At 71.0% G+C, this 54951-nt stretch carries 55 protein-coding genes and 2 pseudogenes (2 of these 57 only partly in view); 25 read left to right on the top strand and 32 right to left on the bottom strand.

All coding sequences use genetic code 11. The features are described from left to right. On the bottom strand, window positions 1-788 hold the 5' portion of the coding sequence (locus AB5L52_RS33290; protein ID WP_351032549.1) for a transporter substrate-binding domain-containing protein. The gene continues 79 nt to the left of window position 1, outside the view; 788 of the gene's 867 nt are visible here — the first part of the coding sequence; the start codon lies at window positions 786-788; its stop codon lies beyond the left edge, outside the window. Between the two features lie 140 nt (window positions 789-928). On the opposite strand from AB5L52_RS33290, the gene AB5L52_RS33285 reads away from it, so the two are divergent. From AB5L52_RS33285 to thpD, 6 genes are all read left to right on the top strand, one after another. Continuing rightward, window positions 929-1978: an aminotransferase class V-fold PLP-dependent enzyme gene (locus AB5L52_RS33285; RefSeq protein ID WP_351032546.1), complete on the top strand. Its 1050-nt coding sequence runs from the start codon at window positions 929-931 to the stop codon at window positions 1976-1978. Between the two features lie 126 nt (window positions 1979-2104). After that, a complete protein-coding gene (locus tag AB5L52_RS33280; RefSeq protein WP_351032545.1) occupies window positions 2105-2641 on the top strand; it encodes a DinB family protein in 537 nt (178 codons plus the stop codon). Window positions 2642-2907: 266 nt separating this feature from the next. After that, a complete protein-coding gene (ectA, locus tag AB5L52_RS33275) occupies window positions 2908-3429 on the top strand; it encodes a diaminobutyrate acetyltransferase (RefSeq protein ID WP_351032542.1) in 522 nt (173 codons plus the stop codon). Between the two features lie 33 nt (window positions 3430-3462). Next, window positions 3463-4734, top strand: coding sequence for a diaminobutyrate--2-oxoglutarate transaminase (ectB, locus tag AB5L52_RS33270; RefSeq protein ID WP_351032540.1), 1272 nt, complete (start codon window positions 3463-3465; stop codon window positions 4732-4734). 41 nt (window positions 4735-4775) lie between these two features. Continuing rightward, entirely contained in the window at window positions 4776-5180 is a 405-nt protein-coding gene (locus AB5L52_RS33265; protein ID WP_351032538.1) for an ectoine synthase, read from the top strand. 6 nt (window positions 5181-5186) lie between these two features. Continuing rightward, the gene (gene thpD / locus AB5L52_RS33260; protein ID WP_351032535.1) at window positions 5187-6080 is read left to right on the top strand and encodes an ectoine hydroxylase; all 894 of its coding nucleotides are present in this window, start codon (window positions 5187-5189) and stop codon (window positions 6078-6080) included. A 116-nt stretch (window positions 6081-6196) separates the two neighbouring features. Here the strand turns inward: thpD and AB5L52_RS33255 are convergent, their stop codons facing one another. The 5 genes from AB5L52_RS33255 to AB5L52_RS33235 form a co-directional block, all read right to left on the bottom strand. Continuing rightward, on the bottom strand, window positions 6197-7258 hold the full coding sequence (locus AB5L52_RS33255) for an aminotransferase class V-fold PLP-dependent enzyme (RefSeq protein ID WP_369369013.1): 1062 nt from the start codon (window positions 7256-7258) through the stop codon (window positions 6197-6199). A gap of 110 nt (window positions 7259-7368) precedes the next feature. Further along, complete coding sequence (locus tag AB5L52_RS33250) at window positions 7369-8097, bottom strand: DsbA family oxidoreductase (protein WP_351570363.1); 729 nt, start codon at window positions 8095-8097, stop codon at window positions 7369-7371. A gap of 98 nt (window positions 8098-8195) precedes the next feature. Beyond that, a complete protein-coding gene (locus AB5L52_RS33245) occupies window positions 8196-8699 on the bottom strand; it encodes an N-acetyltransferase family protein (RefSeq protein WP_369367462.1) in 504 nt (167 codons plus the stop codon). 124 nt (window positions 8700-8823) lie between these two features. Beyond that, window positions 8824-9432, bottom strand: a complete 609-nt coding sequence (locus AB5L52_RS33240; protein WP_369367461.1) for a DUF1349 domain-containing protein — start codon at window positions 9430-9432, stop codon at window positions 8824-8826. A gap of 35 nt (window positions 9433-9467) precedes the next feature. Next, entirely contained in the window at window positions 9468-10997 is a 1530-nt protein-coding gene (locus AB5L52_RS33235; RefSeq protein ID WP_369367460.1) for an aldehyde dehydrogenase (NADP(+)), read from the bottom strand. A 158-nt stretch (window positions 10998-11155) separates the two neighbouring features. On the opposite strand from AB5L52_RS33235, the gene AB5L52_RS33230 reads away from it, so the two are divergent. The 5 genes from AB5L52_RS33230 to AB5L52_RS33210 all read left to right on the top strand — a co-directional run bounded on the left by AB5L52_RS33230 (window position 11156) and on the right by AB5L52_RS33210 (window position 16528). Then, window positions 11156-11929: an IclR family transcriptional regulator gene (locus AB5L52_RS33230; protein ID WP_351032526.1), complete on the top strand. Its 774-nt coding sequence runs from the start codon at window positions 11156-11158 to the stop codon at window positions 11927-11929. 158 nt (window positions 11930-12087) lie between these two features. Continuing rightward, window positions 12088-13071, top strand: a complete 984-nt coding sequence (locus tag AB5L52_RS33225) for a hypothetical protein (RefSeq protein WP_351032523.1) — start codon at window positions 12088-12090, stop codon at window positions 13069-13071. Next, the gene (locus tag AB5L52_RS33220) at window positions 13056-14327 is read left to right on the top strand and encodes a sensor histidine kinase (RefSeq protein ID WP_369367458.1); all 1272 of its coding nucleotides are present in this window, start codon (window positions 13056-13058) and stop codon (window positions 14325-14327) included. The genes AB5L52_RS33225 and AB5L52_RS33220 overlap by 16 nt, the downstream gene beginning before the upstream one ends. Before the next feature lie 32 nt (window positions 14328-14359). Next, window positions 14360-15019 (top strand): response regulator transcription factor, encoded by a 660-nt coding sequence (locus AB5L52_RS33215; RefSeq protein ID WP_351032517.1) that lies wholly within the window; start codon window positions 14360-14362, stop codon window positions 15017-15019. A gap of 54 nt (window positions 15020-15073) precedes the next feature. Continuing rightward, complete coding sequence (locus AB5L52_RS33210; RefSeq protein ID WP_351570380.1) at window positions 15074-16528, top strand: penicillin-binding transpeptidase domain-containing protein; 1455 nt, start codon at window positions 15074-15076, stop codon at window positions 16526-16528. A gap of 6 nt (window positions 16529-16534) precedes the next feature. Here AB5L52_RS33210 and AB5L52_RS33205 read toward each other — a convergent pair whose 3' ends face one another. After that, the gene (locus AB5L52_RS33205) at window positions 16535-17932 is read right to left on the bottom strand and encodes an NCS2 family permease (protein WP_369367457.1); all 1398 of its coding nucleotides are present in this window, start codon (window positions 17930-17932) and stop codon (window positions 16535-16537) included. A 247-nt stretch (window positions 17933-18179) separates the two neighbouring features. Between AB5L52_RS33205 and AB5L52_RS33200 the strand changes: the two genes are divergently transcribed. From AB5L52_RS33200 to AB5L52_RS33190, 3 genes and pseudogenes are all read left to right on the top strand, one after another. Beyond that, complete coding sequence (locus AB5L52_RS33200; RefSeq protein ID WP_369367456.1) at window positions 18180-18749, top strand: SigE family RNA polymerase sigma factor; 570 nt, start codon at window positions 18180-18182, stop codon at window positions 18747-18749. Continuing rightward, the gene (locus tag AB5L52_RS33195) at window positions 18746-19591 is read left to right on the top strand and encodes a hypothetical protein (RefSeq protein WP_369367455.1); all 846 of its coding nucleotides are present in this window, start codon (window positions 18746-18748) and stop codon (window positions 19589-19591) included. Before AB5L52_RS33200 ends, AB5L52_RS33195 begins: the two co-directional genes overlap by 4 nt. Before the next feature lie 251 nt (window positions 19592-19842). Continuing rightward, a pseudogene (locus AB5L52_RS33190) lies at window positions 19843-20868 on the top strand (glycoside hydrolase family 43 protein); the annotation flags it as partial. Window positions 20869-20886: 18 nt separating this feature from the next. Here AB5L52_RS33190 and AB5L52_RS33185 read toward each other — a convergent pair. The 7 genes and pseudogenes from AB5L52_RS33185 to AB5L52_RS33155 all read right to left on the bottom strand — a co-directional run bounded on the left by AB5L52_RS33185 (window position 20887) and on the right by AB5L52_RS33155 (window position 26552). Beyond that, window positions 20887-21684 carry an HAD family acid phosphatase gene (locus AB5L52_RS33185; RefSeq protein ID WP_351032504.1) on the bottom strand — a complete coding sequence of 266 codons (798 nt, stop codon included), beginning with the start codon at window positions 21682-21684 and terminating at the stop codon, window positions 20887-20889. A gap of 39 nt (window positions 21685-21723) precedes the next feature. Beyond that, window positions 21724-21963 carry a hypothetical protein gene (locus AB5L52_RS33180; RefSeq protein WP_351032503.1) on the bottom strand — a complete coding sequence of 80 codons (240 nt, stop codon included), beginning with the start codon at window positions 21961-21963 and terminating at the stop codon, window positions 21724-21726. 104 nt (window positions 21964-22067) lie between these two features. After that, entirely contained in the window at window positions 22068-23810 is a 1743-nt protein-coding gene (araD, locus tag AB5L52_RS33175; protein ID WP_369367454.1) for an L-arabinonate dehydratase, read from the bottom strand. Next, window positions 23798-24709, bottom strand: coding sequence for a dihydrodipicolinate synthase family protein (locus tag AB5L52_RS33170; protein WP_369367453.1), 912 nt, complete (start codon window positions 24707-24709; stop codon window positions 23798-23800). The genes araD and AB5L52_RS33170 overlap by 13 nt, the downstream gene beginning before the upstream one ends. After that, complete coding sequence (locus AB5L52_RS33165) at window positions 24706-25407, bottom strand: GntR family transcriptional regulator (protein WP_369367452.1); 702 nt, start codon at window positions 25405-25407, stop codon at window positions 24706-24708. The genes AB5L52_RS33170 and AB5L52_RS33165 overlap by 4 nt, the downstream gene beginning before the upstream one ends. 128 nt (window positions 25408-25535) lie before the next feature. Then, window positions 25536-26126 (bottom strand): TIGR03086 family metal-binding protein, encoded by a 591-nt coding sequence (locus AB5L52_RS33160; protein WP_351032492.1) that lies wholly within the window; start codon window positions 26124-26126, stop codon window positions 25536-25538. Window positions 26127-26129: 3 nt separating this feature from the next. After that, a pseudogene (locus AB5L52_RS33155) lies at window positions 26130-26552 on the bottom strand (DUF6010 family protein). A 36-nt stretch (window positions 26553-26588) separates the two neighbouring features. Here AB5L52_RS33155 and AB5L52_RS33150 point away from each other — a divergent pair. Continuing rightward, window positions 26589-27821: an MFS transporter gene (locus AB5L52_RS33150; RefSeq protein ID WP_351032489.1), complete on the top strand. Its 1233-nt coding sequence runs from the start codon at window positions 26589-26591 to the stop codon at window positions 27819-27821. Here AB5L52_RS33150 and AB5L52_RS33145 read toward each other — a convergent pair. Together AB5L52_RS33145 and AB5L52_RS33140 are read right to left on the bottom strand one after the other, a co-directional pair. Further along, complete coding sequence (locus AB5L52_RS33145; RefSeq protein WP_351032487.1) at window positions 27758-28921, bottom strand: hypothetical protein; 1164 nt, start codon at window positions 28919-28921, stop codon at window positions 27758-27760. The two genes, AB5L52_RS33150 and AB5L52_RS33145, sit on opposite strands and share 64 nt — an antisense overlap. A 31-nt stretch (window positions 28922-28952) precedes the next feature. Further along, window positions 28953-29894 carry a 5-dehydro-4-deoxyglucarate dehydratase gene (locus AB5L52_RS33140; protein ID WP_369367451.1) on the bottom strand — a complete coding sequence of 314 codons (942 nt, stop codon included), beginning with the start codon at window positions 29892-29894 and terminating at the stop codon, window positions 28953-28955. A 212-nt stretch (window positions 29895-30106) separates the two neighbouring features. On the opposite strand from AB5L52_RS33140, the gene AB5L52_RS33135 reads away from it, so the two are divergent. From AB5L52_RS33135 to AB5L52_RS33105, 7 genes are all read left to right on the top strand, one after another. Beyond that, window positions 30107-30916, top strand: coding sequence for an NAD(P)-dependent oxidoreductase (locus tag AB5L52_RS33135; RefSeq protein WP_351032482.1), 810 nt, complete (start codon window positions 30107-30109; stop codon window positions 30914-30916). A gap of 307 nt (window positions 30917-31223) precedes the next feature. Continuing rightward, complete coding sequence (locus tag AB5L52_RS33130) at window positions 31224-31994, top strand: DeoR/GlpR family DNA-binding transcription regulator (protein WP_351032480.1); 771 nt, start codon at window positions 31224-31226, stop codon at window positions 31992-31994. Window positions 31995-32071: 77 nt separating this feature from the next. Then, entirely contained in the window at window positions 32072-33442 is a 1371-nt protein-coding gene (locus tag AB5L52_RS33125; RefSeq protein ID WP_351032479.1) for a sugar ABC transporter substrate-binding protein, read from the top strand. Continuing rightward, window positions 33439-34374 (top strand): sugar ABC transporter permease, encoded by a 936-nt coding sequence (locus tag AB5L52_RS33120; RefSeq protein ID WP_351032476.1) that lies wholly within the window; start codon window positions 33439-33441, stop codon window positions 34372-34374. The genes AB5L52_RS33125 and AB5L52_RS33120 overlap by 4 nt, the downstream gene beginning before the upstream one ends. Beyond that, complete coding sequence (locus tag AB5L52_RS33115) at window positions 34371-35198, top strand: carbohydrate ABC transporter permease (RefSeq protein WP_351032474.1); 828 nt, start codon at window positions 34371-34373, stop codon at window positions 35196-35198. The genes AB5L52_RS33120 and AB5L52_RS33115 overlap by 4 nt, the downstream gene beginning before the upstream one ends. Continuing rightward, window positions 35195-36184, top strand: coding sequence for a zinc-dependent alcohol dehydrogenase family protein (locus AB5L52_RS33110; RefSeq protein WP_369367450.1), 990 nt, complete (start codon window positions 35195-35197; stop codon window positions 36182-36184). Before AB5L52_RS33115 ends, AB5L52_RS33110 begins: the two co-directional genes overlap by 4 nt. A 110-nt stretch (window positions 36185-36294) precedes the next feature. Beyond that, entirely contained in the window at window positions 36295-37497 is a 1203-nt protein-coding gene (locus AB5L52_RS33105; protein WP_369367449.1) for a TerD family protein, read from the top strand. A gap of 129 nt (window positions 37498-37626) precedes the next feature. On the opposite strand, the gene AB5L52_RS33100 is transcribed toward AB5L52_RS33105, so the two are convergent. The 6 genes from AB5L52_RS33100 to AB5L52_RS33075 all read right to left on the bottom strand — a co-directional run bounded on the left by AB5L52_RS33100 (window position 37627) and on the right by AB5L52_RS33075 (window position 45054). Beyond that, window positions 37627-38193 (bottom strand): helix-turn-helix domain-containing protein, encoded by a 567-nt coding sequence (locus AB5L52_RS33100; protein WP_351017449.1) that lies wholly within the window; start codon window positions 38191-38193, stop codon window positions 37627-37629. Between the two features lie 38 nt (window positions 38194-38231). After that, window positions 38232-38849 carry a 2'-5' RNA ligase family protein gene (locus AB5L52_RS33095; protein WP_351017452.1) on the bottom strand — a complete coding sequence of 206 codons (618 nt, stop codon included), beginning with the start codon at window positions 38847-38849 and terminating at the stop codon, window positions 38232-38234. Between the two features lie 89 nt (window positions 38850-38938). Continuing rightward, a complete protein-coding gene (locus AB5L52_RS33090; protein ID WP_369367448.1) occupies window positions 38939-39622 on the bottom strand; it encodes a hypothetical protein in 684 nt (227 codons plus the stop codon). A 282-nt stretch (window positions 39623-39904) separates the two neighbouring features. Beyond that, on the bottom strand, window positions 39905-41485 hold the full coding sequence (locus AB5L52_RS33085) for a TROVE domain-containing protein (RefSeq protein ID WP_351570433.1): 1581 nt from the start codon (window positions 41483-41485) through the stop codon (window positions 39905-39907). A gap of 503 nt (window positions 41486-41988) precedes the next feature. Next, window positions 41989-43458, bottom strand: coding sequence for an alkaline phosphatase PhoX (locus tag AB5L52_RS33080; protein WP_369367447.1), 1470 nt, complete (start codon window positions 43456-43458; stop codon window positions 41989-41991). Between the two features lie 168 nt (window positions 43459-43626). After that, a complete protein-coding gene (locus tag AB5L52_RS33075) occupies window positions 43627-45054 on the bottom strand; it encodes a hypothetical protein (protein ID WP_351017462.1) in 1428 nt (475 codons plus the stop codon). A gap of 264 nt (window positions 45055-45318) precedes the next feature. Between AB5L52_RS33075 and AB5L52_RS33070 the strand changes: the two genes are divergently transcribed. Further along, window positions 45319-47145: an endonuclease/exonuclease/phosphatase family protein gene (locus tag AB5L52_RS33070; protein ID WP_369367446.1), complete on the top strand. Its 1827-nt coding sequence runs from the start codon at window positions 45319-45321 to the stop codon at window positions 47143-47145. A gap of 11 nt (window positions 47146-47156) precedes the next feature. Here the strand turns inward: AB5L52_RS33070 and AB5L52_RS33065 are convergent, their stop codons facing one another. From AB5L52_RS33065 to AB5L52_RS33050, 4 genes are all read right to left on the bottom strand, one after another. After that, the gene (locus AB5L52_RS33065; RefSeq protein ID WP_369367444.1) at window positions 47157-47894 is read right to left on the bottom strand and encodes an SRPBCC domain-containing protein; all 738 of its coding nucleotides are present in this window, start codon (window positions 47892-47894) and stop codon (window positions 47157-47159) included. A 14-nt stretch (window positions 47895-47908) separates the two neighbouring features. Then, window positions 47909-48520 (bottom strand): helix-turn-helix domain-containing protein, encoded by a 612-nt coding sequence (locus AB5L52_RS33060; protein WP_369367443.1) that lies wholly within the window; start codon window positions 48518-48520, stop codon window positions 47909-47911. 73 nt (window positions 48521-48593) lie between these two features. Then, the gene (locus AB5L52_RS33055; RefSeq protein WP_369367442.1) at window positions 48594-49253 is read right to left on the bottom strand and encodes a hypothetical protein; all 660 of its coding nucleotides are present in this window, start codon (window positions 49251-49253) and stop codon (window positions 48594-48596) included. After that, window positions 49250-49423: a hypothetical protein gene (locus AB5L52_RS33050; protein ID WP_369367441.1), complete on the bottom strand. Its 174-nt coding sequence runs from the start codon at window positions 49421-49423 to the stop codon at window positions 49250-49252. The genes AB5L52_RS33055 and AB5L52_RS33050 overlap by 4 nt, the downstream gene beginning before the upstream one ends. A gap of 167 nt (window positions 49424-49590) precedes the next feature. Here AB5L52_RS33050 and dapA point away from each other — a divergent pair, with 167 nt between their 5' ends. Both dapA and AB5L52_RS33040 read left to right on the top strand, forming a co-directional pair. Continuing rightward, a complete protein-coding gene (gene dapA, locus AB5L52_RS33045; protein ID WP_369367440.1) occupies window positions 49591-50493 on the top strand; it encodes a 4-hydroxy-tetrahydrodipicolinate synthase in 903 nt (300 codons plus the stop codon). A gap of 36 nt (window positions 50494-50529) precedes the next feature. After that, window positions 50530-51036 carry an HAD domain-containing protein gene (locus AB5L52_RS33040; protein WP_369367439.1) on the top strand — a complete coding sequence of 169 codons (507 nt, stop codon included), beginning with the start codon at window positions 50530-50532 and terminating at the stop codon, window positions 51034-51036. A 50-nt stretch (window positions 51037-51086) separates the two neighbouring features. Here the strand turns inward: AB5L52_RS33040 and dapD are convergent, their stop codons facing one another. The 6 genes from dapD to AB5L52_RS33010 all read right to left on the bottom strand — a co-directional run. Then, window positions 51087-52073: a 2,3,4,5-tetrahydropyridine-2,6-dicarboxylate N-succinyltransferase gene (dapD, locus tag AB5L52_RS33035; protein ID WP_351017485.1), complete on the bottom strand. Its 987-nt coding sequence runs from the start codon at window positions 52071-52073 to the stop codon at window positions 51087-51089. A 73-nt stretch (window positions 52074-52146) separates the two neighbouring features. After that, window positions 52147-52680 (bottom strand): TetR family transcriptional regulator, encoded by a 534-nt coding sequence (locus AB5L52_RS33030; RefSeq protein WP_351017488.1) that lies wholly within the window; start codon window positions 52678-52680, stop codon window positions 52147-52149. Then, window positions 52680-53003, bottom strand: coding sequence for a multidrug efflux SMR transporter (locus AB5L52_RS33025; RefSeq protein ID WP_351017491.1), 324 nt, complete (start codon window positions 53001-53003; stop codon window positions 52680-52682). The genes AB5L52_RS33030 and AB5L52_RS33025 overlap by 1 nt, the downstream gene beginning before the upstream one ends. Before the next feature lie 154 nt (window positions 53004-53157). Next, window positions 53158-53490, bottom strand: coding sequence for a metal-sulfur cluster assembly factor (locus AB5L52_RS33020; protein ID WP_031166063.1), 333 nt, complete (start codon window positions 53488-53490; stop codon window positions 53158-53160). After that, entirely contained in the window at window positions 53487-53954 is a 468-nt protein-coding gene (gene sufU, locus AB5L52_RS33015; RefSeq protein ID WP_351017494.1) for a Fe-S cluster assembly sulfur transfer protein SufU, read from the bottom strand. Before sufU ends, AB5L52_RS33020 begins: the two co-directional genes overlap by 4 nt. 16 nt (window positions 53955-53970) lie before the next feature. Then, window positions 53971-54951: the 3' portion of a cysteine desulfurase gene (locus AB5L52_RS33010; protein WP_369367438.1), read on the bottom strand. The gene runs 276 nt beyond the window's last position; only the last 981 of its 1257 coding nucleotides appear in the window; its start codon lies off the right edge, out of view; its stop codon occupies window positions 53971-53973.

The raw sequence follows: 54951 nt of genomic DNA, 5'->3' as shown, positions 1-54951 counted from the left end.
TTCTTGTACGTGCCGTCGGCCTTGGCGTCCTTGAGGGCCTTGTTGACGGCGTCGAGCAGGGCCTTGTTGCCCTTCTTCACCGTGAAGCCGTACTGCTCGCCGGTCTTGAGGTTGTCGACGACCTTGAACTTGTCAGCGTTGGCCTTGTCCTTCAGCCAGCCCTGGACGACCGGGTAGTCGATGATGACGGCCTGGACCTGTCCGGTGCGCAGGCCGTTGAGGACCGCGTCGGAGGAGGCGAAGGAGACCGGGTCGAAGCCCTTGCTCTTGGCGTAGTCCTCGCCGGTGGTCTGCGCCTGGGCGCCGAGCTTCTTGCCCTTGGCCTTGACGTCCGCGAGCGAGTTGACGCCGCTGTTCTTGTCGACCAGCACGGCCTGGGTGGCCTCGAAGTACGGGTCGGAGAAGTCGACGTTCTTCTTGCGCTCGGCGGTGATCGTCATGCCGGCGGCGGCCAGGTCGCACTGGCCGGAGTTCAGGAAGGCGCCGGTCTTGAAGTTCTCGAACGGCGTGTCGAGGATCTGCTGCTTGACGCCGAGGTCCTTGGCGACGAGGTCGATGAGGGAGACGTCGAAGCCCTGCACCTTGCCGTTGATCTCCGACTGGAACGGCGGGTACGGCAGGTGGGTGCAGGTGGTCAGCTGACCGCCCTTGGCGAGGTGGACCCCCTTGACGGTCGTCGGGCCGCTCCCCGAGCCGCTGGAGGAGCAACCGGCCACGACGAGCACGAGTGCGGCGGTCGCGGTGGTGGCGGCCAGAAGGCGGGTCCGGCGCCCGAGGAGCGTTGTCATGGAGGGATCTTCTCTGTGGGGGACTGTGGCTTCCGATTATAAGGAAGGGTTTGAGTCTCTCAAATCAAACCCATGGTTAGGGAGCCCCTGGACCTAAGATCGAGGGAGTCGACCCCCGCGTATGAGGAGAGAGCACCGCCGTGACCCACCCCTTTCTCGATCTGCCCCCGCTGAGTGCCGAGCGCTTCGCCGCCATCGAGGACGGGGTGGCCCGGCTGCTGGACACCCGGCAGGACGTGCTGATCACCCAGGGCGAGGCGCTGCTGCCGCTGGAGGGCGCGATCCGCGCGGCGGCCGGTCCGGGCACGGTGGCCCTGAACGTGATCACGGGCCCCTACGGCCAGACCTTCGGCGACTGGCTGCGCGCCTGTGGCGCGACCGTGCACGACATCTCCGTCCCCTTCCACACGGCGGTGACCGCGGCGCAGATCCGGGAGGCGTTCGCCGCGCACCCGGAGATCGACTTCGTGTCGCTGGTGCACGCGGAGGCGGCGACCGGCAACACCAACCCGGTCGCGGAGATCGGCGAGGCGGTACGGGAGCACGGTGCGCTGTTCTACCTGGACGCGGTCGCCTCCGTGGGCGCGGAGCCGGTACTGCCGGACGCGTGGGGCGTGGACCTGTGCGTGATCGGGGCGCAGAAGGCGATGGGCGGCCCGGCGGGTGTGTCGGCGATCTCGGTGAGCGAGCGGGCGTGGGCCCGGATGGCGGCGAACCCGCACGCGCCGCGCCGCTCCTACCTGTCCCTGCTGGACTGGAAGGAGCGCTGGATCGACGCCGGCCGCGCGGTGCTGCCGCACGCTCCGGCCCAGCTGGAGATGCTGGCGCTTCAGGCGTGTCTGGAGCGGATCGAGTCGGTGGGGCTGGACGCGGTGATGGACCGGCACCGGCGCGCCGCGCTGGCCACGCGGGCCGGTGCGGTCGCCCTGGGCGTGGGCCTGGAGCCGTACGTGTACGAGGCCTCCGATGCCGCGCCGGTGGCCACGACGCTGCGGGTGCCGTCGGGGGTGGTGGCGTCGGAGCTGGTGGCTCGGGTGCTGGCCGGTGATCCTTCGTTGCCGCTGGCCGCGGGTGGGGGTGCGCTGGCCAGGGAGATGATCCGGGTCAACCATTACGGGGCGGACGCCTCGCCGGAGACCGTGGCGAGGTGTCTGGGCGCGATCGGGGCGGCGCTCGGCGTTCTGCCGTAGGCCACGGGGGCTCTGCCCCCGCACCCCCGTCCGTCCGCTCGCCCGCCCGTCCCGGCTGACCGGAAGAGTGCCCCTTCGCCCGGCGCGAACCCTGTCGATGTCAGTGCCCCGTGTCATCCTCCCCCCATGACCGACACCACACCCCAGGCCCCGCAGACCCTCCCCGACGGCCGCCCCATCCCCCCGATGACCGGCCCCGAGCGCGCCATGCTGGAGGGCTGGCTGGACTTCCACCGCGCCACGCTGGAGCTGAAGTGTCAGGGGCTGGACGACGCGCAGGTCCGGCTCGCCTCGGCGGAGCCGTCGGCGCTGACCCTGCTCGGGCTCGTCCAGCATCTCGCCGAGGTCGAACGGAACTGGTTCCAGCGGGTGCTGGCGGGCACGGACGCACCACGGCTGTTCGGGGAGACGGCGGGGTACGGCCTCGATGCGGAGCGCGGGCTGGCGGACGCCCTCGCCATATGGCGGGCGGAGATCGCGGACGGGCGGGAGGTGCTGGCCGCGCGGGGTCTGGAGGACACCGGGCGGATGGTCGACGAGCCGGTGACCGGTATGGAGGTCAGCGTGCGCTGGGTGCTGATCCATCTCATCGAGGAGTACGCCCGGCACAACGGCCACGCCGACATTCTGCGTGAACGAATCGACGGAACCACCGGCGCCTGAATTCAATTTAACTTCACAATTCCCGCCAATTTCCCGGACGATAGCTTCCCGTATTCTTCTGCCCGCTTTTCGCAAGACTAAACGGGGGAATTTTTGAGCGAGTTTCTGGCGCCCCCTTGACGACTTGCTTGCTGTGACGCACTCCACATCAGTGGAGATTTGCCCGGGTTTGTCGTGGGTTAATTCGGACATTTCGGTAGGTCTTCTGCGCAGCCCTGAGGCGGCGGCCGTGCATTTCTCAATTCACCTCGCTAAATTCGTTCCGCATGACTGCCGCACCCGCAGACCTACTGATCGACCAGCCGGCGGTGACCGACGGAGCCGCGCTCTGGCGTCTCGCCAAGGACTCGAAAACCCTGGACTTGAACTCTTCGTACAGCTATCTGCTGTGGTGCCGGGACTTCGCCGGCACCTCGGCGGTGGCGCGGGGTGCGGACGGGGAGCCGGTCGGTTTCGTCACCGGCTACGTGCGGCCCGAGCGCCCCCGCACCCTGCTCGTCTGGCAGGTGGCCGTCGACTCCGGGCACCGGGGTCTCGGCATCGCCGCGACGCTGCTGGACGGGCTGGTCGCACGGCTCACCGCCGAGCGCGGCATCACCGACGTGGAGACGACGATCACCCCCGGCAACACCGCCTCCGAGCGGCTTTTCACCTCGTTCGCCGACCGGCACGGGGCGCGCCTGGAGCGTGAGGTGCTGTTCGCCGCCGAGCTGTTCCCCGACGGTCCGCACGATCCCGAAGTCCTGTACCGCATCGGTCCGTTGACCCCCGTTTCAGCGGCCCGTTGACCCCCCTTCACCTCGCATGAGGAGCGATTCACCGTGACCATCACCCAGCCCGACCTCAGCGTCTTCGAGACCCTCGAGTCCGAGGTGCGCAGCTACTGCCGCGGCTGGCCCACGGTCTTCGACCGCGCGCAGGGCAGCCGGATGTACGACGAGGACGGTCATGTGTACCTCGACTTCTTCGCCGGTGCCGGCTCACTCAACTACGGCCACAACAATCCCGTACTCAAACGGGCGTTGATCGACTATCTGGCACGGGACGGGGTGACCCACGGCCTGGACATGTCGACCACGGCCAAGCGGAACTTCCTGCAGACCTTCCAGGATCTGGTGCTGCGCCCGCGCGATCTGCCGTACAAGGTCATGTTCCCGGGCCCGACCGGCACCAACGCCGTGGAGTCGGCGCTGAAGCTGGCCCGCAAGGTGAAGGGGCGCGAGGCCATCGTGTCGTTCACCAACGCCTTCCACGGGATGTCGCTGGGGTCGCTCGCCGTGACCGGCAACGCCTTCAAGCGGGCCGGCGCCGGGATCCCGCTGGTGCACGGCACGCCGATGCCGTTCGACAACTACTTCGAGGGCACGGTCCCGGACTTCCTGTGGTTCGAGCGGCTGCTGGAGGACCAGGGTTCCGGCCTCAACAAGCCCGCCGCCGTGATCGTGGAGACCGTGCAGGGCGAGGGCGGCATCAATGTCGCCCGGCCCGAGTGGCTGCGTGCGCTCAAGGAGCTGTGCGAGCGGCAGGACATGCTGCTGATCGTCGACGACATCCAGATGGGCTGCGGCCGTACCGGCGCCTTCTTCTCCTTCGAGGAGTCGGGGATCGTGCCCGACATCGTCACGGTGTCCAAGTCGATCAGCGGGTACGGGCTGCCGATGTCGCTGTGCCTGTTCAAGCCCGAGCTGGACGTGTGGGAGCCGGGCGAGCACAACGGCACCTTCCGGGGCAACAACCCCGCGTTCGTCACGGCCACCGCGGCCCTCGAGACGTACTGGGCCGACGGCTCGGCCATGGAGAAGCAGACCTGCGCCCGGGGCGAGCAGGTCGAGCAGGCGCTGATCTCCATCACCGAGGAGAACCTCGCCGATGTGAAGGAGTACCGCGGCCGCGGTCTGGTGTGGGGCGTGGAGTTCCACGACAAGGACCGGGCCTCGCGGATCGCCCGGCGGGCCTTCGAACTCGGGCTGCTCATCGAGACGTCCGGGCCGGAGGGCGAGGTCGTCAAGCTGCTGCCCGCCCTCACCATCACCCCCGACGAGCTGGACGAGGGCCTGCGCGTCCTCGCCCGCGCCGTCCGGGAAACCGCCTGACCGCACTGACCGCACGACCGACCAGGAGGAAGAGCAACACCGTGATCGTCCGATCGTTCAAGGACATCGAAGGCACCGACCGGCACGTCAAGTCGAAGTCCGGCACCTGGGAGAGCAAGCGGATCGTCCTGGCCAAGGAGCGGGTCGGCTTCTCCCTGCACGAGACCATCCTGTATGCGGGGACGGAGACGTCGATGTGGTACGCCAACCACATCGAGGCCGTCGTCTGCACCCGGGGCGAGGCCGAGCTGACCGACCGTGAGACCGGGGAGACGTACACCATCACGCCCGGCACCATGTACCTCCTCGACGGGCACGAGCGGCACACGCTGCGCATCAAGGAGGACTTCCACTGCCTCTGCGTGTTCAACCCGCCCGTGACCGGACGGGAGGACCACGACGAGAACGGTGTCTACCCGCTGCTCACCGAGCCCGAGGAGGTGTGAGAACCCATGACCACTGCCGGCGTCACCGATCTCTACCCGACCCGCGGCACCACCGAGGTGGCCGTCCCGCGTCAGGACCCGGTCCTCTGGGGTTCCCCGGACACCCCGGGTCCGATCCCCACGGCCGACCTGCAGGCGTACGACCGTGACGGCTTCCTCGCCATCGACCAGCTGATCACCCCGGACGAGGTCGAGGTCTACCGGCGTGAGCTGGAGCGGCTGGTCACCGACCCGGCGATCCGTGCCGACGACCGCTCCATCGTGGAGCCGAAGTCGAAGGAGATCCGCTCGGTCTTCGAGGTGCACCGGATCAGCGAGTTGTTCGCGAACCTGGTGCGCGACGAGCGCGTGGTGGGCCGGGCCCGGCAGATCCTCGGCTCGGACGTGTACGTCCACCAGTCCCGGATCAACGTCAAGCCGGGCTTCGGCGCGAGCGGCTTCTACTGGCACTCGGACTTCGAGACCTGGCATGCCGAGGACGGCCTGCCGAACATGCGCACGGTGTCCGTCTCGATCGCCCTGACGGAGAACTTCGACACCAACGGCGGCCTCATGATCATGCCGGGCTCGCACCGGACGTTCCTGGGCTGCGCCGGTGAGACGCCGAAGGACAACTACAAGAAGTCGCTGCAGATGCAGGACGCGGGCACGCCGTCCGACGAGGCGCTGACCGCGCTGGCGGGCGCGCACGGCATCCGGCTGTTCACCGGCCGGGCCGGCTCGGCGACCTGGTTCGACTGCAACTGCATGCACGGCTCCGGCGACAACATCACGCCGTTCCCGCGCAGCAACGTCTTCATCGTGTTCAACAGCGTGGAGAACACGGCCGTGGAGCCCTTCGCGGCTCCGGTGCGCCGGCCCGAGTTCATCGGCGCGCGGGACTTCACTCCCGTCCGCTGAACCCCATGGGCCACTGAGCCCACCCGCCGCAGGGGCCTCCACCGCCTTGGTGGAGGCCCCTGGCGTGTGTCACACGGCCGGTGTCACAGGGCGGGACAGCCGGTGTGTCCCCCGGCTCAGCCGGCCAGGGCGTTCAGCAGGCGGTCCACGTCCGCCTCGGTGTTGTAGAGGTGGAAGGCGGCGCGGAGATTGCCCGCGCGGTTCGAGACCTCGATGCCGGCGCGGCTCAGCTCCGGCTGGCGGACGCCGAGTCCGGGGACGGAGACGATCGCCGAGCCGGGTGCGGGCACCGGCTCGTGGCCGAGGGTGGTGAGTCCGGCGCGGAAGCGGTCGGCGAGGCGCACGGCGTGCGCGTGCAGGGCGGACGCGCCGATCTCTTCCAGCAGTTCGAGGGAGCGGCGCAGTCCGGCGTAGGTGAACAGCGCGTGGGTGAGGTCGAACCGCCGTGCGGAGTGGGCGAGTTCGGCCACCGGGCCGTAGCAGCTGTCCCACGGCTCCTCGGCCGCGACCCAGCCCGCGAGCAGCGGGGTGAGCCCGCCGAAGTCCTCGGGGACGGTGAGGAAGGCCGCGCCGTGCGGGCCGAGCAGCCATTTGAAGGAGACGGTGGCCGTGAAGTCGTACTGGGCGGCGTCCACCGGGAGCCAGCCGGCCGCCTGGGAGACGTCGACGTAGGTGCGGGCACCGTGCTCGCGGGCGGCCTCGCGCACCGCGGCCAGGTCGGCGATCCGCCCGTCGGCGGACTGGGCGGCGCTGACCGCGACGAGCGCGATGCCCGGGCGGACGGACTCGGCGATCCGCTCCAGCGGGACCGTGCGCACCTTGAGGTCGCCGCGGACGTGGAACGGGTTCAGTACGGAGGTGAAGTCGTCCTCCGCGGTGAGGACTTCGGCGCCCGCGGGCAGGGACAGGGCGAGCACGCCGGTGTGCGCGGCCACCGAGGCGCCCGCCGCGACCCGGGTGGCCGGGACGCCGGCCAGCCGGGCGTACGCCGCCCGGCAGATCTCCACGTCCTCGTAGAGCGGGAGCAGTGGACGACCCTCGGCCCGCATCAGCGCCGCCTCGTGCAGGGCGGCGACGGTGCGGGCGGGCAGCAGGCCGTTGCTCGCGGTGTTGAGGTAGCTGGTCTTCGGGCTGAACTCGGCGCGGACAAGGCTGTCGAGCGTCTCCGGGGTGTCCATCTCCGTGGTGTCCATGGGACCACTCTGCGTCCCCGGGAACTACCCGTCCATTGCCGTTTTTTACGTGGTTCCCCTTAGGAACGCTTATGCAACCGCCCTGACCTGCGGTTTCAGCCCCGCTGTGGCACCGCGCACCCGTCGGGTCCGCAGGCGTCCGCCTCGCCCTGGTCCCCCTGCTCGACCAGCGTCAGCGGGGAGTGCTCGCCCCAGGCCTGGGTCAGCGCCCGGGTGAAGACCTCGGCGGGCTGGGCGCCGGAGACGCCGTACTTCCGGTCGAGGACGAAGAACGGCACACCGGTCGCGCCGAGCTGGGCGGCCTCGGCCTCGTCGGCGCGGACCTCGTCGGCGTGGCGGGACGGGTCGGCGAGCACCGCGCGGGCGGCCTCGGCGTCCAGTCCAGCCTCGGCGGCCAGCTCCACCAGGCGCTCGTCGCCCTCGGTGAAGACGGACCGCTCCTCGGCGAAGTTGGCCCGGTACAGGAGCTGGATCAGCTCGTCCTGCCGGCCCTGCTCCTTGGCGAAGTGCAGCAGGCGGTGCATGTCGAAGGTGTTGCCGTGGTCGCGGCCCCGGGTGCGGTAGTCCAGGCCCTCGGCGGCGGCCTGGGCGCCCAGGTTGTCCTCGCCGGCCTCGGCCTGCGCCTCGCTCATGCCGTACTTCCGGGTGAGCATGGTGATCACCGGCTGGACGTCGCCCTTGGCCCGGCCCGGGTCCAGCTCGAAGGAGCGGTGCACCACCTCGACGTCGTCGCGGTGCGGGAAGGCGGCCAGCGCCTTCTCGAAGCGGGCCTTGCCCACGTAGCACCAGGGGCAGGCGATGTCGCTCCAGATCTCGACGCGCATGTCTTCGGCTCTCTCCGGGTCGTACGGGCACGGAGGCTCTCTCCGCCCGGTACGTGAACGTTCAAGCAGCCCCGTCCATTCCCGGATCCGGCGAGGCCTCAGTCCCCGGGCACGGTAAAGCGCAGGAGGAGGTGGTGGTCGCCCTCGGCGGGCGGGTTCTCCGGATCCGGGACCCAGCCCTGGCGGGCGTAGAAGCCCTGGGCACGCGCGTTGTCCATGTGCACGTCGAGCACGGCCGTGCGCTTGCCGTCGGCCCGCCACTCCTCCACGCAGGCCGTGTGCAGGGCCGTACCGATGCCGGCGCGCCAGTGGCCGGGGTCGACGTGGAACTGGAACAGCTTGACCGTGTCGGCGGCCTGGCCGTCCGGGGTGCGGAAGGAGGCGATGCCGACGATCCGGGCCTGCGCGACGGCGCACAGCACATGGCCGTCGGGGCGTTCGAGGGAGCCGCGCCAGGCCTCGACCCAGTCGAAGCCGTCCTGCGGGAGGCCGTCCGGGTAGTACGTCGAGCGGGCCCGGACGTGCAGATCGGCGATGGCCTCGGCTTCGGCGGGCAGCGCGGTGCGGATCACCAGGGCGCCGGTCACACGTTCACTGATCATGCAACGGAGGACGTGCCGGCACCGAGCGCGGTTCCGTGGCGGCTGAACGGTATGTCCGGGCTCCCGTGGGTCGTGGACGCCTGCACGCCGGCCTTCGCGGCCCTGCTCACGGTGACGTCCGCCCTCAGCTTCCGTCTCGGAGGTCGTCCGGCCAGCCGGGCCGGAAGCCGAGGTGGTCGTACGTGACCACGCACCCCTCCCCCAGCGGCGACTGGGTCATGAAGCCGACCAGCGCGGCGCCGGTCTCCTTCTCGTCGCCCAGGGTGAACAGCCGGACGAAGGTCCACCGCTCGCCGTCCCGCGAGGCGTGGAAGGCGAAGGACCGCCCGGTCCGGCTGATCCGCAGCCACACCGAACTCCCTTCCACCGTGAAGGAGTTGCAGTCGTCGGAGTGCCCCCGGGTGACCACCGTGCAGACGGTGGGCACGTCCGGGGAGAACTCCAGACACAACTTGGCCCAGGCCCGCTCGCCGACGTGGACGTACAGCACGCCCGCGTCGAAGGCCGCGCCGAACCCCACGGTGACCCGCGCGATCAACTGGAAGTCGCCCTCCGGCGCGCCCAGCAGCCGCGGCGCGTCGGAGGCGGGATCCAGGGCTTCCCCGGTGGGCGTGACGAACCGGTCCTGCCGGGGCCCCGCCCATCCGGTGAGCACACCGTCCTCGTACGACCAGTGGCCGTCGGGCCCGTACGTGCGGAGAGGGAAGGGAATGTCGGGGAGTTCCACGTCCATGGTCCGATTGTCGCAAGAGAAGAGTTGGGCCCGGGTTAGCGCTCCAGGACCCCGTTGAACCTCCGGGGAAGCCCCAGCGGGTTCTCGTCGCGAAGTTCCTTCGGCAACAGCGCGGCGGGCGCGTTCTGGTACGCCACCGGCCGCAGCCACCGCTCGATGGCCGTGCCGCCCACGGAGGTCGACGTGGAGGTCGTCGCCGGGTACGGCCCCCCGTGATGCTGCGCGGGCGCCACCGCGACCCCCGTGGGCCACGCGTTCACGACCACCCGCCCCGCCAGCGGAGTCAGCTCGGCGAGCAGCTCGGCGCCCCGCCCCTCCCCGGCCGCCTCCTCTGCGGACAGCTGAACCGTCGCGGTGAGGTTGCCCGGCAGCCGCGACAGCACCGCCGCCGCCTCGGCCTCGTCGGCGTAGCGGGCCACGACGGTGACCGGCCCGAAGCACTCCTCCAGCAGCAGGTCGTACGCCCCCTCCTCGGCCAGCCGCTCCGCCGGCACCGTGAGGACCCCCGCGCCGACCGTGTGCGGGCCGCCCGCACCCGGTGTGACGGGCGAGTCGACGTCCGCCAGCCGGGTCCGCTCCTGCACGCCGGCGACGAAGTCGTCCCGCATCCGGTGGTCGAGCAGCACCCCCGCCTCGGTGTCGCTGACCGCGTCGGTGAGGGACTTCACCAGCCGGTCGCCGCCCGCGCCGGACGGCACCAGCACCAGACCGGGCTTCACACAGAACTGGCCGACGCCGAGCGTCATGGACCCGGCGAGACCGGTGCCGATCGCCTCGCCCCGCTCGGCGGCGGCGGCCTCCGTCACCAGCACCGGGTTCAGCGACCCGAGCTCGCCGTGGAACGGAATCGGCACCGGACGCGCCACGGCCGCGTCGAACAGCGCCCGCCCGCCCCGCACCGAACCGGTGAAGCCCGCGGCGGCGACCAGCGGATGCCTGATCAGCTCGGTGCCCGCCGCGAAGCCGTGCACGAGGCCGATGACGCCCCCGGGGATGCCGTGTTCGGCGGCGGCCCGGCGCAGCACCTTGGCGACCAGCTCGGACAGGGCCGGATGGTCGGGGTGGGCCTTGACGACGACCGGGCAGCCCGCGGCCAGCGCGCTCGCGGTGTCGCCGCCGGCGACGGAGAAGGCGAAGGGGAAGTTGGAGGCCGAGTAGACGGCGACGACGCCCAGCGAGACCTTGTAGCGGCGCAGGTCCGGGATGGGCGGGGTCGCGGTGTCGTCGGGGTGGTTGACGACGACGTCGAGGAAGGCACCCTCGTCGACGATGTCGGCGAAGGCCCGCAACTGGTATCCGGTGCGGGCGAGTTCCCCGGCCAGCCGGACCGGGCCGAGGGCGGTCTCGGCGTCGGCGGTCTCGATCAGGCCGTCCCTGGCCGCGTCCAGGCCAGCGGCGGCCGTGCGCAGGAAGGCGGAGCGCACCGCGCGGTCGGCGAGGGCGCCGCGCGCGGCGTGCGCCGCCCGGACCGCTGCGTCCACCTCCTGGGCTGTGGCTTCCACCGCAACCTGCTCACGCTGCTTCCCGGTGCGCGGGTCGACACTCCAGACTGGTGCTGCTGCCACCGCGGGTCCCCTCCAAACGAGACTGCGCTTAACTGGGTCACCCATCAGCCGCGTTCGATATACTGAACACTGTCTCTGATGATGAATTCGCTGCTCGGAGACTACATATCTCGGGTCCTGAATATCCAGGCCCTCGTCGGACGAAGGGGTCAAGGGCGATGACGGCAGGCGACACAGGCGGCGGGGCGCAGGTCAAGTCCGCGGTACGGACCGTTGAGCTGCTGGAGTACTTCGCCGGCCGGCCCGGTATGCACTCCCTGGCGGCCGTGCAGGAGGCCGTGGGGTACCCCAAGTCCAGCCTGTACATGCTGCTGCGCACCCTCGTCGAGCTGGGCTGGGTGGAGACGGACGCGACCGGCACGCGGTACGGCATCGGGGTGCGGGCGCTGCTGGTCGGCACGTCGTACATCGACGGCGACGAGGTGGTGGCCGCCGCGCGGCCGACCCTGGACCGGCTCTCGGACGACACCACGGAGACCATCCACCTGGCCCGGCTCGACGGGATCAACGTGGTCTATCTGGCCACCCGCCAGTCCCAGCACTATCTGCGCCCCTTCACCCGGGTCGGGCGCCGGCTGCCGGCCCACTCCACCTCGCTCGGCAAGGCGATCCTCGCCACGTACGGCGACGAGCAGGTGCGCAAGCTGCTGCCGGAGACCCTGCCCGCGCTCACCGAGAACACCATCACCGACCGGGAGAAGCTCATCGAGGAGCTGCACCAGGTGCGGGAGCAGGGCTTCGCGGTCGACCGCGAGGAGAACACGCTGGGACTGCGCTGCTTCGGCGTGGCGATCCCGTACCGCACCCCGGCCCGGGACGCCATCAGCTGCTCGGTGCCGGTGGCCCGCCTGACGCCCGCCCACGAACAGATGATCAAGGACGCGCTGTTCGACGCCCGCGACCGCCTGACGCTGGCGACGCGCCGGCTGTAGGCACGGCAGCCACGGGTCCCGGCCCCGGATCGGCCTCGGCGCCACCGTCACGCCGGGTGCCGCCTCCACCTCGGCGCCCGGCGTCTCCCCCGTCCGGCGGAGACGGATCGTCGGCGGGCAGGAAGTGAACTCCCGGCTCCGCGCGGGAGCGTTGAGGCATGACGCACCCGACCGCTCTCGCCCCGGCCACCGCCGGCGCCCCCGCATGGCGCCGACTGCTGCGCCTCGTCGCCATCGCCGCCTGTCTGCCGTATCTCTCCCTCAAGGTCGCCTGGATCGCCGGAAGTCATGCCGGGATCCCGGACGGGAGCCCGTTGCTGGAGCACCGGGTGACCATGATCGTCGCCAATGGGCTCACCGTGCTGATGGACGCGGCCGTCGTCGTGCTGGCGCTGCTGCTGACCCGTCCGTGGGGGCGACGGGTGCCCGCCTGGCTGCTGGCCGTGCCGATGTGGATCGCCACCGGCCTGCTCGCGCCGATCATGGCCGGATTCCCGGTCCAGTTGGTGCTCGGTGCCGTCCACGGGGGTGGCGGAGGCGGCGGCGGGGACAAACCGTTCCTGGCCGACTGGGTGTTCGCCATGGTGTACGGCGGGTTCATCGTGCAGGGTCTGGCCCTCGGGGCGCTGTTCGCCGCGTACGCCCGTGACCGGTGGGGGCATCTGTGGCGGGGACGGGTGCGGGACGTGCCGCGCCACGGCACCGCGGCCGGCCGGTGGGGTCCGGCGGTGACGGTGGCGGTGCTCGCGCTGTTCCCGGCCGGCACCCGACTGCTGTGGGCCTGCGGCGGCACGGCGGGGCTGAGCGCGGGCCACCCCGGAGGCCGGCTGATGGACGTGCTGATGGCGCTCTCCCTGGCCGCCGCCGTACTCGGCGCCTGGCAACTCCGGCTCGCCCGCGTCGGTGCGCTGCCGGTCGCCGTGCCGCTCGTGCTGGCCTGGACCGGGTCCGGCGCGGCCGCCTGCTGGGGCGCCTGGATGGCCCTCGGCACCCTCATGGCACCCGACGTCGCCGTTCGTCCGGCACCGACACTGGGTCTCACCTACGCTGGGCAGGTGATCACCGGCTTGCTCGTGGCTTCCCTCGCCGCCCGCTTTCTCGCGGACCGGTCCCGCAAGGTCGTTCGGTGCGCGCAGGGTTGAGGCTGCTCGTCGGCGGGCGGGCGCGGCGCCGGTGGGTGCATCTGATCCTGGGCGGCGCGCTCGCCATGCCGTACGTCCTCGTCGGCTCCGTGATCGTCGGGCCGCTCACCGGCGTGGACGACGTCTTCCGTTCGCTTCCGCTGCAACTCGGCTCGTTCGCCGTCGGGTTGCCGATCGCCGCGGTGACCTCCCTGTTCCCGCTGACCCGGCCGCTGGAGTCGGCCGCCGTGCGCGCCCTGTGCGGGATCGACGGGGACGACGCCCTCGCCCACGGCCCGGCCCGCACCCGGGCCGAACGGGCGCGTACGGCCGCCTGGTTCACGCTGCATCTCGGGTTCGGCGGGATCGTGGCGGGGATGTCGCTGGCGGTGCCCCCGTTCGCGGGCTTCCTGATCGCGCTGCCCCTGTTCGCCGGGCTGCGCGACACCCGGCTGGGCCAGCCCGAAGTCCTGAACCATGCCTGGGGGTTGGCGCTGTCGCCGCTCGCCGGCCTGGTCACGCTGCTCGCGCTCGCCGCGTGCGCCGCGGGCTGCGGGGCCCTGCTGGCCCGCTGGGCGCCGGCGCTGCTCGGGCCCACGCCCGAGGACCGGCTGGCCGCCGCCGAGGCCCGCGCCGCCGACCTCGCCGTACGCAACCGGCTCGCCCGCGAGCTGCACGATTCCGTCGGCCACGCGCTGAGCGCCGTCACCCTGCAGGCGAGCGCGGCCCGCCGGGTCCTCGGCACCGACCCGGAGTTCGTCCGCGAGGCGCTCGCCGCCATCGAGGAGACCACCCGGCGCACGGTCGGCGAACTCGACGCCGTACTGGGCGTGTTGCGGGACGGGGACGCGCCGGGCACCGCACCCGCGCCGACCCTCGCGACCGACCTGGACGGTCTGCTGCGCCGCACCCGGGCCGCCGGGCAGCCCGTGACGGCCAGCGTCGCCGCCGACCCCGCCGCGCTGCCCCCGCTGGTCTCCCGGGAGGCGTACCGGATCGTGCAGGAGGGCCTGAGCAACGCCCTGAAGCACGCCGGCACACCGGTCGCGGTCCGCATCGCCGCCGCCGAGGGCCGGCTGGCGATCACCGTCGAGAACCCTCTCGGCGCCGCCCCGGCCCCGCGCCCCGGCGGCGGGCACGGCCTGCGGGGCGTCGCCGACCGGGTGCGACTGCTCGGCGGCGCGGCGGAGGCGGGCCCGGCCGGGGACACCTGGCGCCTGCACGTACGACTGCCTCTGACCACGCCCACGGCGACCGCCGCCCCCGACCGCGGCTGACGCACACCCCGACCGTTCCCGAAAGGCTCCGTATGACCCAGCCCGCCCTCCGGATCGTCCTCGCCGACGACGAGCGCATGGTCCGCACCGCCCTGCGCGCGATCCTCTCCGCCGAACCGGGCCTGGAGGTGGTCGGTGAGGCGACGACCGGCGCCGAGGCCGTGTCGGTGGTCCGGGAGCTGCGACCCGACGTCGTGCTGATGGACGTGCGCATGCCGGAGATCGACGGGATCCGGGCCACCGAACAGATCGTCGGCACCCTGGAGCACCCGCCGCGCATCGTGGTCGTGACCACCTTCGAGAACGACTCCTACGTGTACGACGCGCTGCGCGCCGGCGCCGCCGGCTTCCTGCTGAAGCGGGCCGACGCCGACACCCTGGTCCAGGCGGTACGGCTGGTCGCCCACACCGACAGCCTGCTGTTCCCGTCGGCCGTGCGGACCCTCGCGGCCGAACACGCGCGCCGGACCACCCCGTCCGCGCCCTGGGTGAGCAAGCTCACCGGACGCGAGCGCGACGTGCTGCGGCACATGGCCGACGGGCTGACCAACGCCGAGATCGCCCGGCGCCTGGACGTGGGCCCCGCGACCGTGAAGTCGCACGTGGCGGCCGTCCTCGCGAAGACCGGCGCCCGGGACCGCACCCAGGCGGTGATCGCCGCCTACGAGGCGGGTTTCCTGAACGCGCGATGAGAAAACGGGGCGTACGGGAACGATCAGGCCCTTCTCGAACGTCTTTCCAGCGGGATGAACAAGACGATCAGGCGGGTGTCCGTCTTCGTGCTGCTGCTCGTGCTCGCTCTGCTGGTCAGGGCGACATGGGTGCAGTTCTACGACGGCAAGGCCCTAGCGGACGACAACGACAACCGGCGGAACGCGATCCAGACGTACTCGCAGCCGCTCGGTAACATCATCGTGGCCGGAAACGCCGTCACCGGCTCCGCGCGGACGGCGAAGAGCGACCTCGCGTACAAGCGGACGTACACCGACGGCAAGCTCTACGCGGCCGTGACGGGCTACGCCTCGCAGGCCTATGCCCCCACCCAGCTGGAGGGCATCTACCAGGACCTGCTGAACGGCACGGACAGCAAGCTGAAGAACGTGATGGACACGCTCACCGGCAAGCGCGCCGACCCGGGCAACGTCCTCACCACGATCGACCCGGGCGTGCAGAAGGCGGCCTACCGCGCGCTCGGCGACAAGAAGGGCGCGGCCGTGGCGGTCGACCCGAAGACCGGCAAGATCCTCGCGGCGGTGTCCACGCCGTCGTACGACCCTTCCTCGCTCACCGACGCCAACACGGCCGGGAGCGCCTGGAAGCAGCTCAACGCGGACAAGGACAAGCCGCTCACCAACCGCGCGCTGCGCCAGCCGCTGCCGCCGGGTTCGACGTTCAAGCTGGTCGTGGCGGCGGCCGCGCTGGAGAACGGGCTGTACAAGAACGTGGGCGACCCCACCGACAGCCCCGACCCGTACATCATGCCGGGCACGACGCGCCCACTGGCGAACGAGAACAAGTCGGCGCCGTGCAAGAACGCCTCGATCCGCACGGCCCTCCGGTACTCCTGCAACAACGTCTTCGGTCACATGGCCGTCCAGCTCGGCCAGGACAAGGTGAAGGCCATGGCCGAGAAGTTCGGCTTCAACAACGACCACCAGGACGTGCCGGTGCGGGCCTACGCCAGCGTGTACCCCTCCGGCATGGACAAGGCGCAGACCGCGCTGTCCGGCATCGGCCAGTTCGACGTCACCGCGACCCCTCTGCAGATGGCCATGGTGTCCGCGGCGATAGCCAACGGCGGCAAGCTGGTCTCGCCGCACATGGTGTCGCAGATCACCGACAGTGGCGGTGATGTGCTGCAGAACTACGACGACAGCGCGGACAGCAAGGAGATCCTCAGCTCCGCCACCGCCGAGCAGCTCCAGTCGGCGATGGAGACGGTGGTCAAGGACGGCACGGGCACCAACGCGCTGATCGACGGGGCCACCGTCGGCGGCAAGACCGGCACCGCCCAGCACGGCGAGAACAACAGCAAGACGCCGTACGCCTGGTTCACGTCCTTCGCCAAGTCCGACAGCAACGGCAAGGAGGTCGCCGTCGCGGTGATGGTGGAGCAGTCGGACGCGGCGCGCTCGGAGGTCAGCGGCAACGGCCTGGCGGCGCCCGTGGCCAAGGCGATGATGCAGGCGGCGTTGAAGTAGGCCCCCTCACTTCACCCCGAGCAGCTGCTCCACAGGGTCGATCGCGAAGTACACCACGAACAGCGCCGAAACCGCCCACAACAGCCAGTTGACCTCCCGCGCCTTCCCCAGCACCGTCTTGATCACGGCGTAGGACAGGAAGCCCGCGCCGATGCCGTCGGTGATGGAGTACGTGAACGGCATCGCGGCGATGGTGAGGAACGCCGGGACGGCGATCTCGTACCGGTCCCAGTCGATGTGCTTGACGTGGGTCATCATCAGGAAGCCGACGGCGATCAGCGCGGGCGCGGCGGCCTGGAGCGGGACGATGGTGAGCAGCGGGGTGAGGAAGAGGGCGAGGCCGAACAGGCCGCCGGTGACGACGTTGGCGAGGCCGGTGCGGGCGCCCTCGCCGACACCGGCCGCGGACTCGATGTAGGCGGTGTTGGAGGAGGCGGAGCCGAGACCGCCGACGGCGGCCGCGGCGCCGTCGATGAACAGCACACGGCCGATGCCGGGCACCTGACCCTTCTCGTCGAGCAGACCGGCCTCCGCGCTGATGCCGACGATCGTGCCCATGGCGTCGAAGAAGTCGGACAGGATCAAGGTGAAGACCAGCAGGACGGCGGTGAGGACGCCGGCCTTGGCGAACCCGCCGAACAGGCTGAAGTGACCGATCAGCCCGAAGTCCGGGCTGGCGACGATCTTGTCGGGCACCTTGGGCGTGGTCAGGCCCCAGCTCTTGATGTCGGCGACGGCGTTGATGACGATCGCGACGACGGTCATCGTCACGATGCTGATGAGGATCGCGCCCTTCACCTTCCGGGCGAGCAGCGCGATGGTCAGCAGCACGCCGAGGCAGAACACGAGCACCGGCCAGCCGGTGAGCCGTCCGACGGCGCCCAGTTGCACGGGCACGGTGGTGTGCGCGGCGTCCGGGATACGGCTGACGAACCCGGCGTCGACAAAGCCGATGAAGGCGATGAACAGGCCGATGCCGACGCCGATGGCCTGTTTCAGCTGCTGCGGGATCGCGTTCATGATGGCTTCCCGGAGTCCGGTGAGGACCAGCAGACAGATGATCAGGCCCTCCAGGACCACCAGGCCCATCGCGTCGGGCCAGCTCATCAGCGGCGCCAGCTGGAAGGCGACGACGGCGTTGAGACCGAGTCCGGCCGCGATCGCGAGCGGGAGGTTGCCGCCGACGCCCATGACGATCGTCATCACACACGCCACCAGTGCGGTCGCGGTGACGAGTTGGCCGGTGTCGAGCGCGTGCCCGTACTTGTCCTTGGCGCTGCCCAGGATGATCGGATTCAGGACGAGGATGTAGGCCATGGTGAAGAACGTGGCGAAGCCGCCGCGTATCTCCCGGCCGACCGTGGATCCCCGTTCGGAGATTCTGAAGTACCGGTCCACTGACATGCTGCTCTCACTCCTCGTCACCTGCTGATCGGCGGGCGGATGCTGGCTGGATTGTTCCCTCGTTCAACCTGTTTCAGGTTTTCGCTGTGTTACGGAATGAGGTTCGGGCAGCCATACGTTGTCCGGCCCCCCGCACAAGGACACGAAACGATCGCTGCTACGCTTCCGGATCTCCGTCCGGCCCCCTCCGGACCATCGCATGTCATTCACATGACACTCACAGAGTCGCAGCGAGAAGAGGTCACCCGTGGGCACAGTCGTCGACGACGCCGCCTCCGTGGAATTCCATACCTTCTTCGAACGGCACTACGCCGAACTCGCCCGGCTGGCCCACTTGTTGACCGGTGAGGCGGACGCCGCCGACGATCTGGCGGCGGACGCGCTGCTGGCCCTGTGGCACCGCTGGGACCGGATGCGCGCGGCCGACCATCCGGTGGCGTACGCGCGGGGCGTGGTCGCCAATCTGGCTCGCACCCGGATCCGCAGCACGGTGCGCGAACGCCGGCGGATCGCGCTGTTCTGGTCGCACCGCGAGGAGAAGACCGAGAACCCGGACGTGGCCGGAGCGGTGGACGTCCAGGCGGCGCTGCGCGGGCTGCCGTTCCGCAAACGGGCGTGTGTGGTGCTCCGGCACGCGTTCGACCTCTCGGAGAAGGACACCGCGCTCGCGCTCGGGATCTCGGTGGGTACGGTTAAGAGCCAGACGTCCAAGGGCATGGCGGAACTGCAGCGACTGCTCGGCCCCCAGGGCGATCCGCGGCGGGTGCACGCGGCGATGGCGGCCCGGGGCGGCGAGAGCGGAGGACGGAACCAATGAGGCAGCAGGACGTGCACGACGAGCTGCGCGCCCGGCTGCACGAGGCGGCCGAGGCCCATGAACCCGACCGCGCGCGCATCCTGGCCCGCGTGGAACGCGGCATGGCCGCGGCGCCGTCCCGGCCCGAGCGCGGGCGTACGCGCCGGCCGGGGTCGGGGTGGGTGCGGGTGGTCGGCGCCACCGCGGCGGTCGCCGGGGTGCTCGCGGTCGGCGGGTACGCGGTGGCCTCCGCGGTCCGCGGCGATGAGCCGGCCCGGCAGACGGTCGTGGTGTCCCCGACGCCCGGTTCCTCCCCGGACGGGCCCGCGCACCCACCGGCCCCCACGGCCGACCCCGCACCGAGCCCGGGCGCCACGCACCCCTCCCGCACCCCGGACTCCCCCACGCCGAGGTCCACCGCCCCGGTGCGCCCGCCGGTGGCGCACGGCGAGCAGGACGGCCCGCTGTGGTCGGACGGCTCGGTCGACCCGCACAGCAACGACTTCTGGGCGCAGAGCGATCTGACCCTGAAGACCTCGAAGCAACTGACGTCCCTCACCGTCGAGTTGAAGGTGGCGCAGACGGGTGGGGTGACCTCGACGGGGGCGTGGCGGTCCCTGCCGGAAGGGGATTTCACGCAGACGGTCGAGAAGAGGAACGGCTTCGTCGTCTACACCTGGCACCTCAAGGACGGCCGTACGGTTCCCGCCGGGCAGTGGGTGTTCGCGGGGCAGTACGACCATGCGCGGGGCGGACGGGACGCGGGGGCCGACAGCTACACGATCACGGGTGCGGCCGGAGGGCGTTCCTACACGGTGACCGGCGACTTCGCCGCGCACGACAGCTCGCCGGGCGACTCATGAGGTCCAGTAGCTGCCGTAGATGCCGGTGAGCCAGGAGCGGCGGGCAGCCGGGAGCCGTCGATGCGCACCTTCTCCGTGCCGCAGGCCTGGAGGGTGATGCGGTTCGAACCGGTGCCGGCGAAGGCGACCGAAACTTTCGGCCGCCCGAGTCGCCGGCACACCGATTGACGCGCGGTCCCCCACTGGCCACACTCCGAGAGCGCAGATCGCACAGCACCCAACAGAACCCCTCACGATCCCCCAGGACTGCCATGCGTCTGAGAACTCTGCTGGCCCCCGTGTTCGCCCTCCTCCTCACCCTGCTGGCCGCCCAGCCGGGCTCCGCGCACTCCTCGCACACCAGGTACGCCGGCTATCTCTTCGTCTACTTCACTGGCGAGGGCACGGCCGACGGCGAGCAGATCCACTTCGCCCTCAGCCAGGGCAACGATCCCTTGCACTGGCGGGAGTTGAACGCGGGCAAGCCAATACTGACGTCGGCAATCGGGGAGAAGGGGCTGCGCGACCCGTTCGTGATCCGCTCCCCGGAGGGCGGCACGTTCCATCTCATCGCCACCGACCTGCGGATGTACCAGAACAGCAGCGGCAGCTGGGACTACGTCCAGCGGCACGGCAGCAAGTCCGTGATGATCTGGGACTCCACCGACCTGGTGCACTGGACCGGCCGGCGGCTGGTGAAGGTGGCGCCGGACAACGCGGGCAACACCTGGGCGCCGGAGGCTTATGGGGACGACCGGCGGCACGAGTACGTGGTCTTCTGGGCGTCCAAGCTGTACGCCTCCGACGACCCCGGCCACACCGGCTCGACGTACAACCGCATGCTGTACGCGACCACCAGGGACTTCCGCACCTTCAGCGCGCCCAGGGTCTGGGACGACCCGGGCTACTCGGTGATCGACTCGACGGTCATCAAGGACAGGGGGACGTACTACCGCTTCACCAAGGACGAGCGCGACCCGAGCTCCAGCTCACCCTGCTCGAAGTTCATCACCGAGGAGAAGGCGCGTGACCTGACGGCCACGGAGTACGGCTTCGTGGCCGACTGCCTCGGCAGCGGAGCCATCCAGCGGGGCGAGGGGCCGACCGTCTTCAAGTCGAACACCGGGAACAAGTGGTACCTGTTCGTCGACGAGTACGGCCTGCGCGGCTACGTCCCCTTCGAGACCACGGACCTCGCCTCGGGCAGATGGACGCAGTCCACGGACTACGCACTGCCGGCCAGCCCCCGCCACGGCACGGTGCTGCCGGTGACGGGGGCCGAGTACGAGCGACTGCTCAGGACCTACGGATGACCGTCAGGAGACGAAGTAGGTCGGGTTCGGGATCTTGTACGTGCGGCCGGTGTGACCGCCGTCGAGATCCGAGTACTGGTCGCCGAAGTCGGCGATGATCTCGTAGCCGAGGTCGTCCTCGATGTGCTTGCGGGTGCCGGACTTGTACTGGACGGTCGTGCAGTTCCAGGTGCCCGGAGTGGCGCAGTCGCTCAGGTAGGCCGGCGGGTTGGCCTTGTCCTTGAGGAACATGTGGTCGGCGTCGAGGTTCACATCGGCGCCGACCTTCTTCAGGTTGGCGACGGCGGCGGCGCGCTGCGCCTCGCTCAGGCCGGAGTTGTAGAAGACCTCCACGCCCTTGGACTCGGCGTACCGCACCAGCTCGGGGCTGCCGAAGACGGCCGGCCGGTCGGCACGGTTCACGTAGTCGTTCCACGTGGTGGGGTTGAACGTGTAGTTGTAGCGCTTCTCGTAGTCGAGGCTGAGCAGCAGCGTGTCGTCGATGTCGAACATGACGGCCGGCTTCTCGCCATGGCGGTGCGCCTTGCGGGCCGCCCTGTCGATGTACCGCTTCGCGTCGGCGTCGAGCTGCGCCAGGTCCTTGGCGTACGGGCTGTCCGGGGACGCCTGGTAGACGCCGTTGCTGTCGGCGGTCGTGCCGTAATAGGTGTCGATGTCCTTCACCAACTGCCCCATGTTGTAGGGCTCGTGGGTGGAGTTCGCCGTGGACTGCCCGGCGGTGGCCACGCCCGCGCTGTAGAGCGCGGCACCGGCGAGAGCACAGGCGGCACCGGCGGCGGCGACTCTGTGGGACTTCCGCATGGATTCTCCGGATCTGGTGGATGTGTGTGATGTACCAGGTCAGAGACTGTCTACGCGCATAACACCGGTGCCTGCGAGTGCTGTTATCCGATCGATATACTTTTTGGCGCCGGCGGTCAGTTCACCGTCGCGCCGATCGTCGTGCTTGTTGCCGGCCGAGGTGACCGAGGACCCCTTGCCGACCCGGTCCGCCTGCGCCTTGTTCAGCTGGTCGGCCGGCCTGTCCCGGCGCCGCCGGGGTGGCGCGGGCGGTTTCGCCACGGCTGCGGCTTGGGCCATGGCTGTTCTCCGTTCGCAGTAAGCGATTTCCGATCGTTGTTCGACATCTCGGCCATGCGGAGCTGCAGGTCGAGGGCGATGACGGGGGTGATGTCGAGGGTGATTCAGCCCGTGTACGGGTCCGGAACCTTCCCGGGCCGGGCGAGGAACTCGAAGTCGCAACCGGTGTCGGCCTGGGTGATCTGCCCGTTGTAGAGGACGCCGTAGCCACGCTCGTGCCGGGCGGGCGGGGGCGGCCACCGGGACCTGCGCCGGGCCAGCTCCTCGTCGTCCACGTGGAGATGGAGGCGGCGGGCGTCGACGTCCAGGGTGATCAGGTCCCCGGTGCGCACGAGCGCCAGGGGGCCGCCGATGTACGACTCCGGGGCCACGTGCAGCACGCAGGCGCCGTAACTCGTGCCGCTCATCCGGGCGTCGGAGATCCGGACCATGTCCCGCACGCCCTGCTTCAGCAGGTGGTCCGGGATGGGGAGCATGCCGTACTCGGGCATGCCGGGGCCGCCCTTGGGCCCGGCGCCGCGCAGCACCAGCACGCTGTCGGCAGTGATGCCGAGCGCGGGGTCGTTGATGGTGCGCTGCATGGTCTTGTAGTCGTCGAAGACGACGGCCGGGCCGGTGTGCTTGAGCAAGTGGGGCTCGGCGGCGATGTGCTTGATGACCGCGCCGTCCGGGCAGAGGTTGCCGCGCAGGACCGCGACCCCGCCCTCGCTCGCGACCGGGTTGTCACGGGGACGGATCACGTCGTCGTCGTGCACCCGCGCGCCGTCCAGCTGCTCGCGCAGGGTGTCGTACGACACCGTCGGCCGGTCGAGATGGAGCAGGTCGGTGATCCGGGACAGGAAGCCGGGCAGGCCGCCCGCGAAGTGGAAGTCCTCCATCAGGTACCGCCGGCCGCCGGGGCGGACGTTGGCGAGGACCGGTACGGTCCGGGCGATGCGGTCGAAGTCGTCCAGGGCGAGCTTGACGCCGGCCCGGCCCGCCATGGCGATCAGATGGATCACGGCGTTGGTGGAGCCGCCGAGGCCGAGGACGGTGGTGACGGCGTCCGTGAAGGCCTCACGGGTGAGAACACGGCTCAACTTCCGGTCTCTGCGGACCAGTTCGACGATCGTCAGGCCCGCCCGGGCGGCCATCCGCTCGTGCCCCGAGTCGACGGCCGGGATGCTGGACGCGCCCGGCACGGTCACGCCCAGCGCCTCGGCGGCGGCCGTCAGCGTGGACGCCGTACCCATGGTCATGCAGTGGCCGGGCGAGCGGGCCAGGCCGCTCTCCAGCTCCGCCATCTCGCAGTCGCCGACGAGGCCCGCGCGCTTGTCGTCCCAGTACTTCCACATGTCGGTGCCGGAGCCGAGGGCCTCGCCGCGCCAGTGGCCCGGCAGCATGGGCCCGGCCGGCACGAACACGGCGGGCAGGTCCACGGAGGCGGCGCCCATGAGCAGCGCCGGGGTCGACTTGTCGCAGCCGCCCATCAGCACCGCGCCGTCGACGGGGTAGGAGCGCAACAGCTCCTCGGTCTCCATGGCGAGCAGATTGCGGTAGAGCATCGGGGTCGGCTTCTGGAAGGTCTCGCTGAGGGTGGAGACCGGGAACTCCAGGGGGAAGCCGCCCGCCTGCCACACCCCGCGCTTCACGGCCTGGGCGCGGTCGCGCAGGTGAACGTGGCAGGGGTTGATGTCGGACCAGGTGTTGAGGATCGCGATGACCGGCTTGCCGAGGTGTTCTTCGGGGAGATAGCCGAGCTGGCGGGTGCGGGCGCGGTGGCTGAAGGAGCGCAGGCCGTCGGTGCCGTACCACTGGTGGCTTATGAGTGCCTCCGGCTGCTTGCGGGGCGCGTTCATATCGACCATCCGGCGGCGATGGCGGCGACCTCGGCGCGCTCGTCCTCGGCCAGCGGCCTGCTCGGCGGGCGGACGTCGCGGCGGCACAGGCCGAGCGCGGCGAGGGCTTCCTTGACGACGGTGACGTTGTTGGCGGAGCCGTGGGCGGCGCGGAGTTCCTCGAAGCGGCGGATCTGCTCCCAGACCTTCATGGCGGCCGGGTAGTCGCCGGATCGAAGCGCTTCCCTCATGTCCAGCGAAACGGCCGGGGCGACGTTCACGAGTCCGGAGGTGAAGCCGGTGGCGCCCGCCGAGAAGTAGGAGGGGGCGTACGGCTCGGCGAGACCGGCGACCCAGACGAAGCGGTCGAGGCCGGCGTCGCGGGCGAAGGCGGCGAAGCGGGCGGCGTCGGGGACGGCGTATTTGACCCCGATGACGTTCGGGCAGTGGCCGGCGAGCTCGGCGAGCCGGGCGCCGGGCAGCTGGGCGTTGCGGACATAGGGCACCACGCCCAGCTCGGGCACGGCCTCGGCGACGGCCCGGTGGTAGTCGACCCAGCCTGCCGCCGAGACGTACGGGTGGACGGGCTGGTGGACCATGATCATCGGGGCGCCGAGGTCGCGGGCGTGCCGGGCGGAGGCGATGGCGGTGGGCAGGTCGTGGCCGACGCCGACGAGGACCGCCGAGCGGTCACCGGCCTCGGCCACGGTCAACTCGGTGACCAGGCGGCGCTCTTCGGGGGTGAGGGCGTAGAACTCGCCGGTGTTGCCGTTCGGGGTGAGGGTCCGGATGCCGCCGTCGAGCAGCCGGCGCAGCAGGGCCCGGTGGGCGCCGGTGTCGACGGAACCGTCCGCGGCGAAGGGGGTCACCGGGATGGCCACCACGTCGGCCAGGGCCGCCCGTTGGGGCTCGAACGTCACGCTGCTCATCGATGGCCTTTCTCCGCGTGGGGGACTGCGCCGTGGGGGTGCTCGGCGTCCTCGGTCGCCTCGGTGTCCGGGGGGAACGCCCGTTGGACGAAGGACGCGATGTGGGCGTGCAGGGCGCGCGCGGCGCCGTCCGCGTCACCGTCGAGCGCGAGCCGCAGGATCTCCCGGTGCTCGGCGGCCTCCCGCTGCCAGGAGGGGTCGGCGGCCCAGGCGACGGCCGAGACGAGGGCGGCCTGGTCACGGACCTCGTCCAGCATCCGGCCGAGCAGCGGGTTGCCGCAGGGCAGGTACAGGGCGCGGTGGAACTCCCGGTTGGCGAGGGAGCGTTCGGCGGTGTCGGTGGCGGCGTCGGCCCGGGTCAGCGCGTCACGCGCAGCGTCCAGGCAGGCGCCTCGTCCGACGGTCCTGCGCAGCGCCTCCGGCTCCAGCAGCAGCCGTACGTCGTAGACCTCGCGCGCCATGTCCGCGTCCACCATGCGCACCGTGACGCCCTTGTACTGGCTCATCACGACGAGTCCGGTCCCGGCGAGGGTCTTCAGCGCCTCGCGCACCGGGGTCTTGGACACCCCGTACTGCGCGGCCAGCTCCGTCTCGACCAGGGCCTGACCGGGCGTCAGCTGCCCGGTCAGGATGCGGTGTTTGATCGCGTCCAGCACGAACTGCGTGCGGGACGGGATCGGGATGGGCGCAGAGGTCATACGGCCCTCTCGGATCTCACGTATCGCGTCTCATATATGACGTACGAAGTACGACGCGACGAAAGTAGGAGGGGGCCCGCCTGTCGTCAATGCTTCTGACAAAGGAAGTGGGCTTACGGCAGACGGAGTCAGGGCTTCTCGGGGTGCCACCCCGGATCCCGGCCGCTCAGCCCGACCGCCCGGTCCAGCAAGGGTGCGTCCTGCGGGACCGGGACGACCGGGCCGAAGAGACCGTTGCCGCGGTTCGGGTCGTCGGCCGCGGCGTGGAGGAAGACGAGAGCCGAGTCGAGAGCGGCGGGGTCGGGGGCGTAGGTCCGGCCGGTGGCGCGGGCCAGGTCCCAGCCGTGGACGACCAGTTCGTCGGCGACGACGGCGCCGGCGACCTCGCCCGGCAGGTCCACGCCGCCCGCGCGGGTCATCCCGGTCCAGGCGTCCGGGTCGCGCCAGGCGTCGGCGAGTTCGTCGAGGGCCTTGGGCAGTTCCTCGCGCCAGCCGGGGCCGATGTCCGGGACGGCGGCGGTCGGGTTGGTGTCGGTCGTCGGACCGAGGTCCTTGCGGGCGGCGTCACGGAACGCCACGGAGAGCATCTGGACATGGCCCAGCAGGTTCCGTACCGCGCACTCCGGGCACGGGGTGGGGCCGGTCAGCTGGTCGTCGGTCACGGACTCGGCGAGCCGTGCGACGATCCGGGCCTGCGGGCCGAGGTCGACGATGGTCATGTCTCACTCCTTCGCGGCGACACTCCTCGTACGAAGGGCTGACCGGCCGGCCCGCCGAAACTCATCGGTGCCGCGCTGCCGCCGCCACGGGGAGCGCCCGCCGCCGAGGCACCACACCGCGATCACCGGGTCGCACAGCGCGCAGCCGAACGAGGAGTCGTGGGCGAACGGGATGATCGGGGGCCCTTGAGGTGGTGCACGACGTCCCAGGCCGTGTGCAGCAGCCAGCCGACGCCGATCCAGGCCCAGGAGTCCAGGCCCTTGCAGGCGACGAACGTGGCCACCGCGGTGAACGCGAACTCCCAGCCGCCGAGGCCGCCGCCGCTGAGGTAGGCGGCGCCCGCACCGGCGACCATGACCGCGTTGAAGCGGCGGGTGCGGTTCCGGGACGAGGGACACGAGGAGGACGTAAGGCACCTTGCCGATCCGGTCGGGCCCGCCTTAGACCCACGATGAGCAGGCATGACCACTTCCTGGACGCTGCTCCGCGTACTGCGGGACCGCAACGCGGGGCTGTATCTCACGAGCCTGGTGGTGTCGGCCTTCGGCACCTCCTCGCTGTCGCTCGCGGCGGGCGTGTGGGTCAGGGACCTCACCGGGTCCGACGGCCTGCCCGCCCTGTGCTTCCTCGCCGCGTGGGCCCCCACCCTGGCCGGCCCGGCGCTGGGCACGCTCGCCGACCGCGTGCGCCGCAAACCCCTGCTCATCGCGCTGAACCTGGCGCTCGCCGCCGTGCTCCCGACGCTCTTCACCGTCCACTCGCCCGGCAGGCTGTGGCTGCTGTTCATCGTCCTGCTCCTGTACGGAACCGCCGGCGCCGTCGGGGACGCCGCCGAGTCGGCCCTGGTCACCGCCGCAGTCCCGGGGGACCTCCGCGGCGACTTCAACGGGCTGCGGACGACCGTCACGGAGGGCATGAAGCTCGTCGCCCCGCTGACCGGGGCGGGCCTGTACGCGGCCTTCGGCGGTCCGGCGGTCGCCTGTCTGGACGCGGTCACGTTCGTGCTCGCCGCCGGGCTCTGCGCCCTGCTGCTGGTGCGCGAGGAGCGGCCCGTGCGGTCCGGCGGCGGTTGGCGGAAGGAAACCGCCGAGGGCGTCCGGCACCTCTGGGGTCACCCCGAGCTGCGCACGCTGGTCCAAGCTGGGGGTACGACGATGCTCCTCGCCTCACTGAGCAGTACGACGGTGTACGCCGTGGTGGACCGCCTCGGCCACTCCCCCGCCTGGACGGGTGTGCTGTACGCCTTCCAGGGTGCCGGTTCGGTGACGGCCGGGCTCGTCTCGGGGGTCGCGCTGCGGCGGCTCGGCGGGCACCGGTTCGGGGCGGCGGGGATCGCGCTGACGGCGGTCGCGGTGGCCGCGCGGGCGGTGCCGTCGGACGCGGTGGCCCTCGCGTCCGCCGTGGCGATCGGTCTGGGCCTGCCCTGTGTGCTCGTCGCGACGTTCACCGCCGTCCAGCAGCAGACGCCCGGCCCGCTGCTGGGCCGGGCGACGGCCACCGCCAACACGCTCGTCTTCACGCCCAACGTCGTCGGGCTGGGTGTCGGGGCGGGCCTGGTCGAACTGGCCTCACCGGCGCTGCTGTTGCCGCTCTACGGCCTCGCGCTGCTGCTGACGGCCGCCGCACTCGCTCAGCGCGCCGACAGCGCCGCACGGACCGCCGCCAGATCCGGGTCCGATGCCAACCCGGCGTGATACAGCCGCAGTTCCGTCGCGCCCTGCGCACGCGCGCGTGCCGCGTCCGCCGCGAGCGTGCCGGGGCTGCCGCCCATCCCGGAGACGACGGTGAAGTTGGCGGCCAGCACCGTGTCCTCCCGGGCGTGTGCGGCGAAGGGCGCCAGCAGGGCCGTACCGCCCGTGCACGGTACGACCACGCCGTCGGCGGCGGAGAGAACCCGGGCGGGGTCGACGCCGGCATTGGCTCCGCAGTGGTGGGAGACCGGGTCGGCGTGCAGCAGCACCTGGAAGCCGGCCGGTGCGGCGGCGCGTACGGCGGCGACGGCCTCCTCCTGGAGGGTGCCGGCGGTTTCCTCGCGCCACGCGCGCGTGCGGGCCGCCGTCTCCTCGCCGAGCAGCTTCGCGGCCGTCGGCCGGCCCTCGTCGTCCGCCGCGCCCCGCCACAGCGGCTCCAGCGCGGCCCGCACGGAGGCCGCCAACTCGTCGGCGTCCAGGCCCTGTTCCCCGTACCCGGCGCGGCAGGACGGGCAGAAGCACAGGGACATCAGGTACTGCCCGGCCTCGCCGAGACCGACCCCGGAGATCTTGTCGTGGGCGTGCAGATGCGCGAGTCCGTACCAGCCGAGGGACTCCAGCTCGGTGCCGTGCGCGCCGGGCCGCACGGCGGCCTCGGCGGCCAGGCCGACCAGGTACGCGCGCGTGGCGGGCTGGGCGATGCAGGGCGCCCACGGGTAGCGGTCGCCGTAGGCGTTGACGACCGAGGTGTCCGGATGGTCGGCGCCCAGGCGGGAGTTGTGGGCGAGGACGACCCAGGTGTGCACCGCCAGACCGGCTGCCGCCAGGGCCTGCGCGGCCTCGCCGTAGGCATCGCCCGGGGCCCAGCGCCCGGCGGGGTACGGCGTGAGGTCCCGGCCCGCCCAGTGGTCGCCCGGCGGGTAGAGGACGGCCGCGTACTCGGCGGTGACGATGCGGTGGCGGGGGTGGCGGGGGGTCAGGGCGCGGGTGGAGTGGTAGGCGGCGGCGAGCGTCACCTGCTCGACGCCGAGCCCGGCGATACGCGCCGGGGCCTCCGGGTCCCCGTTGACGTCCCAGGGATAGACGAACGCCGACGCCTTCACGCGCCCTCCTTCGAGCCGTACGCGCACGCGCTCACGCGTCCTCCCCCAGCAGCGCGTATCCCCGCTCGATCAGCTGGGCGAGCTGTTTGACATGGTCCTCGGCCGGCTCCTGCAACGGGGGCCGGACCTCGCCGACGTCCAGGCCGCGCAGCCGTACGCCCGCCTTGACGAGCGAGACGGCGTAGCCGGGGCCCTGGGCGCGCAGTTCCACGAACGGGCCGTAGAACCCGTCCAGGAGGCGGTGGAAGGTCGGCGTGTCGCCCGTGGTCAGGGCCCGGTGGCAGGCGAGGGCGAGCTCGGGGGCGAAGCAGAAGACGGCCGAGGAGTACAGCGTGACGCCGAGGGCGTGGTAGGCGAGCTGGGTCTGCTCGGCGGTGGGCAAGCCGTTGAAGTACAGGAAGTCGCCGGGGACTTCGGTGCGTACGGCGCTGATGATCCGCTGCATCAGACCGAGGTCGCCGAGGCCGTCCTTGAGGCCGGCGATCCCGTCGGTGCGGGCGAGCTCCACCACCGTCCGCGGAGTGAAGACGGCGTTGTCGCGCTGGTAGACGATGACCGGCAGGGCGGTGGCCGCGGCGATCTCCCGGTAGTGCCGCAGCAGGCCCTCCTGGCCGGCGAGGACGAGATACGGCGGCAGGGCGAGCAGGCCGTCGGCGCCGGCCGCCTCGGCGAGACGCGCGTAGCGGACGGCGAGCGCGGTGCCGTAGCCGGTGCCCGCGACGACCGGGACGCGTCCCCCGGCCGCCTCGACGGCCACCCGGACGCAGGCCTCGAACTCCTCCGGCAGCAGCGCGTGGAACTCCCCGGTGCCGCAGCAGGCGAACACGGCGGCGGCACCGGCGGCGACGCCCTGACGGACATGGGTGCGGTAGACGTCGAGGTCGAGTGAGCCGTCCTGGCCGTAGGCCGTGACGGGGAAGAAGAGCGGCCCGCGCGGATCGCCGAGCCGTTCAGTGAGAGGAACTGGCGTCACGGTCTCTCCCTTGAGACACACCGGTGCATGTTTCTGATCCACGTCCATATTTCTGAACTCGCCCACGGTACGGGCCCCTCTTATGGCAGGTCAAGCAGCCAAATCCGCAACCCGGGGGCGAATTCACGCACACCACGCCACACTTGACGGTGTGCGGCAACGATCCTTAGCTTGTCCATGAATGTGAATGCCGTACACGAGGAGAACCAAGGATGCCCGCTCCCCGCACCGTGCTGCTCACCGGCGCCGCCGGCGGGCTCGGCACCCTGATGCGGTCCCTGCTGCCGGGGTACGGCTACACGCTGCGCCTGTTCGATGTGCGCCCCGTCGAGGGCGAGCCGGGCGCGATCACCGCCGATCTCGGCGACCCGGCGGCGCTGCGCGAGGCCGTGCGGGGCGTGGACGCGGTCCTCCACCTCGCGGGCATCTCCCTGGAGGCCCCCTTCGAGAAGATCCTGAAGTCCAACATCGAGGGCACCTACAACCTGTACGAGGCCGCCCGCCTGGAGGGCGTGCCCCGGATCGTCTTCGCCTCCTCCAACCACGCCGTCGGCTACACCCCGGCCCCGCGCGTGGGCGAGCCGCCGATCCCGATCGACACCCCGCGCCGCCCGGACACCTTCTACGGCCTGTCCAAGTCCTTCGGGGAGGACCTCGCCCAGCTGTACTGGGACAGGCACGGCCTGGAGACCGTGTCCGTGCGCATCGGCTCCTGCTTCCCGGAGCCGACCAGCGTGCGCATGCTCTCGGTGTGGATGAGCCCGGCCGACGGCGCCCGGCTCTTCCACGCGGCCCTGACCGCCGAGCGGGTCGGCCACACCGTCGTCTACGGCTCCTCCGCCAACACCCGGCTGTGGTGGGACCTGACCACCGCGCGGGCGCTCGGCTACGCACCGCAGGACGACTCCGAGCCGTACGCCGACAAGCTGATCGCCGAGCAGGGCGAGCTGGACCCGGAGAACCCGGCGCACAGCCACCTCGGCGGGCACTTCGTGAACGATCCGCCGATCTGGCCGTACTGAATCCATCGACAGCGCGGACCACAACCCCGGGCGGCCGGAAGTAGACCCTGGGGCGGCGGAAAACGCACCCCACGCGGGCGGGCGGGCAGCGAACGGGCCAGCCCGCCGTCGCATTCGGGCATCCGGGGCGCCCGCTCTCACCGCCCGCCCCGCACGACCCCGCAGGTCCGGGCCGGTCACCCCGCCCGGTAAACGGGCACAGGCGGGCAGGATCGGGCTCACAATAGGCCTGGTAAGCGCAGCACGCCCCCTGTAGAACTTCCCCCAGAGCCCGAACGGGCAGCTCCACGGGAAGGTGGGTGACGACATGAGCGCGAGGACGGCGGAAGAACGCCAGCGCGCCATCGTGCTGGCCGCGCGTGCGACCGGCTCGGTCGACGTCACCGCGCTGGCCGCCCAGCTGGGCGTGGCCAAGGAGACCATCCGGCGCGATCTGCGCGCCCTGGAGGAACACGGCCTGGTCCGTCGTACGCACGGCGGCGCCTATCCGGTGGAGAGCGCCGGCTTCGAGACGACGCTCGCCTTCCGGGCCACCAGCCATGTGCCCGAGAAGCGCCGGATCGCGGCCGCCGCGGCCGAGCTGCTCGGGGACGCGGAGACGGTCTTCGTGGACGAGGGCTTCACTCCGCAGCTGATCGCCGAGGCTCTGCCGACCGACCGGCCGCTGACCGTGGTCACCGCGTCGCTGCCGGTCGCGGGCTCCCTCGCCGAGATCGAGACCATGTCGGTCCTGCTCCTCGGCGGGCGGGTACGGGCCGGCACGCTGGCCACCGTCGACCACTGGACGACGAAGATGCTCGCCGGATTCGTCCTCGACCTCGCCTTCATCGGGGCCAACGGCATCTCCCGCGAGCACGGCCTGACCACGCCCGACCCGGCGGTCAGCGAGGTCAAGGCGCAGGCGATGCGGGCCTCGCGGCGCACCGTCTTCGCGGGCGTGCACACCAAATTCGGCGCGGTCAGCTTCTGCCGGTTCGCCGACATCAGCGCCCTGGAGGCGATCGTCACCAGCACCCAGCTCCCGGCCGCCGAAGCCCACCGCTACTCCCTGCTGGGCCCGCAGGTCATCCGGGTCTGACTGGCCGGCCCGTCCACCTTGGCGGGCCCTCCAGCACCAAAATGTCCATTATGTTCATATAAGTCCAGGAGCGATCCATGCGAACCCAGAGCCGACGGAGGCCGCGAGCCAAGCTCGCCATGGCCGCCGCAGGGACGCTGCTCGCCCCGCTGCTCTCCGGCTGCTGGGTCGGTGCGGGCGGGACCGGTTCCGGCGGCGATTCCATCAACGTACTGATGGTCAACAACCCCCAGATGACCGAGCTGCAGAAGCTGACCGCCGACCACTTCACCAAAGAGACCGGCATCAAGGTCAACTTCACGGTCCTGCCCGAGAACGACGTCCGCGACAAGATCAGCCAGGACTTCGCCAACCAGGCCGGCCAGTACGACATCGCCACCCTCTCCAACTACGAGATACCGATCTACGCCCGCAACGGCTGGCTGCACGAGATGAACTCGTACGTCGCCAGGGACCCGGCGTACGACGAGCAGGACGTCCTGGCACCCATGCGGCAGTCCCTGACCGCCGCCGACGGCAAGCTCTACGGCCAGCCGTTCTACGGCGAGTCGTCCTTCCTGATGTACCGCAAGGACGTGTTCGCGGCGAAGGGCCTCACCATGCCGGCCCACCCCACCTGGCAGCAGGTCGCCGACCTCGCCGCGCGGGCGGACGGCGCCGAGCCCGGCATGAAGGGCATCTGCCTGCGCGGCCTGCCCGGCTGGGGCGAGATGATCGCGCCGCTGACCACGATGGTGAACACCTTCGGCGGCACCTGGTTCGACAAGAACTGGAAGGCCCACCTCGACTCCCCCGAGTTCGAGCGGGCGACCAAGTTCTACGTCGACCTGGTGCGGGGGCACGGCGAGTCCGGCGCCGCCCAGTCCGGCTTCGCCGAGTGCCTCAACGACATGACCCAGGGCAAGGTCGCCATGTGGTACGACGCCACCTCCGCGGCCGGACTGCTGGAGGCGAAGGGCTCCCCCGTCAAGGACAAGCTCGGCTACGCCCCCGCCCCCGTGGAGAAGACCCCGGCCTCCGGCTGGCTCTACACCTGGGCCTGGGGCATCCAGAAGGCCTCCCGGAACCCGGACAAGGCCTGGAAGTTCGTGTCCTGGGCGTCCAGTAAGGAGTACGAGCAACTGGTCGGCAGGACCAGCGGCTGGTCCGACGTACCGGCGGGCAAGCGGGCCTCGACGTACACGAACGCCGACTACCGCAAGACGGCCGCCGCGTTCCAGGACATGACGAAACAGGCCATCGAGACCGCCCGGCCGGGCGACCCCGGCGTACAGCCGCGCCCCGCGCCCGGCATCCAGTTCGTCGGCATCCCCGAGTTCACCGACCTCGGCACCAAGGTCTCCCAGGAGATCAGCGCGGCCGTCGCCGGACGCCAGTCCGTCGACTCGGCCCTGCGGAACTCCCAGCAACTCGCCGAGAAGATCTCCAAGGAGTACGAGGGACGATGACCGCGACGACAGCACCCCTTGCGTCAACACCGGTACGCGCGACCCGGCAGCCCTCCGCCCGGCTGCGCGCCTGGGCCACCCGGGCCCCCCTCATGCCCGCCCTCGTCTTCATGATCATCGTGACCCAGCTGCCGTTCGTGGCCACGCTGGTGATCTCCTTCTTCGACTGGAACGCCCTCTATCCGAAGGCCCGCCACTTCACCGGCCTCGACAACTACCACCAGGTCCTGACCGACCCGGACCTGCGCCACTCGGTGTGGACGACCGTGCTGCTCACGGTGACGGTGGTGCTGGCCAGCCTGGTCCTGGGCCTGGCGCTGGCGCTGCTCCTGGACCGCAAGTTCCTCGGCCGGGGCGTGGTCCGCACCCTGCTGATCGCGCCGTTCCTCGTCGTCCCCGTGGCCTCGGCCCTGCTCTGGAAACATGTGCTCTACAACCCCGAATACGGCCTGTTCAACGGGTTGTTGCACTATGTGGGCGGCCCACAGCCCGACTGGATCTCCAACACCCCGCTGCTGGCGGTCGAGGCCTCCCTGGTGTGGCAGTGGACGCCGTTCATGATGCTGATCCTGCTCGCCGGGCTGCAGAGCCGTGACCCCGAGCAGATCGAGGCCGCGCGGGTGGACGGCGCGAACGACTGGCAGGTCTTCCGCCATCTGACGCTCCCGCACCTGCGCCGCTACCTCGAACTGGGCGCCCTGCTGGGCTCGATCTACATCGTCCAGAACTTCGACGCGGTCTTCACGATCACGTCCGGCGGCCTCGGCACCGCCAACCTCCCCTACACCGTCTACCAGAGCTTCTACCAGGCCCACGAGAACGGCCTCGCCTCGGCCGCCGGCGTCCTGGTCGTCATCGGCTCGATCATCATCGCGACCTTCGCCCTGCGCGTGGTGTCGTCCCTGTTCCGCGAGGAGGTGTCCCGCGCATGAACGCCGTACTGCGCCGGAACGGACTGGGCCTGGTGGCCTGGCTGGTCGGCATCGTGTTCTTCCTGCCCATCGCCTGGATGGCGCTGACGTCCTTCCACTCCGAGGCGGACGCGGCGACCAACCCGCCGTCCTTCGCCGCGTCGCTGACCCTCGACGGCTACCGCGAGTTCTTCGGCAGCGGCGGCGGGGCGAGCCCCTGGCCCGCGCTGATCAACTCCGGGGTGGCGTCGGTGGCCTCGACGGTCCTCGTACTGCTGCTGGCCCTGCCGGCGGCGTACGCGCTGTCGATCCGGCGGGTGCGCAAGTGGACGGACGTCCTGTTCTTCTTCCTGTCCACGAAGATGCTGCCGGTGGTGGCCGGTCTGCTGCCGATCTACCTGTTCGCGAAGAACACCGGGATGCTCGACAACATCTGGCTCCTCGTCATCCTCTACACCTCCATGAACCTGCCGATCGCGGTGTGGATGATGCAGTCCTTCCTCGCCGAGGTCCCGGTGGCGGTGATCGAGGCGGCGCAGATCGACGGCGCCCGGCTGCCGACGATCCTCGCCCGCGTGGTCGCCCCGATCGCCCTGCCCGGCATCGCCGCCACGGGCCTGATCTGCTTCATCTTCAGCTGGAACGAACTTCTCTTCGCCCGAGTCCTGACGGGCGTGGTCGCCGAGACCGCCCCCGTCTTCCTGACCGGTTTCATCACCAGCCAGGGCCTGTTCCTGGCCAAGGTGTGCGCCGCGTCGCTCGTCATCTCCCTGCCGGTGCTCGCCGCGGGGTTCGCCGCCCAGGACAAGCTGGTCCAGGGTCTGTCGTTGGGAGCCGTGAAATGAAGGCCGCCGTCATCGAGTCCGTGGGCCACGCCGTCGTCGCCGAGGTGCCGGACCCGACGCCGGGACCGCGCGAGGTCGTCGTCGAAGTGGCCGCCTGCGGCCTGTGCGGCACCGATCTCCACATCCTCCAGGGCGAGTTCGCGCCCAAGCTGCCGATCGTCCCCGGCCACGAGTTCGCGGGCGAGGTGGTCGGGGTCGGCAGCCAGGTCACCGAGGTCGCGGTCGGCGACCGGGTGGCCGTCGATCCCTCCCTGTACTGCTACGAATGCCGTTACTGCCGTACCGGCCACAACAACCTGTGCGAGCGGTGGGCCGCGATCGGCGTCACCACGGCGGGCGGGGCGGCCCAGTACGCGCTCGCCCCCGTGGCCAACTGTGTGAAGCTGCCCGAGCATGTGCGCACCGAGGACGCGGCCCTGGTGGAGCCACTGTCCTGCGCGGTGCGCGGCTACGACGTCCTGCAGTCCCGGCTGGGCGCCCACGTGCTGATCTACGGCTCCGGGACCATGGGTCTGATGATGCTGGAGCTGGCCAAGCGGACGGGCGCCGCGAGCGTGGACGTCGTCGACGTGAACCCGGCGCGGCTTCAGACGGCGCGGCAGCTCGGGGTGTCCGCCTCGGCGGCGAACGCGGACGAGCTGGACCGGCCGCACGGCTGGGACGTGGTCGTGGACGCGACCGGCAACGCGAACGCGATCCAGGACGGCCTGGACCGGGTGGCGAAGGCGGGTACGTTTCTGCAGTTCGGGGTGGCCGACTATGCGACGCGGGTGACGATCGACCCCTACCGCGTCTACAACCAGGAGATCACGATCACCGGTTCCATGGCGGTGCTGCACAGCTTCGAGCGGGCGGCCGAGCTGTTCGCGAACGGGGTCCTGGACCCGGAGATCTTCATCAGCGACCGGATCCCGCTGGAGCGGTACCCGCAGGCGCTGGAGCAGTTCGCGGCCGGGGTCGGGCGGAAGATCGTGGTGGTGCCCTGAACCGACACGGGCGGAACCCCGAGGCGGCTCGGGGCAGGGACCCTGAGCCGATTGGGGGTTGGGTAAGGGAACGGTAAAGCAGTGTCGTTCGTTCACCCGGCATGACAGCTATGACCCCTGGCTCGAACATCCCTCTCCCGGCCGCGCGCGTGACGGTGGACGTCGCCGCTCCGGTGCGGCTCGACGTGTCGGGCCTGCTGCTCACCGCCGACGGCAAGGTGCGCTCGGACGACGACTTCATCTTCTACAACCAGCCGGCGGGGCCGGGCGTGACCCACGCGTCCGGCGGCGGTGCGGCGCCCGACGCGATCACCGTCGACACCGCCGCCGTCCCGCCGGACATCGAGAAGATCGTGGTGACGGCCAGCCCGGACGCGGCCGGCCAGTCCTTTAAGGGCATCGAGCCGACGGCCACGATCCGCGACGCGGACGCCGGCACCGTGCTGGCCACGTTCACCCCGCCCCGGCTCGGCGCGGAGACGGCGCTGGTCGTCGTGGAGATCTACCGCCGGGGCGGCGCCTGGAAGGCCCGCGCGGTGGGCCAGGGGTACGCCGACGGGCTGGCCGGCATCGCGACGGACTTCGGCGTGACGGTGGAGGAGCCGACGGTGGCCCCCACCGCCCCGCCGCAGCAGCCGGCGGCACCGCCGACGCCCGCCCCGCAGCCCCCGGTCACCCCGCCGGCGCCCCCGGTGCAGCCCCCGGCCACCCCGCCCGCCCCGGTGCCGGGTGCGGGGAAGGTCAATCTGGACAAGGGCCGGGTCAGCCTGCAGAAGAACCAGACCGTGTCCCTGGTCAAGGGCGGCCGGCCGCTGCTCTCCCAGGTGCGGATGGGGCTCGGCTGGGAGCCCGCGTTCCGCGGCAGGGACATCGACCTGGACGCCTCGGTCATCGCCTACGGCCCGCAGCGCAACCCCATCGACAGCTGCTACTTCGGCAAGCTGACGATCCTGGGCGGCGCGATCCGGCACTCCGGCGACAATCTGACGGGCGAGGGCGCAGGCGACGACGAGGTGATCACCGTCGACCTCGGCCGCCTCCCCCAGGAGGTCACCGGCCTGGTCTTCACGGTGAACTCCTTCTCCGGCCAGAAGTTCACGGAGGTCGCCAAGGCGTACTGCCGCCTGGTGGACGCGGCCACCGGCGAAGAACTGGTCCGCTTCGACCTCACCCACGCCGAGCCCCAGACCGGCGTGATGATGGCGAAGCTGATCCGCCAGTTCTCGGGCGAGTGGGACATGACAGCCATGGGCGACTTCGTCAAAGCCCGCACGGTCCGCAACATGGTGGAACCGGGAGCGAGAGCCCTGTAGAACGCCGGGTGCCGCTGGGGCGGCCCGGGTGGGCGCCGGCGGGGTGCCCCCTCTGGGGGCACCCCGCCGGCACGGGCACGCAAGGCCCACCCCCAGCCCCACCCCGGCACCGCACAAGCCGCCCGCCCGCTACGCCCGCAGTCCCTCCACCAGCAGTGTCAGATACCGCTGGATCTCCCGCCCTTGACCGTCCGCCAGCTCCGACGCCGTGGCCACCCCGTGCGCCAGCCGCAGCACCTCGATCGGCTCCAGATCCCCCCGCAGCACCCCCTCCGCCTGCGCCGCCGCCACCAACCGGGCCGCCGCACCCTGCACCGACGCACCACACGCCGTCCGCGCCACCGAGCCACCATCCGTGACCGCCGAGCCCAGCAGAGACTTCAGCCCCCGCACCTGAATCGTGGCCACACACAGCTCGTACAGCCACGCCATGAGCGCCTCCCCCGGCGGCAACTCCCGCGCCAGTTCCCCGGCCCGCGCCCCCAGCGCCTGGAAGTGATCGACGTACGCGGCCTCCAGCAGCTCCTGCCGGGTCGGAAAGTGCCGGTAGAGCGTGCCCGCGCCGACACCCGCGCGCTTGGCGATGTCATCGAGCGACGCGTTCTCCCCATGCTCGGCGAAGGCCTCCACCGCCGCCTTCAGCAGCCGCTCGTAGTTGCGCCGAGCGTCCGCGCGCATGGGTCTGGCCTGCGGCATCCAGATACTCCTTGCCAACCGGGGATCCTCTGCGCAGCCTACCGAGCATCCGGGTCCGGCCCGAGGTGGCGGCGTACGGCACCGGTGCCCAGGTCGATCGTGGCCCGCGTCCGCATGGGACCGTCACCACGGCGGGAGAGCACGTCGATCTCGGCCACACGCGCCTCCAGCACGCCGAGCCGGGCGGCGCACTCGGCCACGAGAACGCGCGGAACCCGCGTACGGCCGAGCGAGAGGTGCGGGATGAAGCGTGGGAAGCGCTCCGCGCAGTACGGGAACGGCTCCCCCAGCGCCCGCCGCAGCTCCGTCCAGGGCGCGACGCCGGCCGCGGCGGGGTCGAGCCACACGGTGGCGTAGAACCGGTGGCGGAAGGCATGGACCCCGCTGAGCCGGATGTCGAACGGCTCGCACCCGGCGGCCGCGGTGGCCAGCAGCGGCAGCGCCACCGGGAAGTCCTCTTCCGGTACGAAGCCGTAGACCAGGTTCACATGGGGTGGCCAGCGGCGGATCTGCGGGTCGTGCTCGATGCGGATGCGCTGGATGGCGGGCCAGAGTTCGGCCGGGGGAAGCCAGGCCACGGCGGTCCGGGGTGTCGGGGCCGACGTGAGGCGGCCGAAGGCGGCTTCGGCCGGACCGGGCGTCGGAGGGCAGGGCACACCGCCATCATGACCCCGCCCGCCGACGGCCGCCGCCCTGGGCTTTCGACGGATGCCTCACGGCATCCGGACGCCCATGATCCGACTGCTCACCCAACCGACGTGCTCACGGCCACCCAGGCGTGGGAGAAGTGCTTGTCCACGTGCTTGACCACGTGCTTGACCACGTGGTGCTTGCGACCGTGCTTCTTCCCGTGGTGCTTGTGCTGCGCGGGCTTCGTCTGGTGGTGCTCGTGCTCCGGCTTCACCTCATCGTCCTTGTGCCCCGGCTTCGCCTCGTCGCCCTTGTGATCCCCCTGCGGCCCGTCCTGCTCGTCACCGGGCATCGCCCCGTCCTGCTTGTGTCCCGGCTCCGATCCATCGTCCTTGTGTCCCGGCTTCGACTCGTCACCCTTGTCACCGGGCTTCGAGCCGTCCTGCTCCTGACCGGGCTTCGACTCGTCGCCCTTGTGATCCGGCTCCGAGCCATCGTGGTCATGGTCCGGCTTCGGCCCATCGTGCTTGTGGTCGTGCTCCCCGCCCGCATGCTCGTGCTCATGCTCCGTCGGCTTCGTGTGGTCGTGGTCCTCCTCCTGGTACGGAGGCTTCTGCTCGTCGGAGTGCGGCTCGCGGTGCGGAGGAGCCGCCACGACCACGGCGGTGGCCTCGGCGACAGCCACCGCGGTGACCTGGTGCGGACCGTCGTTGTCGGCGGCGAAGCCGGCGCCGGCGCCGTAGGTGGACAGTCCCGCGACCACTGCGGCCACGAATGCGGCGCGTTGAAACTTGCGCATGTTTCGACCCTTTCTCACCTGAGTGTGAATCCTATTGACTACTCAGCGTGAGAGTAGACGCATCGATCGTAGGGATGTGCGACCTACCGCCAGACGCGTCGTGTCGGCCGCGAGCCGGGCGCAGCAGGCCCGCCGGCGGCTGCACACGACTGAAACAGGGCACTGCGGACGTTCAGCGCCGGCCGGCCGCCGAGGCGGGTGGATGTTGCCCGCCTCGTCCTGGACGCAGTCCGGCCACCCGCCCCAACTCTCCCGCATCGGCGCGCACTTGCCGGATGCCGCTCAGGCCTGCCACGGCCACCGTGCGTCGCGGGCCGCTTCGAGCAGGGGCACCATCCGGAACGCGGCGTCGGAGAGACCGCCGAAGGTGTGCCGGTTGCCCGTGCCCGACGGGCCGTGGCCCGCCCGGTAACCCTCCAGGTTCCAGGTGTAGACGGGCACCTGGGCCGGGATCTGGGCGGTCGGGTCGCCGTGCCGGTTCGGGGCGTACTGCTCGTCGGTGACGATCAGCACCCGGTCGTGCTTCTTGTAGTGCCGGCGCACCGCGTCGGTGGTGTCGGTGCCGCCCAGGTCGCCGAAGCGCTCCAGGATCTTCAGCACCGACTCGCCCTTGCGGAACGTCACCTCGCCGCTTGTCGTGCCGAACTGCACCAGGTCCGCGTCGGCCGCCCGCAGCGCGAGCGCCGTACCGAAGATCGCCGCCGCGTCGGCCCGGTTGAGCTGCGAGCGCTCCCCCGCCGACGACCAGAACATCGAGCCCGACCGGTCGACCAGGACCAGCGTCCGGCCGGGCAGCGCGGGCACGTTGCCCAGCGAGTGGCCGAGCGCCTGCTCCAGCGGGTACGACCAGCGCAGCGACGGCGCGTGCCGGTACGCGGCCAGATAGCGGAACGGGAACTGCCGCGAGCGTGCCACCTGCGCCGGGTCGCTGATCTTCGCCGCGACCTGGGCGGCGACCTCGTCCGAGACGCCCGCCTCGTCGAAGTTGCGCAGATTGCGGACCAGCGCCATCGCGCCCATGGACGGGATCACGGCCTCCCAGGCCGCCTTGTCCATCGGGCCCTGGAGCCAGCCGGCCAGCGCCTCCCAGGTGATGCCGGCCGCCGCGAGCCGCTCGGCGCCGCCGGGTGCGGTGACGACCGCCCGCCGCTCCGCCACCGGCAGCGCCATCAGCTCGCGGTGCGCGGTGAGCACCGGGAGCGCTGCGGGCGGCACGGCCGTGTCCGGGTGGTGCCGGCGGTCGAGCGCGTACCGGAACAGCTCGCCCTGCCACGGCTTGTCCGGGTCCGGTGCCGCGTGCACGAGGTTGAGGATGTCGCCGAAGCGGTAGCCCTTGGACGCGGTGTCGTACTTCAGCAGCGACTTGGCGTGGTAGAGCCGTCGTACGGCGTCGGCGACCCCGCGCTTGACGGGCTTGGGGACGGCGCGGCCGTAGGCGGACGTCCAGTACGCGAGCAACTCGCCGGGCTCGTCCGGGCGCTGGAGAACGGAGTCGACGACCTGCCGGTTCGACGGGCCGTCGGTGGCGCCCGCCGTCAGCCGGGCGTGCACGTACTCCGCGGCACCCACGATCGACGCCGTCCGCAGCTGCCCCTCACCACGCAGCCAGCCGAGCAGTCCGGCCGTCCAGTCCGGGTCGCTGACGGCGAGGTCGCGCACGAGCCGGGCGAACCGGTCGTCGCGGTCCTGGGCGTTCTCGTAGAAGGTGCCCTGGGCGAAGTGGGACACCGCCAGCAGAAAGAGCTCCGAGCGCGGGTCGCGCTCCTGTCCCCGGCCGCCCTCGTAGGTCCGCAGGATCCGGCCGGTCGACGTCACGGCCGACTTCGGCTGCGCCTTCGCGGTACGCGTGTTGAATCGCGCCATGGTGAATTCCCCCGAATTCCTTTCCGTTTCGGAGGGAGGCGCGGCAGAAAGAGGGTGTCCGAGATCGAGAGTCGGCGACGGACTTTTTGTCAGACGCTCCGTCCCTTGAGCCACACCGACGCGAAGCCGGTGACGGGATTCGAACCCGCAGTCTTCTGATCCCTGGAAGTAACCGCTGCCTGCGCACCGGACACCCACCATGTGCCACGCCTCCCGAGATCAGTCCGGCGGCGGCTGGTGTTTCATTCCTGGAAAGGGAAGTAGCCTCTGCCCTCGCACCGGGAGGTGCGTGAAGTCTTCGGTGTCCAGAGATCGAGGTCGGCGGAACCGACGTTTGGTGCTCCAACCCCTGAGCTACACCGGCCTGTTGGAGCCGGTGGCGGGACTCGAACCCGCGGCCTCCCCATGAGAAGTGGAAGTAGGTCCTGCCTTCGCACCTGGACGTGCATCACTCTAGGAGGGGTGCCGCGGGACGGGCGAACGAATTATTCACGGCCCGGAGTTCAGCCGCGCTTCTGCCGCTTCCACGGCCCGGTGATGGCCAGCATGATCCCGGGCGTCTGGATGCTGGTGAACAGGGTGCGGCCGTCGGGCGAGAAGGTGACACCGGTGAACTCGCCGTACTCGGGCGCGTCTTCGGTGCCGATGTTCAGTTCATTGCGGGCGATCGGATAGGTGCGGCCGCTCCCGGTGGCGCCGAACAGGTGCTGGACGCCCTCGCCGTCCTCGGCGATGACGAGGCCGCCGTAGGGGGAGACGGTGATGCTGTCCGGGCCGTCGAAGCTGCCGTCCGCCGACGCGTCGGCCGGGTCGGGGTGCACACCGAGCAGGACCTTCAGAGTCAGCGTGCGGCGCCTGGGGTCGTAGAACCACACCTGGCCGTCGTGCTGGACCGGGCTCTCCGCGCGGGCGTAGGAGGAGACGACGTAGGCGCCGCCGTCGCCCCACCACATGCCCTCCAGCTTGCGGGCGCGGGTGACCTGGCCGTCGGTGAACTGCTTGCGCACCGAGACGGTCCTCGCGTCACGGTCGGGGACGTCCAGCCAGTCGACGCCGTAGACCGTGCCGGTTTTGGTGGCGCGGGAGAGGTCGTCCACGAACCTGCCGCCGGAGTCGAAGCACCTGAAGGCCTGGAGCACGCCCGCGTCGTCGGCGAGGGTGCGCAGCGCGCCGCGGCCGTGCCGGAAGCCCTCCGGCGGGGTCCAGCGGTAGAGCAGGCCATTGGGGCCGGCCGCATCCTCGGTCAGGTAGAGGTGGCCGCGCCTGGGGTCGACGACGACGGCCTCGTGGGCGTAGCGGCCGAGGGCCTTGACCGGCTTGGGGTCACGGTTGGCCCGGCGGTCCTCCGGGTCGACCTCGAAGACATAGCCGTGGTCCTTGGTGAAGCCGTGGCTGCCGGCCTTGTCCTCGGTCTCCTCGCAGGTCAGCCAGGTGCCCCACGGGGTGCTGCCGCCCGCGCAGTTGGCGGCGGTGCCGGCGATGCCCACCCACTCGGCGACCTCGCCGTCGCGGCGGACCTCGACGACGGTGCAGCCACCGGCCGCCGCCGGGTCGTAGACGAGGCCCTCGGTGAGCGGCACCGGGTGCGGCCACTGGGCGCGGGCGCCGGCCAGCTCGTGGTTGTTGACGAGGAAGGTGGTACCGCGGGGGCCGTCGAAGGCGGCCGTGCCGTCGTGGTGGGACGGCGTGAACTCGCCGGACTCCAGGGTGGTCTTGCCGCTGCAGGTGATGATCTTGTACGCGAAGCCCGCGGGCAGGGCGAGGATGCCGTCCGGGTCGGCGATCAGCGGGCCGTAGCCGACGCCGTGGTGACCTGCGTGCGCCGGCTCCGCCTCGGTGTTCCCGGTGCTGTCGACGTCCGTCGCGGCGAGGGCGTTCGGGGCGGTGGCGAGCGCGCCGACGCTGCCCGTCAGGGCGACCCCGGCACCGGTGATCGCGGATTTCCCGGCGAAGTCCCTGCGGGTGAGCGACATGGTGTCTCCTGAGACGGTGGAGTGCCGTGGAGGATGGCGGACCTCGGTTCGGCGCACACGCTCTCGCCACACCCTGAACAGGAGTTGAACAGCGGCCTACTTCAGAGGCCCTCGTCCAGGAATCCGTATGCTCCGACCCACGACCGGCTCAAGAGGCTTTAGAGGCTTTCAACCGCCCTGCTGGGAGCGGGCCTTGAAGGCCGCCTTGCGTGCCTCCTTGGCCACCTTCTTGTCCGGGTGCAGCCGCCCCATCGCCTCCAGCACATCGGCGGTGGCCGGGTGCTCCACCCGCCAGGCCGCGGCGAAGAACCCGCTGTGCTGCGAGGCCAGCCCCTCCACCAGCGCCTGGAGCTCCTCCGAGTTGCCCTCGGCCTGAAGCTGCGCGGCGACCGTGTCGACGGTCAGCCAGAACACCAGCTCCTGGGACGGCGCCGGCACCCCGGCGGCACCCCGTTCGCTCAGCCACACGCGGGCCAGACCGCCCAGCTCGGGATCGTCGAGCACTTCGCGCAGCGCCGGCTCGGCCTCCGCGCCGATCAGGGACAGGGCCTGCTGGCAGCGCAGCCGGCGCAGCGGTGCACCGGCGTCACCGCCGCGCGCCGCGGCCAGCAACTCCCGTGCCGCTACGAGCGTTTCGCGCCGGGCGAGCCACTGCTCGGTCTCGGCCTGGGCCGCCGACTGCCCGAACCGCGCCGTACCGTCGAGCAGCGCGTCCGCTCCCTTGTCGGCGAGGTCGCCGACGGCCGGCGCCTCGAAGCCGGCCTCCAGCAGGCGCGCCCGCAGCCCGTAGGCACCGAGCGGGGTGAGCCGGACCAGGCCGTAGCGCGTGACGTCGGTGTCGTCGATCGGCGCCGCGAGCTCCTCGTCGGCGTCGGCCATCAACGCCTCGTCCACCGGCTGGTACTCCACCAGACCGACCGGCTCCAGCATCCGGAACTGGTCGTCGAGCCGCATCATCGCGTCGGAGACCTGCTCCAGGACGTCGTTGCTGGGCTCGCCCATGTCATCGGGGACGATCATGGACGCGGCCAGGGCGGGCAGCGGGACGGGCCCGTCACCGGGGCCGTCCTCACTCACGGTCAGCAGATAGAGGTTGCCGAGAACGCCGTCGAGGAAGTCGGCCTCGGCCTCGGGGTCCCAGTCGAGTGACGAGAAATCGATCTCGGCGCCGTCGTCCAGGGCGTCGACCAGATCATCCAGATCGGGGACACTCGCGTCGGCGATGACGGTCTCCAGCGCGGAGAGCCATACGGCGAGCACATCGGTCGGGGAGCCCCCGGTGAGCAGCTTCAGCTCCGCGCCCGCCGTGACGGTCCCGGCCTCCTCGTCCACGATCTCGACCAGCCCGGCGTCCACGGCGACCCGCCAGGCCTCGCTGGCGAAGGCGGCGGCGTCGTCGCCCACGAGTCCGAGCAGGTCGGCGGCGGCCGGAAGCTGCTCCTCGACCAGTCCGCCACCGGCGTCCACACGCGTGTCGGGCCCGGCCCAGCGGGCGAGGCGGGCGGCGCGGGAGAGCAGTGGCGTGGACAGCGCGGCGCGTGCCAGCTCCGCTTCGGGGTGCAGCCGTACGGGCGGCAGGGGGGAGCTGTCTGACATCGGCTGGTTCTCCTCGGACCGTGAACGGGCTCGACCGCTCAGCCTAGACGGATTTCCACCCATGCCGCCCGGTTCATCTCCCCGTCGGCCGTCGTACATGGCCGAAACCTTGACAACTCCCGTACGCAAGCTGGAGATTGACGCGCGTAGAAGTTCGGGGGACAACTGTTCACTCGGCTCTACCCGTGTCACGGAGGGCTACGAGTCCCCCACGCTCCCGTACCACCTCGTCCCGGCACTCAGTCATGTCCCCGGAGGGATCCCTTGCCGAGCAGGTCTTCCACGCGCCTCGCCGCGCTCACCGTCGCCGCCGTCTGCAGCGCGGCCTCCGCCGTCGTCCTCGCCTCGCCCGCGCACGCCGACTCGGTGCGCATCCACGACATCCAGGGCACGACCCGGATCTCGCCGTTCGCCGGGCAGCAGGTGACGGACGTGCCCGGCATCGTCACGGCCACGCGCACATACGGCTCCTCCAAGGGCTTCTGGATCCAGGACCCGAACCCGGACGACGACCCGCGCACCAGCGAGGGCGTCTTCGTCTTCACCGGCTCCACGCCGAAGGTCGCGGTCGGCGACTCGGTGACGGTGACCGGCACGGTCTCCGAGTACGTTCCGGGCGGCACCTCCTCCGGCAACCAGTCGGTGACGGAGATCACCAAGCCGACGATCACCACCGTCTCGACGGGCAACGCGGTCCCGGCGCCGGTCGTCATCGACGAGGACGCGGTGCCGGACGAGTACGCCCCGCAGGGCGACACCGCCGCGAACGGCTCGATCGACAGCCTGACGCTCGACCCGTCGACGTACGCCCTGGACTACTACGAGTCCCTGGAGGGCATGAACGTCCAGGTCAGGGACGCCCGCGTGGTCGGCCGCACCGACCCGTACAGCGAGCTGTGGGTCACCGTGAAGCCGTGGGAGCACCGCAACCGCCGCGGCGGCACGGTCTACGGCTCCTACGACTCCCAGAACACCGGCCGGCTGCAGATACAGTCGCTGGGCGCGACCGCCGACTTCCCGAAGGCGAACGTCGGCGACACCCTGGCGGGCACCACCACCGGCCCGCTGGACTTCAACCAGTTCGGCGGCTACACCCTCGTCGCGAACCAGCTCGGCACCCTGAAGAACGGCGGGCTGCAGCGGGAGACCACGCGCAAGCAGTCGAACCGCGAGCTGGCGGTGGCGACGTACAACGTCGAGAACCTCGACCCGTCGGACAACACCTTCGACCAGCACGCCGCCGCGATCGTGAACAACCTGCAGTCGCCGGACATCGTGTCCCTGGAGGAGATCCAGGACAACAACGGTGTCACGGACGACGGCACGGTCGACGCAAGCGTGACCGTGAACAAGCTGATCGACGCGATCGCCGCGGCGGGCGGCCCGAAGTACGACTGGCGGTCCATCAACCCGGTCAACGACCAGGACGGCGGCCAGCCGGGCGGCAACATCCGCCAGGTGTTCCTCTTCAACCCCGAGCGGGTCTCCTTCGTGGACCGCGCGGGCGGCGACTCCACCACCGCGGTCGGTGTCACGAAGGTGGACGGCAAGGCCCAGTTGACGGTCTCGCCGGGCCGGATCGACCCGGCGAACGCGGCCTGGAAGGACAGCCGCAAGCCGCTGGCCGGCGAGTTCGTCTTCCACGGCAAGACCGTCTTCGTGATCGCCAACCACCTGGCCTCCAAGGGCGGCGACCAGGGTCTGACCTCGCGGTACCAGCCGCCGACGCGCAGCTCGGAGATCCAGCGCCATGCGCAGGCGACCGAGGTGAACGCGTTCGTCAAGGACATCCTGAAGGTCCAGAAGAACGCGAACGTCGTCGCGCTCGGCGACATGAACGACTTCGAGTTCTCCGACACCGCGAAGATCCTCGAAGGCGACGGCGAGCTGTGGTCGGCGATCAAGTCGCTGCCGAAGAGCGAGCGTTACACCTATGACTACCAGGGCAACGAGCAGGTCCTGGACCAGATCCTGATCAGCCCGGCGATCCGGCGCGGCTGCGCCTTCGCGTATGACAGCGTGCACGTCAACTCGGAGTTCAACGACCAGATCAGCGACCACGACCCGCAGGTGCTGCGGTTCCGTCCCTGAGTCCGGTCCGGTCAGGACTGGCTGAACACACCGTTCAGCCAGTCCTGCCAGGCGCTCTGGTTCGCCTCGGCGTCGTCGTCCGGCGCGAAGTCGTGGACGCTGATGCCGAGCCGGGCACCCCAGTGGCCGCGTCCGAAGAACCGGATCAGGGCGCTGTCGGTGCGCAGCCCGATGAAATACGGGTTCCGGTAGTCGAGTACGGCGTCCAGGGCCCGCCCGCCGGGGCCCAGGACGGCGACCTTCGTACCGGCGGCCGCGTCGTCCGCCAGGCCGAGGGCGTGACCGACGGCGGCGAGCGCCTCCGTGGTCTGCGAGGCCGCGGGCCCACTCAACTGGGCGAAGGTGACCGGGCGGGGCGCGAAGTGCGTGAGGTACTCGCACAGGGTGTGCAGATAGAAGTTGGTGTGCTTGCTCGCACCGTCGTACTGGTTGTTCCAGTCGTCCGTGAAGATGCCGCTGTGCACATAGCGCACCCAGGCGCGGCGGCCCTCGTCGCGGGGCTCGATGGTGTAGTCGAGCTGGTTGACCGACTGGGTCGGGAAGCCGACGTCCTCGCTGCGGTTGGTGTAGCGGTGGGGCGGGTCCCAGGCGGTGACGGTGGACCCGAAGGGTCCGGAGCCCCCGACCCGGGGCTCGGGCGGGTCCATCGGCCACAAGTAGCCGCCGGTTCCGGTGGTGATCGCCTCCCAGACCTTCTCCGGCGGGACGTCGACCTCGAACTCGCGGACGATCTCGAATTCCTTGGACATGGCGGGGCTCTTTCTCACTGATCCAGTGCGGGGGCGGGCTGCTGTTCCTTGACCGTGGGATGGAGGGCGACGACGATCCGGTGGTCCCTGCCGCCCTCGGCATCCGGGGCGTCGTACTTGCGGATCAAGGCGCTCACGCCCGCCGTCAGCTCCTGGACGAAGGCCGCGCGGTCGGCGGCGGAGGCGAAGCGGACCTCGCCGTCCAGGGCGTAGGTCGCCAGCCGCTTCCTGGCCTTCGTGGCGCCGGTGATCAGCGCGCCGACGTCCCGCACCAGACGGGCGCCGAGCGCGAGCAGCCAGCGCGCGGAGAGCTGGTCGCGGAAGCGGTCCGGGTCCGGCTGCACGGCGGGCAGGGCGGCCGGCGAGATGACGTACGACGCGGCGGTCGCACGCATCAGCCGCTCGGTGACGTTGCCCTTGCGGCGCTCTCCGGCCAGCTCGACCAGGCCGTGCCGCTCCAGCGCCTTGAGGTGGTAGTTCACCTTCTGCCGGGGCAGTCCGACCTTGCCGGCCAGCATCGCCGCCGAAGCGGGCGCGGCGGCCAGCTCGGCGAGCAGCCGGGCCCTGATGGGGTCCAGCGACACGGCCGCCGCCTCGGGGTCCTCGATCACGGTCACGTCCAGCATGCGTCCACCGTCCCACCGAAAACTTTTTTTGTCCAGGCGGATCGAGTTTTCGGTGAGAGGGCGACGGCGCCCCTTAACCCTCACCCCCCTGCTCTCCGAGCCGAGCGAGCCGGCTCTGGAACCAGTCGAGGCGCGCCTGCAACAGGGCGGCCTCCGCGACGAGTTCGGGCACGCCCAGCTCCGGTGTCGGCGCGGTGCCGTCCCGCGCCATCACCCGCAGCCCGTCCCCGGCCAGCCGGGCGAAGCCGGCGAGCGAGACGGAGGTACGGCCATGGACACAGCCGGCACAGACGGGGACGAGGGCCCGCCAGCCGGGGCGGCCCCAACCCGCGTCGGCCAGCGCGACGGCGGTGGCACCGCAGGCGCACGGTCCCGCGGCCGCGGTGCGCACTCGCTGCCGGGCGTAGCGGAAGCCGCGCTCGAAGCGGATGTAGGCGCCGAGCACGGAGACCTCCAAGAGGAGGGCCGTGCGGTGCTCGGCGGTGCACAGCATGGCCTCGGCGGCAGTGCGGTCGTGGACACAGTGGAAGCCGCAGTCGCACAGGCGCGCGGGCGGGCGGTGCCGACGGCCGTAGACACAGGAGGCGTCGTCGAGCACGGCGTACGGCAGCGCGCCGCCGAGCGACACTCCGGTGAACCCGGCCCGGGTGCCGTCCTGGGACAGCACCGGGTGGGCGATCTTGTATCCGGTCGGCGGCTCCGTCGGGCGTTCCGCCGGAAGCCGCAGTCTCATCGGGCGGCCGGGACCTCTTCGCGGGCCGGCTCGGCCGGTTCGACGCGGGCGGTCTTCTCGCGGAGCGGGGTCTCGCCCTCGCGAACGATCTCTTCGTGCTCTTCGTGCTCTTCGTGGACGAGCGGCCGCTCCTCGGCGACTCCGATGGCCAGTGCCTTGCCGAGCTTCATGGTGCCTCCCATGACGGACGTCGGTGACCCTCGGGCCATAGTGGCCCATGAGGGGTGGAGTTGGGCACAGGGCCTTCGCCCGTCATGCGAATGTCTCAGCAATGCTTAGCCATATTCCGTAGAAGAATTAAGTAGAGCTTCACGAAGGCGTTGCCGAGACTACTCTCATGACGAGGACACGCACCGGCGCCCGGCCCTTCGGCCGCACTCTCTGCGCCATGGTCACGCCGTTCACCGAGGAGGGCGCCCTCGATCCGGACGGCGCGGGGAAGCTGGCCGCGTGGCTGGTGGCGGAGGGCTGCGACGGCCTGGTGCTGAGCGGCACCACGGGCGAGTCGCCCACCACCACGGACGCGGAGAAGGCAGAGCTGATCGCGGTCGTCCGGGAGGCGGTCGGCGACCGGGTGTCCCTGGTCGCGGGCGTGGGCACCGCCGACACCCGGCACACCGTCGAGCTGGCGCTCGCGGCCGGGAACGCGGGCGCGGACGGGGTGCTGGTGGTGACGCCGTACTACAGCCGGCCCCCGCAGGAGGCGGTGGAGGCGCACTTCCGCGCGGTCGCCGACGCGAGCGAGCTGCCCGTGATGCTCTACGACATCCCGGGCCGCACCGGCACCCGGATCGAGCCGGAGACGATGATCCGGCTCTCCTCGCACGAGCGGATCGTGGCGGTCAAGGACTGCTCCTACGATTTCCTCGGCACCCAGAAGGTGCTGGCGCAGACGGAGTTGGCGTACTACGCGGGCTGCGACGAGCACGTACTGGCGCTGTACGCGGTCGGCGCGGCGGGCTGTATCAGCACGGTCGCCAACGCCGTCCCGGGCCACATCGCCGCGATCCTCGACGCCTTCGACGCGGGCGACACCGCGCGTGCGCGCGAACTCCAGCTGCGGATCACGCCGTTGATCGTGGCGATGATGGGCGCCGGCCTGCCGGGCACGGTCACCGCCAAGGCCCTCCTGAACCGACTCGGCCTGCCCGCGGGCCCGGTGCGCGCGCCGCTGCTGCCCGCAGGCGGGGAGATCGCCGAGGGGCTGGCCGGCCTGTACGAGGAGCTGGTGGCGGCCTGAACCGGCGGCCCGCGCCCGCTGCCGTACGGTGTCCCCGTGAGCCGCCCCCTGCTGTTCCTGGACGTCGACGGCCCCCTCAATCCGTACGCGGCGCAGCCCGAACACCGCCCCGAGGGCTACACGACGCTCCGGGTGCCCCTGGACTCCCGGCACTCTCTGCGGGTCTGGCTGAATCCGGAGCACGGCCCGGCGCTGCTGCGGCTCGGCTACGAACTGGTCTGGGCGACGAGCTGGATGGAGGAGGCGAACGTCTGGATCGCCCCGGCCGTCGGGCTGCCGACCGATCTGCCGTATGTCGACTTCGGCAGCGGCCTGTTCGCGTTCCGGGCCGACGGCGTCCACTGGAAGACGGAGGCGATCGTGGCGTACGCCGAGGGCCGCCCGTTCGCCTGGGTGGACGACGAGCAGAGCCCGGCGGACAGGGCGTATGTGGCGGACCGGCACCCCGGCCCCGCCCTGCTCCATCACGTGAATCCACGACTCGGGCTGCGCGCGGGCGACTTCGCGGCGCTGCGGGAGTTCGCGCGGGCCGCATCCGCATGACGGAGCGCCCTCCACCGGGTGGTGAAGGGCGCTCCGTCCGGTGCGAGATGTCAGTTGTGGCTGTGCAGAATGTCGTTCAGGCCGCCCCAGACCGCGTTGTTCGGGCGGGCCTCGACCGTGCCGGTGACCGAGTTGCGGCGGAAGAGGATGTTGGAGGCGCCGTTCAGCTCGCGGGCCTTGACGATCTGGCCGTCGGGCATGGTGATCCGGGTGCCCGCGGTGATGTAGAGGCCGGCCTCGACCACGCACTCGTCGCCGAGCGCGATGCCGACGCCCGCCTCGGCGCCGATCAGGCAGCGCTCACCGACGGAGATGATCACGTTGCCGCCGCCGGACAGGGTGCCCATGGTGGAGGCGCCGCCGCCGATGTCGGAGCCGTCGCCGATGACGACACCGGCGGAGATGCGGCCCTCGACCATCGAGGTGCCGAGCGTGCCGGCGTTGAAGTTGACGAAGCCCTCGTGCATGACCGTGGTGCCCGCGGCCAGGTGCGCGCCGAGGCGGACCCGGTCGGCGTCGGCGATGCGGACGCCCTTGGGGGCGACGTAGTCCGTCATGCGCGGGAACTTGTCGATCGAGGTGACCTGGAGGTGCAGGCCCTCGGCGCGGGCGTTGAGCCGCACCTTCTCGAGGTCGTCCACGGCGACCGGGCCGAGCGAGGTCCAGGCGACGTTGGCGAGGAGGCCGAAGACGCCGTCCAGGCTCTGGCCGTGCGGCTTGACCAGGCGGTGCGAGAGCAGGTGCAGACGCAGATAGGCGTCGTGCGCGTCGATCGGCTTCTCGTCCAGCGAGGAGATGACCGTGCGGACCGCGACCACCTCGACGCCCCGGCGGGCGTCCGGGCCGACCGCCTTGGTCGCGCCCTCGCCCAGCAGCTCCGCCGCCTGCTCGGCGGTGAGCCGCTCGGTGCCGGCCGGGCCCGGCTGCTCGACCAGCTCGGGGGCCGGGAACCAGGTGTCGAGAACGGTGCCGTCGGCGGCGATGGTGGCGAGGCCGGCGGCGACGGCGCCGGTGGTGCGGGAAGCAGTGTCGGTCATGTGTCAAAACCTAACGTGAGCCGGGTGGCGGAGGCGAACCGGTGCCGGGGCGTCTCACGTGCCGGGCGCGGCTTCAGGGGATCAGACGGGCGAGCGCGGTGCGCGCGTACTCCTCGTCGTAGGAACCGCCCGTCAGCAGCACCTGGAGGCAGATGCCGTCCATGAGCGCGAGCAGCGCCCGGGCCGTGACCGGGTCCGTGCGCCGGGCCAGCAGCGCGGCCGCGTCCTCGGTCCACTCGGCGGCGACGGGACGCAGCGCGGGGCGGCGCAGCGCGGCCAGATACAGCTCGTACTCCAGCTCCACCCCGGTGCGCTCGCCGCCCAGCCACTCGCCGAGCACGGCGGCCAGCTCCGCGGCGAGGTCGCCCTGCCCGCCTTCCGGCAGCCGCTCGGCGAGCACCCGGCCGAAGCCCTCGTTCGCCTGCCGCAGCGCGGCCACCATCAGCTCTTCGAGGGTGGCGAAGTGGTACGTCGTGGAGCCGAGCGGTACGTCCGCCTCGGCGGCGACGGAGCGGTGGCTCAGCCCGGCGATGCCGTCGCGGCCGACCACGCGGATCGCGGCGTCGATGATCCGCTGCCGCCGCTCGGGGTCGTGGCGCCGGACCATCAGTGGCTCGCCCCGCCCAGGTTCAGCACCACGACTCCCCCGATGATCAGCAGGATCCCGGCGAGCTTGGGGACGCTCAGCCCCTCCCCGAACAGCAGCAGCCCGAGCACGGCGATGGTGGCCGTGCCCACCCCGGACCAGATCGCGTACGCGGTGCCGATCTGCACGGTCTTCAGGGTCTGGGCGAGCAGCGCGAAGGAGACGACGTAGCCCAGGGTCGTCACCAGCGAGGGCCCGAGCCGGGTGAAGCCCGCGCTGTACTTCATCGCCGTCGTCGCGGCGACCTCGGCGGCTATGGCGCCGGCGAGCAAGAGGTATCCCATGTGTACGAGCGTACACAACGCCGAACTCCACGGTTCAGGGTGCCGGGTGGGGGCGTGGACGACGGGATGCGCGAAACGGCCGTACCGCGAACGGTACGGCCGTTTCCCACAGTTGCCGGCGGCGTGGCCGCCGCGATCGGACGTCGAGGGGTGATCAGACGTTGAAGCCGAGCGCCCGCAGCTGCTCGCGGCCGTCGTCCGTGATCTTGTCGGGGCCCCACGGGGGCATCCAGACCCAGTTGATGCGCAGTTCGTTGACGAGGCCGTCCGTGGCGGACTTGGCCTGGTCCTCGATGACGTCGGTCAGCGGGCAGGCCGCCGAGGTCAGGGTCATGTCGATCGTCGCGATGTTCGCGTCGTCGATGTGGATGCCGTAGATCAGGCCGAGGTTGACGACGTCGATGCCCAGCTCGGGGTCGACGACGTCGTACAGCGCCTCGCGGAGTTCCTCCTCCGAGGCCGGCTTCATCTCAGCGGTCTCGCTCATGCCGTCTTCCTTTCGGCGTCGGCGCCACCCAGCGCCTGGGCCGTCGCGTCCTTCCACGCCATCCAGCTCAGGAGGGCGCACTTGACCCGCGCGGGGTACTTGGAGACACCGGCGAACGCGACCGCGTCCTCCAGGATGTCCTCCATCGCGTCGTCCGGCTCGATCCTGCCCTTGGACTGCATCAGCTCCAGGAAGGTCTCCTGGATCTTCTGCGCGTCGGTCAGGTCCTTGCCGACCAGGAGTTCGTTGAGGACAGAGGCGGATGCCTGGCTGATCGAGCAGCCCTGGCCCTCGTACGAGACGTCCGCGATCTTCGTGCCGTCGTACTTCACACGGAGGGTGATCTCGTCGCCACAGGTCGGGTTCACGTGGTGCACCTCGGCGTCGCCATCCCGAAGACCACGCCCGTGCGGGTTCTTGTAGTGGTCCAGGATGACTTCCTGGTACATCGAATCCAGCTTCACCGTTTCAGCACGCCCCTCAGCCGAAGAAGTTCCGTACGTGCTCCAGGCCGTCGACCAGTGCGTCGATCTCGGCCGGCGTGGAGTACAGATAGAACGACGCTCGCGTGGTCGCAGGAATTCCGTAGCGGAGGCAGACGGGCCGGGCGCAGTGGTGGCCGACGCGGACCGCGATGCCCTGTTCGTCGAGGACCTGGCCCACGTCGTGCGGGTGGATGTCGCCCAGCGTGAAGGAGATTGCCGCGCCCCGGTCCTCGGCCGTGGTCGGGCCGATGATCCTCAGGTCCGGGTCCTCGGCCAGGCGCCGCACCGCGTACTCGGTGAGTGCGTGCTCGTGGGCGAGGATCTTCTCCATGCCGATCGAGTTCAGGTAGTCGATCGCCGCGCCCAGGCCGACGGCCTGCGCGATCGGCGGGGTGCCCGCCTCGAACTTGTGCGGCGCCGGGGCATACGTGGACGAGTGCATCGAGACCGTCTCGATCATCTCGCCGCCGCCCAGGAAGGGGGGAAGGTCCTCCAGCAGCTCCTGGCGACCCCAGAGGACGCCGATGCCGGTCGGGCCGCACATCTTGTGGCCGGTGAAGGCCACGAAGTCGGCCTGCAGGGCCTGCACGTCCAGCGGCATGTGCGGGGCGGCCTGGGAGGCGTCGATGCAGACGAGGGCGCCGACTTCCTGGGCGCGGCGGATTATCGTCTCGACCGGGTTGACCGTGCCCAGGATGTTCGACACCAGCACGAAGGAGACGATCTTCGTCTTCTCGGTGATGATCTCGTTGATGTTGGACAGGTCGAGGCGGCCGTCGTCGGTCAGGCCGAACCACTTCAGCTTCGCGCCCGTGCGCTGCGCGAGCAGCTGCCACGGCACGATGTTGGAGTGGTGCTCCATCTCCGTGATGACGATCTCGGTCTCGTGGTCCACGCGGTAGGGCTCCTCGGCCCAGCCCAGCATGTTCGCCACGAGGTTCAGCGACTCGGAGGCGTTCTTGGTGAAGATCACCTC

The organism is Streptomyces sp. CG4 (assembly GCF_041080655.1).
Taxonomy (GTDB): Bacteria; Actinomycetota; Actinomycetes; order Streptomycetales; family Streptomycetaceae; genus Streptomyces.
This window is presented reverse-complemented; position numbering and strand designations above follow the sequence as displayed.

What these genes read in the sequence shown, in the direction of transcription:
- AB5L52_RS33280 (WP_351032545.1), top strand. Translation starts at nt 2,105, where the DNA reads ATGACCGACACCACACCCCAGGCCCCGCAGACCCTCCCCGACGGCCGC.
- ectA (WP_351032542.1), top strand. Translation starts at nt 2,908, where the DNA reads ATGACTGCCGCACCCGCAGACCTACTGATCGACCAGCCGGCGGTGACC.
- thpD (WP_351032535.1), top strand. Translation starts at nt 5,187, where the DNA reads ATGACCACTGCCGGCGTCACCGATCTCTACCCGACCCGCGGCACCACC.
- AB5L52_RS33255 (WP_369369013.1), bottom strand. Translation starts at nt 7,258, where the DNA reads ATGGACACCCCGGAGACGCTCGACAGCCTTGTCCGCGCCGAGTTCAGC.
- AB5L52_RS33250 (WP_351570363.1), bottom strand. Translation starts at nt 8,097, where the DNA reads ATGCGCGTCGAGATCTGGAGCGACATCGCCTGCCCCTGGTGCTACGTG.
- AB5L52_RS33245 (WP_369367462.1), bottom strand. Translation starts at nt 8,699, where the DNA reads ATGATCAGTGAACGTGTGACCGGCGCCCTGGTGATCCGCACCGCGCTG.
- AB5L52_RS33240 (WP_369367461.1), bottom strand. Translation starts at nt 9,432, where the DNA reads ATGGACGTGGAACTCCCCGACATTCCCTTCCCTCTCCGCACGTACGGG.
- AB5L52_RS33230 (WP_351032526.1), top strand. Translation starts at nt 11,156, where the DNA reads ATGACGGCAGGCGACACAGGCGGCGGGGCGCAGGTCAAGTCCGCGGTA.
- AB5L52_RS33225 (WP_351032523.1), top strand. Translation starts at nt 12,088, where the DNA reads ATGACGCACCCGACCGCTCTCGCCCCGGCCACCGCCGGCGCCCCCGCA.
- AB5L52_RS33215 (WP_351032517.1), top strand. Translation starts at nt 14,360, where the DNA reads ATGACCCAGCCCGCCCTCCGGATCGTCCTCGCCGACGACGAGCGCATG.
- AB5L52_RS33210 (WP_351570380.1), top strand. Translation starts at nt 15,074, where the DNA reads ATGAACAAGACGATCAGGCGGGTGTCCGTCTTCGTGCTGCTGCTCGTG.
- AB5L52_RS33205 (WP_369367457.1), bottom strand. Translation starts at nt 17,932, where the DNA reads ATGTCAGTGGACCGGTACTTCAGAATCTCCGAACGGGGATCCACGGTC.
- AB5L52_RS33195 (WP_369367455.1), top strand. Translation starts at nt 18,746, where the DNA reads ATGAGGCAGCAGGACGTGCACGACGAGCTGCGCGCCCGGCTGCACGAG.
- AB5L52_RS33185 (WP_351032504.1), bottom strand. Translation starts at nt 21,684, where the DNA reads ATGCGGAAGTCCCACAGAGTCGCCGCCGCCGGTGCCGCCTGTGCTCTC.
- AB5L52_RS33180 (WP_351032503.1), bottom strand. Translation starts at nt 21,963, where the DNA reads ATGGCCCAAGCCGCAGCCGTGGCGAAACCGCCCGCGCCACCCCGGCGG.
- araD (WP_369367454.1), bottom strand. Translation starts at nt 23,810, where the DNA reads ATGGTCGATATGAACGCGCCCCGCAAGCAGCCGGAGGCACTCATAAGC.
- AB5L52_RS33170 (WP_369367453.1), bottom strand. Translation starts at nt 24,709, where the DNA reads ATGAGCAGCGTGACGTTCGAGCCCCAACGGGCGGCCCTGGCCGACGTG.
- AB5L52_RS33165 (WP_369367452.1), bottom strand. Translation starts at nt 25,407, where the DNA reads ATGACCTCTGCGCCCATCCCGATCCCGTCCCGCACGCAGTTCGTGCTG.
- AB5L52_RS33160 (WP_351032492.1), bottom strand. Translation starts at nt 26,126, where the DNA reads ATGACCATCGTCGACCTCGGCCCGCAGGCCCGGATCGTCGCACGGCTC.
- AB5L52_RS33150 (WP_351032489.1), top strand. Translation starts at nt 26,589, where the DNA reads ATGACCACTTCCTGGACGCTGCTCCGCGTACTGCGGGACCGCAACGCG.
- AB5L52_RS33135 (WP_351032482.1), top strand. Translation starts at nt 30,107, where the DNA reads ATGCCCGCTCCCCGCACCGTGCTGCTCACCGGCGCCGCCGGCGGGCTC.
- AB5L52_RS33130 (WP_351032480.1), top strand. Translation starts at nt 31,224, where the DNA reads ATGAGCGCGAGGACGGCGGAAGAACGCCAGCGCGCCATCGTGCTGGCC.
- AB5L52_RS33125 (WP_351032479.1), top strand. Translation starts at nt 32,072, where the DNA reads ATGCGAACCCAGAGCCGACGGAGGCCGCGAGCCAAGCTCGCCATGGCC.
- AB5L52_RS33120 (WP_351032476.1), top strand. Translation starts at nt 33,439, where the DNA reads ATGACCGCGACGACAGCACCCCTTGCGTCAACACCGGTACGCGCGACC.
- AB5L52_RS33115 (WP_351032474.1), top strand. Translation starts at nt 34,371, where the DNA reads ATGAACGCCGTACTGCGCCGGAACGGACTGGGCCTGGTGGCCTGGCTG.
- AB5L52_RS33110 (WP_369367450.1), top strand. Translation starts at nt 35,195, where the DNA reads ATGAAGGCCGCCGTCATCGAGTCCGTGGGCCACGCCGTCGTCGCCGAG.
- AB5L52_RS33105 (WP_369367449.1), top strand. Translation starts at nt 36,295, where the DNA reads ATGACCCCTGGCTCGAACATCCCTCTCCCGGCCGCGCGCGTGACGGTG.
- AB5L52_RS33100 (WP_351017449.1), bottom strand. Translation starts at nt 38,193, where the DNA reads ATGCCGCAGGCCAGACCCATGCGCGCGGACGCTCGGCGCAACTACGAG.
- AB5L52_RS33090 (WP_369367448.1), bottom strand. Translation starts at nt 39,622, where the DNA reads ATGCGCAAGTTTCAACGCGCCGCATTCGTGGCCGCAGTGGTCGCGGGA.
- AB5L52_RS33085 (WP_351570433.1), bottom strand. Translation starts at nt 41,485, where the DNA reads ATGGCGCGATTCAACACGCGTACCGCGAAGGCGCAGCCGAAGTCGGCC.
- AB5L52_RS33080 (WP_369367447.1), bottom strand. Translation starts at nt 43,458, where the DNA reads ATGTCGCTCACCCGCAGGGACTTCGCCGGGAAATCCGCGATCACCGGT.
- AB5L52_RS33075 (WP_351017462.1), bottom strand. Translation starts at nt 45,054, where the DNA reads ATGTCAGACAGCTCCCCCCTGCCGCCCGTACGGCTGCACCCCGAAGCG.
- AB5L52_RS33065 (WP_369367444.1), bottom strand. Translation starts at nt 47,894, where the DNA reads ATGTCCAAGGAATTCGAGATCGTCCGCGAGTTCGAGGTCGACGTCCCG.
- AB5L52_RS33060 (WP_369367443.1), bottom strand. Translation starts at nt 48,520, where the DNA reads ATGCTGGACGTGACCGTGATCGAGGACCCCGAGGCGGCGGCCGTGTCG.
- AB5L52_RS33055 (WP_369367442.1), bottom strand. Translation starts at nt 49,253, where the DNA reads ATGAGACTGCGGCTTCCGGCGGAACGCCCGACGGAGCCGCCGACCGGA.
- AB5L52_RS33050 (WP_369367441.1), bottom strand. Translation starts at nt 49,423, where the DNA reads ATGAAGCTCGGCAAGGCACTGGCCATCGGAGTCGCCGAGGAGCGGCCG.
- dapA (WP_369367440.1), top strand. Translation starts at nt 49,591, where the DNA reads ATGACGAGGACACGCACCGGCGCCCGGCCCTTCGGCCGCACTCTCTGC.
- dapD (WP_351017485.1), bottom strand. Translation starts at nt 52,073, where the DNA reads ATGACCGACACTGCTTCCCGCACCACCGGCGCCGTCGCCGCCGGCCTC.
- AB5L52_RS33030 (WP_351017488.1), bottom strand. Translation starts at nt 52,680, where the DNA reads ATGGTCCGGCGCCACGACCCCGAGCGGCGGCAGCGGATCATCGACGCC.
- AB5L52_RS33025 (WP_351017491.1), bottom strand. Translation starts at nt 53,003, where the DNA reads ATGGGATACCTCTTGCTCGCCGGCGCCATAGCCGCCGAGGTCGCCGCG.
- AB5L52_RS33020 (WP_031166063.1), bottom strand. Translation starts at nt 53,490, where the DNA reads ATGAGCGAGACCGCTGAGATGAAGCCGGCCTCGGAGGAGGAACTCCGC.